The sequence below is a fragment of the Streptomyces sp. NPDC053069 genome, assembly GCF_044546895.1.
GTDB lineage: Bacteria > Actinomycetota > Actinomycetes > Streptomycetales > Streptomycetaceae > Streptomyces.
Genome location: NZ_JBITZN010000001.1, coordinates 112,955 through 169,457 on the forward strand (window position 1 = coordinate 112,955; position 56,503 = coordinate 169,457).

Genomic DNA, 56,503 nt, shown 5'->3' on the forward strand with positions numbered 1-56,503 from the left:
CGTGGCCGGTGTGACGAGGAGCAGACAGGCCGCGGTGAGCGAGAGTACGGGGAGAAGGGCTCGGCGTGTGGGGCGTCCGGGTGGTGTGGCGGGCATACGGGTTCCTCCGGCTGTGGGGTGGACGCGCTGGAGGCTAGGGCTGGAGTGGGGGTGCCGGACATGTGTGGGGCCGCTATGAAGGCGGCCCCAGCAGCGTCGTCGGCCACCATGACCGACCGAGGCTGACCTTGTGTCAGGGGCAGCCGTTGTCGGCGATGGTGTAGTAACCCGTTGGTGACTCCTTCAGTGTGTGCGTGACGAACGTGTTGTACAGACCCATGTTCTGCTGGGATCCCTTGGCGTAGGTGTATCCGCCGCTGGTGGTGGCTCTTCCGGCCTGCACCTGGGCGTAGTTGCTCGCCGTGAAGCAGGGGGCACCGCCGCCACCGCCGGTGCCGCCGCCCGGGTCGGAGGTGTCCAGGCCGAAGAACCGGGCGATCCAGTAACTGGAACAGATCGAGTCCGGGAAGTACGGGGCTCCGGTGCTGCCGCACTGATCGGTGCCGGTGCCGGGGTCGACCGGGGTGCCGTGGCCGATGCCGGGGACCCGGTCGACCTCCACGGCGACGGTGCCGTCGGCGGCGAGGTACTGGTCCTGCTGCGTGGCGTCGGGGCCGATGGTCGTGGTGCGGCTCGGGGTCCGGGAGAGGCCGTGCAGGGCCGTCCACTGGTCGCGCAGCTCCGTGGCGTTGCGCGGGACGACGGTGGTGTCCTGGTCGCCGTACCAGATGGCGGTGCGCGGCCACGGCCCGGTGTACGACGGATAGGCGTCCCGCCCTCGCTGGGCCCACTGGTCCGGGCTGAGGTCGACGCCCGGGTTCATGCACGTGTAGGGGCTGTTGTCCTTGGTGCAGTCGTAGGGCAGGCCGGCGACGACCGCGCCGGCGGAGAAGACGTCGGGGTAGGTGGCGAGCAGGACGGCGGTCATGGCACCGCCCGCGGACAGACCGGTGACGTAGACCCGCTGGGGGTCGGCGCCGTAGGCGGTGACGGCCTGGCTCACCATCTGCCGGACGGACAGCGCCTCGCCCTGTCCGCGCCGGTTGTCCGCAGTCCGGAACCAGTTGAAGCACTGGCTCGGGTTGTTGGCCGAGCTGGTCTGTGCGAGCACCAGCAGGAAGCCGTCGCGCTCCGCGAGTCGGGGCAGGCCGGAGTTGTCTGCGTAGACCTGTGCGTTCTGGGTGCAGCCGTGCAGGGCCACGACGACCGGCGGGTGCGCGGGCAGGGCGGCGGGCCGGTACACGTACATGGTCAGGGCGCCCGGGTTGGACCCGAAGCCGCTCACCTCGGTGAGGGACACGGAGGCCCGGGCAGCGGGCACGGGCCCGGCGAGCGCGGTGCCGAGGACGACGGCGCCGACGGCGAGAAGGCGGGACAGGAGACGGACGCGGGGCGGCGCTCCGGGCGCCCTTCGGAACGGTGGCAGCGGCATGGACGGCGGCTCCTTCGCAAGGACGGATGTCCCGGCCGCTCGTGCGCGGGGGCGGCGCACACAGCGCCGGGCGTGGCGGAACCGTACGTACACGTGTGGGCCACCACCATGGCGCGGGACACCACAGCCGGGTGGATACCGGTCGGCGCCGCAGGGATTGCGGGGTGCCGTGCGGTCTGCTACGCCGATTGGGCTGTGGGGCTGTGGGGCTGTGGGGCTGTGGGGCTGTGGGGCTGTGGAGCCGTGGAGCCGTGGGGCTGTGGAGCCGTGGGGCTGTGGAGCCGTGGAGCCGTGGAGCCGTGGGGCTGCCGGCTCCCAGGCTGCTGGCTCCGGCCGCTGGACCACCGGGCCACCAGCCGCCGGGCAGCTGAGTCTCGGGGCCGCTGGGCTGCCGGCCGCAGGGCAGCAGGGCTGCCGAGCCTCGGGGCCACGGGCCGCTGAGCCGCAGGGCTGCCGAGCCCCGGGGCCACGGCCGCGGGGCCACCGGGCCACCGGCCGCCAGGCCGCCAGGCCGCCAGGCCGCTTGAGTCTCGGGGCCGCGGGGCTGCCCGCCGCAGGGCCGCAGGGCCGCTGGCCACCGGGCCGCAGCGTCTCGGGGCCACGGGCCGCAGGGTTGCCGGCTGCCGGGCTGCCGGGCCACGCGCCGCCGGGGCACGGGCCGCCGGGCTGCCGGGCCGCCGGGCCGCCGGGCTGCCGGGCTGCCGGGCCGCTGAGTCTCGGGGCCGCGGGGCTGCCGACTCCCGGACCGCTGGGTCACCGGGGCGCCGGGTTCAGCTCTGCGGCGGTCCCGGGGGCACGACCGCGATCGGGCTCGCGGCGTGCAGCAGGACGGCCTGGGTGACCGAGCCCATCATGCGGGCCGGTGCGAGCAGGCGCCGCCGGTGGCGGCCGACGACGACCAGCTCGGCGTCCTTGGAGGCGGCGACGAGGTGGCCGGCCGCGTCGCCGGGCAGCGCCTGGATGTCGGCGCGGACCTCGGGGTGTCGGTTGCGGTGCGGGGCGAGGAAGCCCTCCGCGAGGGCGCGGGTCTCGTTCTCGACGGCGTCCCGGTCGGCCTGGGAGGGCACGAGCTGGCCGGGGGCGGACCAGGTCTGCACCGGCCACGGGTAGGCGGCGATCACCTGGACGCGGGCCGCGCGCAGGGCGGCCTCGGCGAAGGCGAAGGCGAGGGTGGCCTCGTCGGGGCTGTCGGCGTGCAGGCCGACGACCACGCGCGGTCCGGGCCCGGCCGGGCCGTCCCCGTGCACCTGGCGGCCGGGCCGGGGTACGACGACCACCGGGCACTCGGCGTCCCGGGCGGCGGCCAGTCCGTTGGAACCGAGCAGCAGGCTGGCGAAGCCTCCGCGCCCCCGGGAACCGAGGACCAACAGCTGGGCGTCGGCGCCGAGTTCCGGCAGCACGGCCCCCGGTACGCCCTCCAGGGCGACGTACTCCACGGCCGGCTGCGCGCCGCGGCCCGCGAGCCGGCTGTGGACGTCGTCCAGAACGGGATCGCCCTCCGCCTCGGGCGGCCCGGCGACCAGCACGTCGGCCTGGCCCCAGGCGGCGTACTGCCGTACGTGCACCACCCGCAGCGGTGCGGCGCGGCGGCGGGCGGCGTCGAGGGCCCACTCCAGCGCGCGCAGGCTGTCGTCCGATCCGTCGACCGCGGCGATGACCGGCGCAGTGCTCATCGTCCCTCACCTTTCGGAACACGACCTTCCCCGACCTTCCCCGTCCTGGGGCCAGCCTGACGCAGGCGGTGCCCCCGGCGAGGCCGTGTTGGTCGCGTGTCCGGAAATCGGCTCGGAACACCCCCGGTTCAGGTCATGCGGACGCGGATCAGGTGAGGTCGAACTCCCCTTCACGGGCCCCGGAGACGAAGGCGCCCCATTCCGCCGGTGTGAAGATCAGGGATGGGCTTTCCGGACGGCCGCTGTTGCGCATCGCGATGAAGCCCTCGACAAAGGCGATCTGGACATCGCCCAGACCTCGGCTGCTGGACTGCCACTCGGCCTTGCTGAGGTCCAGCTCGGGTTTGTCCCAGCCCGTGAACGGCTGCTGCTGGATCGTGCTCTCGGCCACGTCCGTGCTCCTCCCGGTTCGTCGTCCGCGGGTCAGCCTAGCGACCGGTCACGATGCCCGACAGGCCACGTGGGGGCGACTTTCAGGACTCCGGTGGCCGCGTTCCGACGAGCCACACGGAGAAGAACTGGGAGCCGCCGCCGTAGGCGTGTCCGAGCACCCGGCGGGCGCCGTCCACCTGGTGTTCCCCGGCCTGGCCGCGCACCTGGAGGGCGGCCTCGGCGAAGCGGATCATGCCGGAGGCGCCGATGGGGTTGGTGGACAGCACCCCGCCCGACATGTTGACGGGCAGGTCTCCGTCGAGTTCGGTCACCCCCGACTCGGTGAGCTTCCAGCCCTCGCCCTCCTCGGCGAAGCCCAGGTTCTCCAGCCACATGGGCTCGTACCAGGAGAACGGCACGTACATCTCGACGGCGTCGATGTCCCGGCGCGGGTCGGCGATTCCGGCCTGCCGGTAGACGTCGGCGGCACAGTCCTTGCCGGCCTGCGGGGAGACGAAGTCCTTGCCCGCGAACAGAGTCGGTTCGCTGCGCATGGCGCCGCCGAGCATCCAGGCGGGCGGCCGGGGCGCGCGGGCGGCGCCGGCGCGGTCGGTGAGGACCATGGCGCAGGCGCCGTCGGAGGACGGACAGGTCTCCGAGTAGCGGATGGGGTCCCACAACATGGGTGCGGCCTGGACCTTCTCCAGGGTGATGTCGTGCTCGTGGAGGTGGGCGTAGGGGTTCTTCAGGGCGTTGCGCCGGTCCTTGTAGGCGACGAGGGAGCCGATGGTGTCGGGGGCGCCGCTGCGTCGCATGTAGGCGCGCACATGGGGGGCGAAGAAGCCGCCGGCGCCGGCGAGGAGGGGCTGCTGGAAGGGGATCGGCAGGGACAGGCCCCACATGGCGTTGGACTCGGACTGTTTTTCGAAGGCGAGGGTGAGAACGGTGCTGTGGACGCGGGCGGCGACCAGGTTCGCGGCCACGAGCGCGGTGGATCCGCCGACGGAGCCGGCGGTGTGCACCCGCAGCATGGGCTTGCCGACGGCGCCCAGCGCGTCCGCCAGGTACAGCTCGGGCATCATCACGCCCTCGAAGAAGTCGGGCGCCTTGCCGATGACGACGGCGTCGATGTCGGCCCAGGCCAGCTCGGCATCGTCCAGGGCCCGCCGGGCCGCCTCACGGACGAGTCCGGCGATCGACACGTCCCGGCGGGCGGCCACGTGCTTGGTCTGGCCGATGCCGACGACGGCGACGGGCTCCTTGCTCATCGTGGATCCCCTTCGAGTACGGCGACCAGGTTCTGCTGCAGGCAGGGGCCGGAGGTGGCGTGGGCGAGGGCGCGGTCGGACGCGCCGCGGTGGATGCGGGCGGCGGCCTCGCCGATGCGGACGAGTCCGGCGGCCATGACCGGGTTGGCGGCCGGCGCCCCGCCGGAGGGGTTGACGCGCACGTCGTCGCCGAGGCCCAGCGCCCGGCGCAGGACCACCTCCTGCGAGGTGAACGGCGCGTGCAGCTCAGCGGTGTCGACGGGCCGTTCGAAGGCGCCGGCCTTCTCGGCGGCGAGCCGGGTGGACGGTGAGTCGGTGAGGTCCCGGACGCCCAGGCCGTGCGCCTCGATGCGGTGGTCGATGCCGCGGATCCAGGCGGGCCGCTCGCACAGTTCCCGGGCCCGCTCCCCCGCCGCGAGGATCACCGCGGCGGCGCCGTCGGAGACGGGTGGGCAGTCGCCGGTGCGCAACGGCCGGACGACGTAGTCGCCGTGCGCCGCCTGCCCCTTGAGCTGGGCATGCGGATTGGCTTCCGCGTCCTGTCGGCTGCGGGCGCCGACGGCCGCGAGCGCCGGTTCGTCGGTGTGCCCGGCATCCATGAGGGCCTGTGCCTGCAGTGCGGCCAGGGCTATGGAGTCGGGCCACAGGGGTGCGACGTAGTACGGGTCCAGCTGGCGGGTGAGCACGTCCCGCACCGAGCCGGGTGAGCACTTGCCGTAGGAGTAGACGAGCGCGGTGTCGGCGTCGCCGGTGAGCAGCTTGGTCCAGGCCTCGTACAGCGCCCAGGCACCGTCCATCTCGACATGGGACTCGGAGATCGGCGGCCAGGCGCCGACGCCGTCGAGGGCGAGGGTGAAGGAGAAGGCGCGGCCGGCGAGGTAGTCGCTGGAGCCGGAGCAGGTGAAGCCGATGTCGGCGGTCCTCAGGCCGGTCTGCGCGAGGACCTCGTGCAGCACCGGCATGAGCATCTCGACCTCGGAGGACTCCTCGGTGGAGCGCCGGTGGTCGGTCTGGGCGAAGGCGACGACCGCGATCTCCCGGGTCACAGCAGCTCCTTGAAGGTGTCGTAGTCGGCGTCGGGTTCGCCGGTGGGCCGGTAGTGGTCGGGGTAGCGGGCGCCCTCGGTCCACACGGGTTCGACGCGCAGGCCCATGCGCACCTGGTCGTAGGGGATGCCGCCGATCCGGGCGTGCAGGGCGAGGTCGGCGCCGTCGAGCGCGATGTGCGCGTAGACGTAGGGAACGTCGATGTCGAGGTTCTTCGCCTTGATGTTGACGATGCAGAAGGTGGTGACCGTGCCGCGCGGACCCACCTCGACCCGTTCCGCTGTGGCCACGCCACATGTGGGGCACGCACCCCTCGGCGGGACGTACACCTTGCGGCAGGAGGGGCAGCGTTCGCCGACGGTCCGCCGGTCGGAGAGGGCGCGGATGTAGTCGGACTGGGCGCGGCCGGGTGAGTAGGTGTAGTCGAGGCGGGCGGGGGCGACGATCTGGGTGAGCGGGTCGGCGAATTCGCCGCTGTGGCCCCCCGGTTGCTCCGGTTCGCCGTCGTACGGCTCGAAGCAGGCGATGTCGGTGATGGCGCCGGTGCGTTCCGCGGCCCAGCGGACGCGGACCCGCATGCCGGTGCGTACGGCGTCGGGGCCGGGGGCGTCGAGGGCGTGCAGCAGGGCGGTGTCGGCGCCGTCGAGCCGGACGAGAACCCAGGCGAAGGGGGTGGTGAGGGGCTGGCCGCGGCGGGGCTCGTGGTTCCAGGCCCAGGTGGTGACGGTGCCCGTGGAGGCGACCTCCACCAGGTCGCGGATCTCCTCGGCGGTGACGGGGTCGTACTCGACGGGAGGGACGAGGACGCGTCCGTCGGTGGTCCTCACGCCGAGGACGACGCGTTCACGCAGGCCGGTGAGGAAGGCGCTCTGCACCGGGCCGAGGGAGCGGGTGAAGGGGAATTCGACGACGAGGGGCGCTTTGAGGACTTCGGGCATCCTTGGGGACTCCTTCGGCGGTTCAGGCCCGCTTGTAGACGGGCGGCCGTTTCTCCGCGAAGGCGCGGGCGCCTTCCTTGGCGTCGGCGGTGTCGAAGACCGGCCGGCCGCGCGCGAGTTCGGCCGCGAGTGCGTCGGTCTCCGTCATCTCGGCGGTCTCGTACACCGACGCCTTGACGGCCTCGACGGCGAGCGGGCCGCAGGCGTTGATCTGCCCGGCGATCTCCAGGGCCGCATCGAGCGCGGTGCCGTCGGGGACGACTCGGCCGATCAGCCCGATGCCGGCGGCTTCCCGGGCGGTGTACGGCCGTCCGGTGAGCAGCATCTCCAGGGCGTGGGTGCGCGGGATCTGGCGCTGCAGCCGGACGGTGGAGCCGCCGATCGGGAACAGTCCGCGCCTGACCTCGAACAGCCCGAAGGTCGCGGACTCGCCCGCGACCCGGATGTCGGTGCCCTGGAGGATCTCGGTGCCGCCCGCCACGCAGTACCCCTCGACGGCCGCGATGACCGGTTTGCGCGGGCGGTGGTGGCGCAGCATCGCCTTCCAGTGCAGGTCCGGGTCGGCCTTGAGCCGGTCGCGGTAGTGCTCCCCCACCATGCCGTTGCCGGCGAGCGCCTTGAGGTCCATGCCGGCGCAGAAGGAGCCGCCGGACCCGGTGAGCACGATCGAGCGGATCCCGTCGTCCGCGTCGGCCTCGATCCAGCCGTCGTACAGGCCGACGAGCATCGGGAGCGAGAGCGCGTTCCTTGCGTCGGGCCTGTTGAGCGCGAGCACGAGTGTGGCGCCCTCGCGCCGCACGGTGAGGTGTTCCGTCCCGCCCATGGGCTTTCTCCCCTCGGTGAGAACGAGAACAGGTTGCAGGAGGCGGGGAGGCACTTCAAGGGAGCTTCAAGAGTTTTCTGACAGACAGTCAGATTTGTTGCCGCGGGCCCTTCACAGTTGCCGCGCTCTTTGCTCTGATGACCGGCGATGCGACCGTTGCGCCTTTGTTCGTCAGGACTGCCGGGGTCAGGAGGAGCGGTGGAGTACAACCTTGCCGACCTGTTCGAGTCGGTCGTCGACGTGGTCCCGGACCGCGAGGCGCTCGTGTACGCCGATCACCCCGGCACCGGTGCGGAGCGCCGCCTGACGTACGCGGAGCTGGACGCGGCCGCCAACCGCATCGCCCACCACCTCCTCGACAGCGGGATACGCCCGGGCGAACACCTCGGCCTGCACTTGTACAACGGCGTCGAGTACCTGCAGACCGTGCTGGCCTGCCTCAAGGCACGGATCGTCCCGGTGAACGTCAACTACCGCTATGTCGAGGAGGAGCTGGTCTACCTCTACCGGGACGCCGATCTGGTCGCACTGGTCTTCGACGCGGAGTTCGCGGACCGGGTGGCGGGCGCCCTGCCACGGGTGCCGAAGCTGCGGCATCTGCTGCGGGTCGGTCCGGAGGCGGGCGGGGTGCCGGGCGCGGTGGCGTTCGCCGGCGCGGAGGCCGCCGGCTCGCCCGTACGGGACTTCCCGGCCCGCTCCGGCGACGACCAGTTCATCATCTACACCGGCGGCACGACCGGTATGCCCAAGGGCGTGATGTGGCGCCAGGAGGACCTGTTCTTCGCCGGGCTGGGCGGCGGGGCGCCGACCGGGGAGCCGGTCAAGACGCCTCAGGAGCTGGCCGAGCGGGTCGCCGCCGGCGGCTCCGGGATCACCTTCTTCCCCACTCCCCCGCTGATGCACGGCACCTCCACGCTGACGGCGTTCATCGGTTTCAACTTCGGCCAACGTGTCGTACTGCACCGTAAGTTCGTGCCGGAGGAGGTGCTGCGGACCGTCGAGAAGGAGAAGGTCACCAGCATGTCGCTGGTCGGCGACGCAATGCTCCGGCCGCTGATCGACGCGCTGAGCGGGCCGATGAAGGGCACGGACTGCTCGGCCCTGTTCAGCGTGTCCTCGTCGGGCGCGATCATGTCCGAGACGGTGCGCCGGCAGTTCCGCGAGCTGGTCCCGAACGCCATGCTCCTCAACAACTTCGGCTCCTCCGAGTCCGGTTTCAACGGTACGGCGACGGAGGACTCGGGGCCCGAGCGCGGCTTCCGCATCCGGGTCAACTCCCGTACCCGCGTGGTTGACCCGGCGACGCACGAGACGGTCACCGCGGGCGAGATCGGCCGGGTCGCCCAGTGCGGCCATGTGCCGCTGGGCTACTACAACGACCCGCGGAAGACGGCCGAGACCTTCTTCGAGAAGGACGGACAGCGCTGGGTCCTGCTGGGCGACATGGCGACGGTCGACGAGGACGGCGTGGTCACCGTGCTCGGCCGCGGCTCGCAGTGCATCAACACCGGGGGCGAGAAGGTGTACCCCGAGGAGGTCGAGCAGGCGCTCAAGGCGCATCCGGATGTGTACGACGCCCTGGTCGCCGGGGTGCCGGACGCCACCTGGGGCACTCATGTGGCGGCCGTGGTGCAGCTGCGCGAGGGAGCGGCGCGGCCCTCGCTGGCCGACATCCAGAGCCACTGCCGTACCCGGCTGGCCGGTTACAAGATCCCCCGTCAACTGGTCGTCACGGAGTCCATCCAGCGGTCCCCGAGCGGCAAGGCCGACTACCGGTGGGCCCGGGAGGTGGCCGTCGCGGCCGACGAGCGGTAGCACGCCGCGGTGTCGGGACCGGTTTCCGGCGGCGCTCGGGCCGCAGCCGCGCTGGACCCGGCGGTGCCCGTGATCAGCGGTCGAGGAAATCCCGTACCAGGGCGAGGAATTCCTCCGGGCACGACTCGTGCACCAGGTGCCCCGCGTCCACGGTCACCAGCGAGGCGTCCGGGATCAGCCGGGCGAGCTGCGCGACCTGGTCCTGCGGGATGAGACTGGTGGTGCCACCCCCGATGACCAGCGTCGGCATGGTGATCCGGTCCATGTGGTCCCACCACACAGGATCAGGGGCGTTGCGTTGCGCGTCGGTGGCCCGCACCATCGCCCAGTCGAACGGCAGCTCTCCCGCGGGCCGTTCGGCGGGCGGGCGGGGCGGGTCGAGCGGAACGGGTGCGCAGACGTCCTCCAGCACCAGGCGTCGTACGACCCCGGGGTGGCGCTGCGCCAGCAGGTAGGCGACGATCCCGCCCAGCGAATGGCCCACGACATCGGCGCTGTCGTGCCCGAGTGCGGACAGCAGGGCACGGACGTCGTCGCTCATCGCCTCGGCCGGGTAGTCCCCCGGCCAGTCGCTGTGTCCGTGGCCGCGCAGGTCGGGGGCGTACACCCGGCGGGGGCGCGGGGGTGTTGCCAGCCGCTCGGCGAGGTGCGTCCAGTCCCCGCCGTCGGAGCCCCGGCAGTGCAGCAGCACGACGGGCGGGGCGTCCGCCGGTCCCCAGGCCCGCCAGGCCAGGGTGATGCCGTTCGCCTCGCCGGTGTGCAGCGTCGCGGTGTCCATGCCGGACACGCTAATCGGGGCCGCCCGTCACCGGCCGCCTACTCTGCCGAGGGCAGAGCGGCGCCCAGCGGCCGGTCCAGGAAGGCGAGGGTGCGCTGTACGAACCACTCCGGGTCGTCCAGCCAGGGATAGTGGCCGGCGCCGGGCTGGACGGCGAGCTCCGCCCGGGCGAAGGCCTCGGCGGCACGGCGGGCGAGGGCCGGGCGTGGACCGCCGTCGAGTTCCCCGGCATGGACGAGGACCGGCGCGGTCAGCGCGGCGAGGGCGGTCCGGGTCGCGTCCGGGGTGAAGGCACCGTCGGCGAAGTAGTGCTCCGCCGCCTCCTCGTTGGTCTGCTCAAGCTCGGCGTCGGAGTGCGCGCGGGCGGCGTCGTCCCAGCGGCCGTGGAAGAACGGCAGGAACGCGTCGTCGAAGTCCGCGTCGCCCGCCAGCCAGGCCCGGAAGGCGGGGTACGCCTGCGCGAACCACGGCTCGTCCGCGCGCAGCCGGGCCGCGGCCAGCCGGTCCTCGGGGGTCGCCCGCAGACCCAGGGCGGACGGGTTGGGTGTGATGAGCAGCAGCCGCCGGATCCGCTGCGGATGGCGGGCCGCGTAGAGCATGGCCAGGGCCGCGCCCGCCGAGTGGGCGAGCAGATCCATGTGCTCCAGACCCATGTGTGCGCGCCACACCTCCACGTCCTCGACCATGCGGTCACAGCGGTACGTCGCCGGGTCCGCCGGCCGCGCCGAGTCACCGGTGCCCCGCAGGTCCAGCAGGGCCAGGCGCCGGTGCGCGGCCAGCCCGCCGAGGTCGCCGAGATAGGCGGAGGCACGCAGGGGCCCGCCGGGCAGGACAGCGAGAGGCTCACCGGCACCCCGCAGGTGGTAGGCGAGCCGGGTCCCGTCGGGCGCGGTGAGGTTCGGCATGGGGATGATCATGTCGGGGCACCCCTGGGCGGCGCAACGGGAAAAGGTCACCGGTTCCTGCGCAGCTCCCTCTGCCCGGTCCGGACGCGGCGGGGACAGAAAATCCTCGCAGCCCTCTTGCTTGGAATCGCATGGCCTGAATTACTGGCCCCGAACGGAACTACCGAATGATCGGTCGTCCGGTATGTGAGTGCGGCGAGGGAGACGACTCGATGGCGGATGCGGCGGACCTGCTCGACGCGGGCGAACGGCTCGGGCCCGAGGAGCTGCGGGAGCTTCAGCTGGAGCGGCTGCGCACCTCGCTGCGGCACGCCTACGACAACGTGCCGTTCTACCGGGAGTCCTTCGACAAGGCCGGCGTCCGCCCCGAGGACTGCCGCTCCCTCGCCGACCTGGCCCGTTTCCCGTTCACGACCAAGGCCGACCTCAGGGAGAACTATCCGTACGGCATGTTCGCCGTGCCGCGAGAGCGGATCCGCCGGCTGCACGCCTCCAGCGGCACCACCGGGCGCCCCACGGTGGTCGGCTACACGGACAACGACCTTTCCATGTGGGCCGACATGGTGGCGCGGTCGATCCGGGCGGCCGGCGGACGGCCCGGTGACCTCGTGCATGTGGCGTACGGCTATGGGCTGTTCACCGGCGGTCTCGGCGCCCACTATGGCGCGGAGCGCCTGGGCTGTACGGTCGTGCCGGCCTCCGGCGGCATGACGGCCCGGCAGGTGCAGCTGATCCAGGACCTGCAGCCGGCCGTCATCATGGTGACCCCCTCCTACATGCTCACGCTGCTGGACGAGTTCGAGCGGCAGGGCGTGGACCCGCGCGCCACCTCGTTGCGCGTGGGCATCTTCGGGGCGGAGCCCTGGACCGAGCAGATGCGGCGCGAGATCGAGGAGCGGTTCGCGATCGACGCCGTCGACATCTACGGCCTGTCCGAGGTGATCGGCCCGGGTGTGGCTCAGGAGTGCGTGGAGACCAAGGACGGGCTGACCGTGTGGGAGGACCACTTCTATCCGGAGGTGGTCGATCCGGTCACGGGTGAGGTACTGCCGGACGGCGAGCGGGGCGAGCTGGTGTTCACCTCACTGACCAAGGAGGCCATGCCGGTCATCCGGTACCGCACCCGCGACCTCACCCGGCTGCTGCCCGGAACGGCGCGGGCGTTCCGGCGGCTGGAGAAGATCACCGGGCGCAGTGACGACATGGTGATCCTGCGCGGGGTCAACCTGTTCCCGACCCAGGTCGAGGAGATCGTGCTGCGCACGCCCGGCGTGGCGCCCCACTTCCAGCTCCGGCTGACCCGGGAGGGCCGGCTGGACCGGTTGACCGTGCGCGCCGAGGCCCGCCCGGACGCGAGCCCGGAGACACGCAACGCGGCGGCCCGGTCCATCGTCGCGGCCGTGAAGGACGGGATCGGGGTGTCCGTCGACGTGGAGATCGTGGAGCCGGAGTCGCTGGAGCGCTCGGTCGGCAAGATCCGGCGGATCGTGGACCTGCGCCCCAAGGACGCCGGGTAGGACCGACGCGAAGCCCTGCCACGTGACCGGGGCGACCCGCACACGGTGTACGGAAGCTGCCGTCGGCAGCCCCGGCTAACCGCTGAAGCGAGAGCGCAGTTCGCGCTTGAGGATCTTCCCGCTGGCGTTGCGCGGCAACTCGTCCACGAACAGAACCCGCTTGGGTGCCTTGAAGGGCGCGAGCTTCTCCTTCACGTGCTCGATGAGCTGAGCCTCCGTCACCTCGCCGCGCGGGACGACGACCGCCGTCACGGCCTCGATCCACCGCTCGTCGGGCAGGCCGATCACGGCTGCCTCGGCGACGGCCTCGTGGGTGTAGAGCGCGTCCTCGACCTGGCGCGAGGCCACCAGGACACCACCGGAGTTGATGACGTCCTTCACCCGGTCCACGATCGTGAGGTAGCCGTCGGCGTCACGCACCGCGAGGTCGCCGGAGTGGAACCAGCCGTCCCGGAAGGCCTCGGCGGTCTCCTCGGGCTTGTCCCAGTAGCCCTCGCACAACTGCGGTGAGCGGTAGACGATCTCGCCCGGCGTGCCGTCGGGCACGTCCTCGCCCTTGTCGTCCACGACGCGCGCGTCCACGAACAGCACGGTACGGCCGCAGGAGTCCAGCCGTCCCTCGTGTTCGCCGGGGCCGAGCACCGTGGCCAGCGGGCCGATCTCGCTCTGCCCGAAGCAGTTGTAGAAGGCCAGTCGCGGAAGGCGCTCGCGCAGCCGCTGCAGGACCGGGACGGGCATGACCGACGCGCCGTAGTAGGCCTTGCGCAGGCCGTCGAGGTCGCGGGTGGCGAAGTCGGGCCGGTTCGCCAGGCCGATCCACACCGTGGGCGGCGCGAACAGGCTGTCCACGCGGCCCGCTTCGACGAGGTCGAAGAGCCGGTCCCCGTCCGGCGCGTCCAGGATGATGTTCGTCGCGCCGACCGCGAGGTAGGGCAGCAGGAACACGTGCATCTGCGCCGAGTGGTACAGCGGCAGCGCGTGCACCGGCAGGTCACCGGCGCTGAGGTCGAGGGCGGTGATGGCGCTCAGGTACTCGTGCACCAGGGCCCGGTGGGTCATCATCGCGCCCTTGGGCAGGGCGGTCGTACCGGAGGTGTACAGCAGCTGCACCAGGTCCTCGGTGCGGGGTGGGGGCCCGTCGTACGGCGGTGTGCCGCCCAGCCTGGCGAGGAGCGAGTCCTGGGCGTCGCGCAGCGGCAGCACGCGTACCCCGTCCGGGATCCGGCCGGCGAGGTCGGGGTCGGTGAGGACGAGGGTGCTGCCGGACTGGCCGACGAGGTACGCGAGGTCGTCCCCGGTGAGGTTCTGGTTGACCGGCACATGGACCAGGCCCGCGCGGGCGCAGGCGAGGAAGCCGATGAGGTAGGCGTCGGAGTTGTGGCCGTAGGCGCCGACCCGGTCGCCGGGAGTGAGGCCCTGCGCGAGCAGTACCGAGGCGGCACGGGAGACGGCGTCGTCGAGCTCCTCGTACGTCCAGCGGCGTTCGCCGTACTCCACCGCGAGGCGGGCCGGGGTGCGTCGGGCGCTGCGGCGCAGCACTCCGTCGACGGTGCTGCCGTGTCCCTGCGTCATGGCTCATGATCCTCGGTGTGCCGCGGAGGCAGGTCAAGCATCGACGGACATTCACCGAGTGCAACTTTTTGCTTCTGCGTGCCCCTGTGCGCCCCTTTGGAGAAAGGTTTCCGGACACCGCGCACCGTTGAACCTGGGCAAGACAAGTCTCAGGTCTAGTCCGTAGCACGTTCACACATTTCGCGTGTCACGTCGCGCAGGAGGTATCCATGAGCCGTGCTGTGCCTGAACAGAAGCGAGTCTGGAGGACAGGTACTGCTCCCGGCATATTCCCGCTCCTTGGCCACGGTATCGCCTTCTACCGTCGACCGCTGGCGTTTCTGAATTCTTTGCCCGCGCACGGCGATCTGGTCGAGATACGACTGGGCCCCCAGCGTGCCTGGATGGTGTGCCATCCGGAGCTGGTCCACGAAGTGCTCATGGATCCGCACACCTTCGACAAGGGGGGCCCGCTGTACGACAGGCTCGGGAAGCTGATGGGAGACGGTCTCGTCACCTGCCGCCAGGCGACGCACCGGAACAAGCGGGCGCTGCTGCAACCCGGCTTCCGTCCCTCCCACGTCGTCCACTACACGGACCTCGTCACCGAGGAGGCCGAGTCGGTGTGCGAGACGTGGCAGACGGGCCGGACGGTTCCCGTCACCGAGGCGATGACGACCCTCACGACCCGCGTGATCAGCCGGGTCCTGCTCTCCGACTCGCTGGACGACACGACGACCGCCGAGGTGCGGGAGTGTCTCACCGACGTCGTCCGTGGCCTGTTCGTCCGCACGGTGGTACCGGTCGACGCCCTGTTCCGCCTTCCCGCACCCGCCAACCGCCGCTACCGGCGCGCACTTTCCCGTCTGCACGCGATCATCGACGCGGTGATCGCGGAGCGTCGCCGGGGTCCCGACCGCGACGACGTGCTGGGAACCCTGCTGACGGCCGCGCGTGGCGACGGGGAGATGGCGGCGATCACCGACCAGGAGGTCCACGACCACCTGATCACACTGCTGCTCACGGGCGTCGAAACCCAGGCCCTGGCGCTGGCCGGCACCTTCAGCCTGCTGGCCCGCCATCCGGCTGCGGAGCGCCGCCTGCACGCCGAGCTCGACTCCGTCCTCGCCGACGGTCGGCGGCCCGGTCGCGACGATCTGCCGCACCTCGTCTACACCCGGTGCGTCGTCTCGGAGACGCTGCGCCACTCGTCACCCGGCTGGCTCTTCACCCGTGTCACCACCAGGGAGACGGAACTCGCCGGGTGCCGTCTGCCCGAAGGAGCCGCCGTCCTGTACAGCCCCTACCTCCTGCACCACGATCCCTCGTCGTTCCCCGACCCCGAGCGTTTCGACCCCGACCGCTGGCTGCCGGGGCAGCCCACCGCCGGGCAGCGCCGCGCGATGATGCCGTTCTCCGCAGGCAACCGCAAATGCCTCGGCGACGAGTTCGCGATGGTGGAGGCCACCCTGGCGCTCGCGACCATCGCCCGCCGCCGGCGCCTGCGGCACCTGCCGGGGTATGTCGATCAGAAACCGCGCCCCGGGATCACCATGGGGCCCCGTTCACTGGTCATGATCTGCGAACCCCGTTCCCGCATGCACTCCGCCGCCTCGCTCACGCCCCGGGCAGCAGCCGCCCAGCGCACACCGGACAGCCGAACGGCAGGTGACCACATTGTCGACAACACATGAGGAAATCACGCTCGGCGTACCGGACCGATTGCCGGTCTCCACCCTCCGGGACCTGATCGACACCCACATCCACATGCCTTTCCCGTTCCGGCGGAACCCCTATGAAGCCGCAGCCGCGGCCGGCGTCGACGCATGGCTGAGGGTATGGGGGCTGACCGACGAACCGGATGTGGCGGCGATGATCGCCCGCACCCGGCCCGCCGAACTCGCGTCCCACACCAGCCCCACCGTGGACGCCGGTCTCCTCCAGATCGTGGCGCACCAGATCGCTTACCAGTTCATCTTCGATGACCTTGCGGAGCACGTCGGCCGGCAGTCTCCGGGCAGGCTGCTGCCCATGCTGTGCGAAAGCGTGGAGATTCTGCGCGACGGCCGGCCGCCCAGCACTCCGCTCGGAGCGGCCCTGGCCGATCTCCACCGACAGGTCCGGGAGCGGTGCACACCCGCACAGGCCGCTCGATGGGCCGGGCTGAGCCGTGAATACGTGCACGGCCTGTTGTACGAAGCCGTGGCCCAGACCCACCCCTTCCTCCTGCGCACCGGCGACTGCACCTCCATACGGTCGCTGACCGCGGGCGTCGAGCCGTTCCACCCGCTGTACGAGGCCGCCCAGCCCCTCGCACCGACCGCCGCCGAGGTCCATCATCCCGTGGTGCGGCGGCTGAACCGGCTGTCGGCCGACGCGGCGGTGTGGACGGCCGACCTGTTCTCCGCGGTGAAAGAACAGCGCGCGGGCGAGATGATCAACCTGGCCCTGGCCCGCCGGCGCGAGCACCGATGCTCTCTGCAGACCGCCGTCCTCCTGGCCATCGAGGAGATCAACAGCACGATCGAGGAGTTCCAGAGGCTCTATGACGGGATCAAACCGGAGTTGAGCCCCGCGGGAGTCGGCTATGTGGAGTGCATGACCGGCTGGATCCGCGGGTGCTACGACTGGTCCCGCACCGTGCCGCGCTACGCGGATGTGACGTCGGTGCCCGCCGTGCCGTAGCCCATCCCTGACGTGCCCCTGCCACAGCAGCACCGGGAGCTGTCCATCCGTGCCTCCTACCCAGCGTAGGGGCATTCTCCCACCTACAGTTCATGATTCACCCGATGGTGCCCAATCCGGCCGGCCCCACCTCGGCGAGGCGTACTCTCGGCTGTCCTGAGCCGAATGACAGAAGGCGGTACGGCACATGGCGACGGAGCCGCGGCACCCGGTCACCGAGCAACGGACGTTGATCGAGCGCCGACGGGAACTTCAGGCGCTCGACGCGGCGTTCGAGGAACTGCGACGCACGACCGACGGCGTGCCGCGGGCGAGGCGCAGGGGGCTGCTCGCCTTCAGCGGACCTGCCGGGCTGGGCAAGACGGCACTCATCACGCAGGCACGTGAGCGGGCCGCGGCATCCGGATTCACCGTGCTGTCGGGCAGGGGCGGGGAGACGGAACAGGGATCGGCATTCCGCGTGGTGCGCCAGTTGGTGCAGCCCTGGCTGGCGAGGATGGAGGGGGCGGAACTCCGTGCCCTCCTCGGGAGTTGGTACGACGTCATGGCCGGCGTGCTCGGTCTCGAGGCGAGGGGCCCTGCCCCGGCACCGGACCCGACCGGGGTCCGCGAAGGTCTCGACTGGGTCATGACGCGCCTCATCATGAAGAAGGCGCCCGTGGTGCTGCTCCTGGACGACCTGCACTGGGCGGACACCGAATCCCTCAGCTGGCTGGGTTCCTTCGCGTCACGCATCGATGACCTTCCCCTGCTGATCGTGATCGCCTACCGGCCCGACGAGCTGCCGTCCGACGCGGGTGAACTCCGCACGCTCGTCGGACGTCACGGGGACCGCCTTCAGGACCTGGCACATCTCACCGCCGACGGCGTGGCCCAGATCATCAGGAACGAGGTCGGTGAGGCGGCCGAGGACGTGTTCTGCAAGGAATGCTGGTCGGCCACCGGCGGGAGCCCCTTCGAAACGGTGGAGCTCGCGATCGGGCTCGGCGAGCGGAAACTGAGCGGCACCGCGGACGACCTGCCCGCGATGCGTGAACTCGCCGCGGCGATCAAGGGCCCCGGACTGATCGAGCGTCTGGAACGGCTCGACACCGCAACCGTCCGCTTCGCGCACACCGCTGCCGTACTGGGTTCGCCCTTCTCACCGCAGCTCGCCGCGACCATCGCGGTGCTCGGCGAGGAGGCCGCCGCCGAGGCGACCCAGAAGCTGCGCGCGGCCCGGATCCTCGCCGACGGCCGTGGTCCGGAGGGCGAGCTCGAATTCGTGCACCCGCTGATCGCCACGACGATCTACCGGTCCATCCGCACCGGCTTCCGGGCCGGTCTGCACAACGCGGCCGCGGAGGCCGTCCTGGCTGCGGGATACGGCCCCACCGCCGCCGCCCGGCATCTGCTGGAGGTGCCCTGCGAGGGCAGCACCGAGACGGTGGCGTGTCTGCGCGAGGCCGCTCGCGAGTACCTTCGCGCCGGGGCCACCGAGGCCGCCCGGCGTCTGCTGGACCGTGCGATGCAGGAGCCACCCCTCCCCGAGGACCGTGCCGCGGTTCTGCACGAACTCGCGTGCGCCACGTTCCTGATCGAGCCCACGGCCACGGTGCGGCATCTTCGCCAGGCGCTGGCGGAGCCGGACGTCGACCCCGATCTGCGCGCCTCCATCGTCTATCGGCTGACGACGGCGCTGGCCCACACCGACCGGATGGCCGAGGCCGTGGCCGTGGCCGCCGAGGAGGCACGGCAGGCCACGAATCCGCGCGTCAAACTGCGGATGCAGGCGGATCAGTTCGTCTGGAGCACGATGCGCGCCGACGATCCCGACTCACCCGCCCGCTCCCGGACGCTGGCGCGCCTGGCCGAGCAGCTGCCCGGTCGCAGGCTGGAGGAGCGTTACATCCTGGGACTGCGGGCCTGGGATGCCGTCCTGCGCGGCGAACCGCGCCGGACCGCCCTCACGTATGCCGAGAAGTCCCTGCGGGGCGGCATGAGCTGGACCGACGAGAACCGGGGCTTCGAGGTACCCCTTTCCGTCGCCTTGGTCTTCATGTACGCCGACCAGCCGCGGCGGGCCGAGGAGCTGTTCGAGAGGGGGATCGCCGAGTGCGCGGGCAGGGGCTGGCACGGCTCGCACCTGGCCTTCGGCCAGACCATCGCCGGCTACGTGCGCTATCACCGCGGTTGCCTGGCGGAGGCCGAGGAGCTGGTCCGCGAAGGCCTGCGCATCGCCGACAAGGTGGAAGGGGTCGTCGCCGCCCAGTGGTACGGCGTCAGCGTCCTGATCCAGACGCTGCTGGCCCGTGGGCGCATCGCCGAGGCCCGCGCACTCGCCGACGACCACCACTTCGGTGAGATGGCGCCGAACGCCGTCATCTATCCGGACCCGCGCACCGTGTACGCGGAACTGCTCCTGGCGGAGGGACGGCACGCGGAAGCGGCCAAGCTGCTGTCCGCGGTCGGGAACTGGCTGGACGAACGGGCCTGGCGCAACCCGGCCTGGTGCCCGTGGCAGCTGCGGCTCGCGACCGCGCTCGCCGCCACCGCCCCGGACGCGGCGATCGCCCACGCCCGGGACGCCGTCCGCCGCGCCCAGCACTTCGGCGCCGCCTCCATCGTCGGCCAGGCCCTGCACACCCTTGCCGAGGTGACCGGCGGGACTGCGGCACTCGATCTGTACGCGCAGGCCGTCGACCACCTGGAGCAGTCGCCCGCCGCCTACGAACTCGCCCGCGCCCAGATCGGTCACGGCGCCGCGCTGTCCCGCAACGGGCGGCTGCAGGAGGCCGCCGACCGGCTCTACCAGGGCCTGGAGGGAGCCGTCCACTGCGGGGCCGAGGGACTCGCCGCCCGGGCCAGGGCAGAGCTCTCGGCAGCCGGACTGCGCCCGCTGCCGCTGCGCTACGTCCAGGTGGACACGCTGACCGCCCAGGAACGCCGTACGGCCGAACTGAGCGTCCAGGGACACCCGGTGGCGGTGATCGCCAAGGAACTGCGCCTGACCGAGCAGGGCGTGCGGCAGCTGCTCTCCAGCGTCTACCGCAAGGCCGGCACCGACGCCGCCGGTCTCGCCGGGTTCCTGAAGGGCGGTCCGCACCACCGCCCTTGAGGCCGTTCCCGCTTCGCGCCGGGACGCGGTCACACCGCCCGCGTACGCCCCTGCCAGTACGGGTCCCGCAACCGCCGCTTGTACAACTTGCCGTTGGGATCGCGGGGCATCTCGGCGATGAAGTCGATGCTCTTGGGCCGCTTGTAGCCGGCGAGCCGTTCGGCGCAGTGGTCGAGCAGGGCGGTGGCGAGGGCCGGGCCCGGTTCATGGCCGGGGGCCGGCTCGACGACCGCCTTGACCTCCTCGCCCCAGTCGTCGTGCGGGATGCCGAAGGCGGCGGCGTCGGCGACGGCCGGGTGGGAGAGCAGCACGGACTCGATCTCGGCCGGGTAGATGTTGACCCCGCCGGAGATGATCATGTCGATCTTGCGGTCGCGCAGGAAGAGGTAGCCGTCCTCGTCCAGGTAGCCGAGGTCGCCGACGGTGAAGAAGTCGCCGATGCGGTTCTTGCGGGTCTTGGTCTCGTCCTTGTGGTACGAGAAGCCGCCGGTGCTCATCTTCATGTAGACGGTGCCCAGTTGTCCCGGTGGGAGCCGGTTGCCGTCGTCATCGAAGATCGCGAGTTCGCTGATGGGCCAGGCCCTGCCGACCGTCCCGGGCTTCTTCAGCCAGTCCTCCGCGGTGGCGAACGCACCGCCGCCCTCGCTGGCCGCGTAGTACTCCTCGACGCAGTGCCCCCACCAGTCGATCATGGCTCGCTTGACGTGGTCGGGGCAGGGGGCCGCGCCATGGATGGCGTGCCGCATGGAGGACACGTCGTAGCGGGCCTTCACCTCGTCGGGGAGGGCCAGCAGGCGGTGGAACTGGGTGGGGACCATATGGGTGTGCGTGCAGCGGTGGGTGTGGATGCGGCGGAGCATCTCCTCGGGGGTCCACTTGTCCATCAGGACCAGGCGGTGGCCGATGTGCAGGGACGCGCCCGCGAACTGCAGGACGGCCGTGTGGTAGAGCGGCGAGCAAACCAGGTGGACGTTGTCGTCGAACGGCTTGATGCCGAAGATCCCGAGGAAGCCGCCCAGGTAGGACTCCTCGGGCGGCCTGCCGGGCAGTGCACGGCGGATGCCGCGCGGGCGTCCCGTCGTACCCGAGGTGTAGTTCATGACCCAGCCGAGTTCGCGGCCGGAGGGGGGCGACTTGGGCTGCCCGTCGAGGAGTTCGGCGTACGGCCGGAAGCCGTCGACCGCACCGATCCCGTAGCGGTGCGTGGCCGGGAGTCCGGCCTCGTCGGCGGCCCGGCGCGCCGCGTCGGCGAACCGCTCGTGGGCCAGGAGCACCTTGGCGCCCGAGTCGGCGACGATCCAGGCGATCTCGGGGCCGACGAGGTGGTGGTTGACCGGGACCAGATAGAGGCCGGCCTGGGTGGCGGCCAGGTAGGCGGTGAGGAACTCGACGCCGTTGGGCAGGACGACGGCGAAGGCGTCACCGCGTTCCAGTCCGGCCGCGCGCAGCCCGTGGACGAGCTTGTTGGCGGCGGAGTGCAGGCGTTCGGCGGTCCATTCCTCGCCGTCGGGGGCGACCAGGACGGTGCGGTCGGGGTGCTGGGCGGCCTGGGCCCAGAAACCGGCAGGGGGTGTGCTCACGACTGGCCGCTCCTTCCGGCGATGCGGTTGATGCGGTCCACGGCCTCCTCGAAGCCGCGGGTGAGGTCGTCGAGGACGGCCTGGACGCTGCGTTCGCTGCTCATCCGGCCGACGATCTGGCCGACCGGGGTGCCGAGCAGCGGTTCGACCTCGTACTTCTGGATGCGGGAGACCGCTTCGGCCACCAGCAGGCCCTGCAGCGGCATGGGCAGGGTGCCGGGTCCGGCCGGGTCGTCCCACGCGTCGGTCCACTCGGTACGGAGCTGACGTGCGGGCTTGCCCGTCAGGGCACGGGAGCGGACGGTGTCGCCGGAGCCGGCGGCGAGGAGTTTGCGGGTCAGGGCGGCGGAGTGCAGGTCCGCCTCTGTGGTGGTCAGCCATAGCGAGCCCAGCCATACTCCTTGGGCGCCGAGGGCGAGGGCCGCGGCCACCTGCTGTCCGCTGCCGATGCCTCCCGCGGCCAGCACGGGCAGCGGGTCGACGGCTTCCACGACCTCGGGGGTGAGCACCATGGTGGCGATCTCGCCGGTGTGGCCGCCCGCCTCGTAGCCCTGGGCGACGACGATGTCGATGCCCGCCTCCTGGTGCTTGCGGGCGTGCCGGGCGCTGCCCGCGAGCGCGGCCACCAGGATGTCCCGGTCGTGGGCGCGGGCGACGACATCGGCGGGCGGGGAGCCGAGGGCGTTGGCGAGCAGCCGGATCGGGTGGTCGAAGGCGACGTCGAGCTGGGTACGGGCGACCTGTTCCATCCAGCCCGTGATGCGCCAGCCGGACGCCTCGCCCTCGGCCAGCTCCGGGACGCCGTACTTGGCGAGGGTCTCGTGCACGAACTCCCGGTGGCCCTCGGGGATCATGGCCTCGACGTCTGCCTCGGTCAGTGTGTGGTTTTCCGGGGCTTCGACCTTCTTGGCGGGCATGACGACGTCCAGCCCGTAGGGCCGGCCGCCGGTGTGTGCGTCGAGCCAGTCGAGGTCGCGTGCGAGGTCGTCGGGGGCGGTGTAGCGGACCGCGCCGAGCACGCCGAAGCCGCCGGCCCGGCTGATGGCCGCGGCGACGGCGGGGAACGGCGTGAAGCCGAAGACGGCGTGCTCGACTCCCAGTTTCCTGCTCAGCTCCGTCTGCATGGGCGCAGGATGCCGCAGTCGGCTGGACGACGGAAGTGCTTTTCTGACGGAACGTCAGATTCTTTTCGCGCTGTGACGTCACTTCGCCCTGTCGCGTTCTGCGGTGGTCTCCAGCACCGCCATCGCCGCGTTGTGTCCCGGTACGCCGCTCACCCCTCCCCCGCGCACCGCGCCCGCGCCGCACAGCAGCACGTTCGGGTGCCGGGTCTCCACTCCCCAGCGGCCCGTTTCCGGCTGCGCGTAGGGCCAGGACAGGGCGCGGTGGAAGATGTTGCCGCCGGGCAGCCGCAGGTCCCGTTCGAGGTCGAGCGGGGTCTTCGCCTCGATGCAGGGGCGACCGTCGGCGTCCGTGGCCAGGCAGTCGGCGAGGGGTTCGGCGAGGTGGGCGTCGAGCTGGGCGAGGGTGGACTTCAGCAGTTCGTCGCGTACGGCGTCGTTGTCCCGGTCGAAGAGCCGGGCGGGGGTGTGCAGGCCGAACAGGGTGAGCGTCTGGTAGCCGCGCGCGGCGAGGTCGGGGCCGAGGATGGTGGGGTCGGTCAGGGAGTGGCAGTAGATCTCCGAGGGCGGCACGGCGGGGATTTCACCGGCGGCGGCCTGGGCGTGGGAGGTGGCCAGCTGCCGGTAGCCCTCGGCGATGTGGAAGGTGCCGGCGAAGGCCTCGCGCGGGTCGACGGCCGGGTCGCGCAGCCCGGGCAGCCGGGTGAGCAGCATGTTGACCTTGAGCTGGGCTCCCTCGGCGGGTTCGGGCGCCGCGTCGCCGGTGAGCGTGGCCAGGTCCTGCGGAGAGGCGTTCACCAGGACGTGCCGGGCGGCGGCGACGCCCTCGCCGTCGGCCGTGCGGTAGGTGACCTCGGCGGTTTCGCCGTCGGTGGCGATCCGGACCGCCTCGTGCCCGGTCGCGACGACCGCGCCCGCCGACCGGGCGGCGGCGGCCAGGGCGTCGGTGAGGGCGCCCATGCCGCCGACGGGCACGTCCCAGGCGCCGGTACCGCCGCCGATGACGTGGTAGAGGAAGCAGCGGTTCTGGGCCAGGGAGGGGTCGTGGGCGTCGGCGAAGGTGCCGATGAGGGCGTCGGTGAGGACCACGCCCCGGACGAGGTCGTCCGTGAAGTTCTCCTCGACGGCGACGCCGATGGGTTCCTCGAACAGGGTTCGCCAGGCGGTCTCGTCGTCGATGCGGCGGCGCAGCTCCTCGCGGCTGGGCAGGGGCTCGGTGAGGGTCGGGAAGACACGCTCGGCGACCCGCGTAGTCATGCCGTAGAAGCGCTGCCACGCCCTGTACTCGTCGTCGCCGCCGGTCAGCCGGGCGAAGGCCTCCCTGGTGCGGGACTCGCCGCCGCCGACGAGGAGTCCGGTGGGCCGGCCGTCCCGCTCCGCCGGGGTGTAGGAGGAGATGGTGCGGGAGCGGACGCGGAAGTCCAGGGCGAGGTCGCGCACGATCTTCTGCGGCAGCAGGCTGACCAGGTACGAGTAGCGCGACAGCCGGGCGTCGACACCGGCGAAGGGGCGGGTGGAGACGGCGGCACCGCCGGTGTGGTCGAGCCGTTCCAGCACCAGCACCGAACGGCCGGCGCGGGCCAGGTAGGCGGCGGCGACCAGGCCGTTGTGGCCGCCGCCGACGATGACGGCGTCGTACGCGCGGGTTCCCTCGTTGGCAGACATGGTTCTTGGTAACACGGGATGATCCCGGTCGGCGAGAGCACGTACCGGTGGTCCTCGTCGCCGCCCGGTGGCCGGCCGGGACGCTCCGCTGTCACCGCCCGCCGGAAGGCCGCTGCCGACTCAGTACGGCGACCCGCCGGTACAGCTCCACCGCCTCGGCGCTGCGGCCCAGGCGTTCGAGACAGTGCGCCTCGTCGTTGCGGCCGGCGAGGGTGTCGGGGTGGTCCGGGCCGAGGATCTGCTCGCGGGTCGCGGTGATCCGCCGGTACTCGGTGAGGGCCTCCTCCCAGCGGCCCAGCCAGCCCAGGGCGACCGCGACCTCACGGCGGCTGACGAGCGTGTCGGGGTGCGCGGGCCCCAGGGTCTGCTCGCGGAGCAGGCACACCTCCCGGGCCTCGGTCAGGGCGTCCTCCCAGCACCCGAGCCGGCCGAGATTGACCCCGAGGCCGTGCCGGGCGCGCAGGGTCTCGGGATGGGTGGGGCCCTGGACGCGGGTGCGGTCCCCGACCAGCTCGCGGTACACGCGCAGGGCGTCCGCGCTGCGACCGAGGCGGCCGAGGCTGAGGGCGGTCTCGTAGCGGGCGGCGAGCGTGTCGGGGTGGTCGGCGCCGAGGACGCGCGCTCTGGCCCCGGCGACCTCGCGGTAGATGCGCAGCGCCTCTTCCCAGCGGCCCGACTGGCCCTCGGCGTAGGCGAGTTCGCAGCGCGAGACCAGGGTGTCGGGATGGTCGGGACCGAGCACCCGGGCCCGGGCGGCGGCCACCTCCAGGGCCGTACGGCAGGCGTCGTCCAGGCGGCCGAGCCGGCCGAGGGTGCAGGCGAGGTTGTGGCGGCAGCGCAGGGTGTCGGGATGGTCGGGGCCCATGACGCGCACCCGGGCGGCCAGCACCTCCGCGTACACCTGGTGGGCCTCGAAGTGGCGGCCCAGCCGTCCCAGCACATAGGCCGTCTCCTGGCGGGCGGCGAGGGTGTCGGGATGGTCGCCGCCGAGCACACGTGCTCTGGTCTCCGCGAGATCCGTGTAGGCGGCCAGCGCCTCGGCGGCCCGGCCGGCGCGCAGGAGGGCGGAGGCGGCGGTGCCCTCCTCGGGAAGTGCCGTGCGCGCCTCGGGAAGGGCCGGTTGGGGTCGTCGGGCGTCTGCGGGACCCCCGTGACCGGGCACGCCCGCGTGACGGTGGTCGCCCGTCGGATACGGCCCCGCGCCCCTTCCGGGCGCTGCGACCCAGCGGGCTGACAGAGCCGCGCCCGAGTCGGGCGGCAGTGCGCGGAAGTCGGCGCTGAGAGCCTTGTGGCCGGTGGTCATGTCCCGGGTCCAGGACGGCAGACGGGTTCCGTCTCTCACGTCCGGAATACGAACGGCAGGAACGGCGGTGGCCGTTGTGCGGCCGCCCAGGAGACGGCGGACCAGCTCCCCGGCATCCTGCGGCCGTTCCTCCGGCCGTTTGGCCAGCAAGGTGAGAATGACGTCCTCCAGGTGGACCGGCAGTTCCGGGCGCTGTTCGCGTGGGGGGCGGGGTGGGGTGTCGCGGTGGCCGATGAGGACCGCCCAGGCGTCCTCCAGGTCGAACGGCGGGGCCCCGGTGGCGATTTCGTACAGCACGCAGCCCAGCGAATACAGGTCGCTGCGCTGGTCGACCGCATCGCCGCCGATCTGCTCCGGAGACATGTAGTGCGGGGTGCCCAGGGCGACGCCGGTGCCGGTGAGCCGGGCGGTGAAGCCGATGTCGTGGCCGAGGCGGGCGATGCCGAAGTCGCAGATCTTCACGGTGCCGTCGGCCAGCCGCACGATGTTGGCCGGCTTCAAGTCCCGGTGGACGACGCCGTGTTCATGGGTGTAGGCGAGGGCGGCGGCGACCTGGGCGGCGATGTCCGCCACGTCGTCCACGGGCAGCGGATGCCCCTTGTTGTCCTCCAGCAGCCGGCTCAGGTCCCGGCCCTCCAGCAGCTCCATCACCAGGTACGGCACCCCGTCGGACTCGCCGAAGTCATGGACGACGGTCACCCCGCGGTGCGAGAGGGCGGCCGCCACCCGTGCCTCGCGGCGGAAGCGTTCCCGCAGGGCGCGGGTGAGGGACGGATCGTGGTGGGGGCCGAGCGGCTTGAGGCACTTCACGGCGACCTGCCGGCCGAGGGACTCGTCCCGGGCCCGCCACACCTCGCCCATCCCGCCCCGCCCGATCAGGTCGAGCAGCCGGTACCGGTCCTGAACCAGCCTGTTCTCCCCCATAGCGATCCGCCGCCCCCGTCGCCGTCCGCCCCGCCGCCCAGGAGGCCGGCTCGGAACCGCGCCCCACCGCGCCGTCCCGATCCGCGCCACACCCCCCTGCCCGTCCAGTATGGCGGTCTATCGTCCGACTTTGTACGGTGCCGGACGTGCCTGCGGGCCGAGCCTCGCCATGGCCCTCAGGATGTGTTTGGGCGGCAGCTGCCAGCGCACACGTGCCGGAACGCGGCGCAGCAGCGCGCCCGTGGCCCGCAACCGGCGGGTGACGACGGCAGGTGCGGGGGCCGGTCTGCCGTACAGCTCGTGGGCGTACGGCGGCAGAGCGGCGTACGCCAACTGCGCCACGCGCCGCCACAGCGCCTCGCGCGCCGGGACGAGGAGGGGATGCGTCGGCGGGCGGAGCAGGAAGTCGTCCACCTCGCGTGCCTCGCGCCCCGCCGCCAGCTGCGGCCGTACCCTGTCGAAGTACGCGGCGAGTTCGGCCCGGCTCGCCGGTACGGTCTCCGGATCCAGGCCCACCAGGCGCGCGCTGACCCGGTGTTCGGCTATGTACCGGTCGGCCTGGGCGTCGGTGAGCGGGAAGCCCGAGCGGCGCAGCACGTGCAGATAGGAGTCGATCTCCGCGCAGTGCACCCACAGCAGCAGTTCGGGCTCGTCGACGCCGTAGCGCTCGCCGGTGTCCGGGTCGGTGGCCGTCAGCATGCTGTGGATCTTCCGTACGCGCGCGCCGGCCCGCTCGGCGGCCTGCGTGGTGCCGTAGGTCGTCGTGCCGACGAAGTTCGCGGTGCGCATCAGCCGGCCCCAGGCGTCGCGCCGGAAGTCGGAGTTCTGCATGACCCCGCGGACCGCGCGCGGGTGCAGGGCCTGAAGGTAGAGCGCGCGGACGCCGGCGACCCACATCATGGGGTCGCCGTGCATCTGCCAGGTCACCGAGTTCGGCGTGAACAGCCCGGGATCGCCCATGCCCGCAGGCTAGCGCCGTACCCTCGGCATCCCCAGGCCGATCCAGGAGATGATCTCGCGCTGGATCTCGTTGTTGCCGCCGCCGAAGGTGAAGATGACCGCCGAGCGATAGCCGCGCTCCAGTTCGCCGTGCAGGACGGCACCCGCCGAGCCCTCCTTCAGCGGTCCCGCGGCGCCGACGATCTCCATGAGCCAGGCGTAGGCGTCGCGGCGGGCCTCGGAGCCGTAGACCTTGACGGCGGAGGCGTCCTGCGGGGTGAGTGTGCCGTCCTGGACGGCCGTGACCATCTGCCAGTTCAGGAGCTTCAGCGCGTCGAGCCGGGTGTGGGTGCGGGCGAGGAGCCGGCGTACCCAGCCCAGATCCACCACGCGGCGGCCGTCGGCGAGTTTCGTCTCCGTCGCCCACCGCTGGACGTCGTGCAGGGCGCGGACGGCCATGGTGCCGTGCGCGGCGAGGGTGACGCGTTCGTGGTTGAGCTGGTTGGTGATCAGCCGCCAGCCCTGGTTCTCCTCGCCGACGCGGCGGGAGAGGGGGACGCGGATGTTCTCGTAGTAGCTCGCGGTGGTGTCGTGGGAGGCGAGCGTGGTGATGAGCGTGCAGGAGTATCCCGGGTCGGAGGTCGGCACCAGCAGCATGGTGATGCCCTTGTGCGGCGGGGCGTCCGGGTCGGTGCGCACGGCGAGCCACACCCAGTCCGCGGTGTCCCCGTTCGTCGTCCAGATCTTCTGCCCGTTGACGACGTACTCGTCGCCCTCGCGTACGGCCCTGGTCCTGAGGGAGGCGAGGTCGGTGCCGGCGTCCGGTTCGCTGTAGCCGATGGCGAAGTCGATCTCGCCGGAGAGGATGCGCGGGAGGAAGTACGCCTTCTGCTCGTCGGTGCCGAACCGCATGAGCGTCGGGCCGACCGTGTTCAGCGCCATCAGCGGCAGTGGTACGCCGGCCTGCGCGGCCTCGTCGAAGAAGATGAACTGCTCCATCGCCGTCATGCCGCGCCCGCCGTACTCCTTCGGCCAGCCGACGCCGAGCCAGCCGTCGGTGCCGAGCCGGCGGATGGTGTCCCGGTAGAACCGCTTCTGGGCGGCCGGGTCGGCGTACCGGGCGTAGGCGTTGTCCGGAACCAGTTCCGCGAAGTAGGCGCGCAGCTCGGCGCGCAGTCGCTGCTGCTCGGGCGTGTGGTCGAGGTGCACGGCGCCTCCAGGCTCCCCAAGGGCGGTCCTGACGGCGCACACCGTAGAACGTGTTTCAGAAATAGGGAATGCCGTGTCCCGGGGAATTCCGGGCTTGCCGCGGGAAGGTCACACGAGGCTGTGCAGGAACTCCGAGCAGGCGTCGGCGCACGCCCGGCAGGTGGCTGCGGCCGACTCGGCGCCGGGCTGGTCGTCGAAGGCGCGGGCGCACTCCAGGCAGGCCGAGCGGCACCAGTCGAGCCGGACCCGGATCTCGTCCTCGTCCTGCCGGTTCTCCTCGCCCAGGATGCGGCACGTGGAGTCGCACACCTCGGCGCACATGATGCCCAGTCTGCGCACCCGCTCCTGGCGCTCGGTGCCGTCCGGGTCGACCAGGCTCGCGCGCACCGCGCAGGCCCTGGCGCACTCGGTGCACGCCTGTGCACAGGCGAAGCGGTCCTCCAGGAACCGGTAGAGCTGCTGCGAGGTGGGCGATGTCACATCGTGCGGGTAGCCGGGGCACAGCACGGCAAACCACCATCCGGGCCGCAGAGGGCGCCGGTGTCGACGCGCACGGCGGCGGGGGGCGCCGCGCCGCCGCGCACCATGGGTGCCGGGACCGCGCGGTACGTCCACCGCCGTCACGCATTGTGTCCGGTTCGTCCGGTTCTGGGCGGGGTATGCCTAGTTGTATGAGTACCGCATCGACGCAGCTGGCCGCAGCGAGCGGCCTGATGAGCCTGGTTCTGTTCATCGTGGCCATGGGTGTCCTGGCGCTGCTCGCCGGCGGCTTCTGGATGAACTCCCGCGTCAAGTACCGCGAGTCTCCTCGGCCGCGGCCCGAGGAACAGCCCAAGCTGCCGCCGGACGGCCCGGTGCGCGAACTGCGGGAGAACAGAGAATCCCAGGAGGTTCCCCAGGTCCCCAAGGGCAGCCGTCCGCTCACCCCGTACGAGCTGAGCAACATGGACTCCAAGCCGAGCGCGTCGAAGGATCGTCCGCGCTGGAGCCGGGGTTCCAGCGGTTCGTTCGGCGGCGGCGGACTGGGCGCCCACTGAATCCCGGCCCGCGCCGGACCGCCCTACGCCCCTAGGAATCCTTGCGGGCGGCGTCCAGGCGGCCGACGCGGGCCACGTTCTGCCGGTCCTCGGGGTCCTGGCTGGGTTCCGCCGCGAACCAGGCGTCGAGGATCTCCTTCAGCAGCGGTTCGGAGGTCAGGCGCAGGCTCAGCGCGAGGACGTTGGCATCGTTCCAGCGGCGCGCACCGTCCGAGGTCACGGCATCCGTGCACAGCGCCGCGCGTACGCCGGGCACCTTGTTGGCCGCGATGGACGCGCCCGTGCCGGTCCAGCAGCACACCACCGCCTGATCGGCCGCGCCCTCGGCCACGTCCCGGGCGGCCGCCGCCGAGCAGACCGCCCACTGCGCGTCGGCGCCCGGCTGCAGCGCGCCGTACGCCCGGACCTCGTGGCCACGGCGCTGCAACTCGGCGATCAGCAGACGGGCCACGGGCTCGTCCATGTCGGAGGAGACGGAGATCCGCATACCGGGAGCCTAGCGCCTGGGATGCGACGCCGGACGGGGCGCGGCACGCCTCCTGGAGGCGGCGGCCGGTGTGCGCCCGGGTACGGGCACGACCCAAGGCTGCCCGCCCGGCACGCGCTCGTCCCCGCGTCGGAAGACACGGGCAGGGGCGGGGACGCCCATCGGCAGCCGCTCGGTCTCGCCCCCACGACCGCAGCACGGGCACCCCGCGCAAGCACCCGACCGCCTGTTCACCAGGCGCACCGCCACCGCCTTACAGGCCCGCGGACCGCTCCCCGCCGGCCGTCGGCACGCTCGTCCCCGCCCCGCGAGCGCCATCGCCACCCGGCGTGGCTGCCGGGTGGCGGGGCCGGTGGGCGGGTGGTGGCTTGCCGGAGGTCCGGGGCTCCTTGCTGAGGCCCCGGTGGGCGCTCGGGCGCCGACCGGGACCCGCCGACAGGAGCCGGGGGGCGGTCAGGGGTGGTCGGGGCGCTGGGACGGAGGTACGCCGCCGCTCTCGCCGCCGCCCTTCTCGCCCTTGTCCGAGCCGTGCGGGCGGCCCGCCTTCCGGTCGGCCGTCTGGCGGGCCTTCAGCTCGCCGCTGTCCTGCGGGGTGGCGCCTCCCTTGTCACTGCGCCGCTGTTCGGGCTGCTGCGGATTGGACATGCGCCGGACTCCCTCCGAATGGTGCGGGGTGCGTGCACGCTCCGGGTTCCCAGAGCCGTGCGGGTCACCCGCGCCGGATGCGGCGGGCAAGGGGGCGGAACCGCTCGCCGCCCGGTGGAGGTGTTCGAGGGCGTCGAGGAGTACCGAGCGGTGGTACCAGCTCAGCCAGGCCGCCGTGTCGGCGGCCAGCAGGCCGAGCGCCTCGGCCTGGGCGGCGGTCGGCCGGTGCCCGGCGTCGGGCCAGTGCAGGGTGATCACGCCGGTGCAGGAGCCGGCCGAGGACAGCACGGGCACGCTCTGCAGGGCGCCGGTACCCGTGGTCAGCAGGACGCGCCGGAACTCCTCGGAGAGCAGCGCGTCGGCGGCCACGTCGGGCACGCTCACCCGGCATCCGCGCACTCGCGCCACCGCGTCGGCCGTGCCCTCGTCCCGGCCGCGCACGAGGTGGTCGACGAACGTGTCCACGCAGCCGTAGTGGGTCTCCAGCATCAGCGTGTTCGCGGCCGGGTCGACGAAGCGCACGTACCCCGCCGGGGCCCGCCCGATGGCCAGCGCCTCGTGCAGGACGGCGTCGATCATCTGCCGGCGGTAGCGGGGGTCACGGCCGTCGCGGGCCAGGATCCGCAGCTGCGGCACGGGCAGGCAGCGCCGGCCCGGGAACCACACCTCGCCGTCCGGGGGCCGGGCCACCACCACCGCGGAGACGAGGACGCGCAGCGGCACGTTGAACCGCTGCGAGGCCTCGCGCAGCACCCGGAAGGCGCTGCCGGAGTCGGGCAGGCCGTAGCGGACCATGAGCACGCCCTGCGCCATGCCGATGACCGGCGCGGTGCGTACCCGGGCGCGCAGCGCGCGCACCTCTTTGCGCAGGTCCTCGTAACTGGGCCGCAGCGGATCCGCCATCTGCGACCGCCAGGCGGGCAGGTCCTCCACGCGGGAGGCGGCGCGGGCGAGCTCGTGCAGCGCCTCGTCGAGGGTGGCGTAGAGCCGGACGCCGTTCAGGCGGGCCAGGTGCACCGCCTCGCGCACTCCGGGCCGGGCACGGACGATGATCAGGTCCGGGCGTCCGGTGCGCGACCGGGTCGTCTCGCTGAGCGTGTGCAGCACGGCGGCACCGCCGAGTTGCACATGGCCCATGTCGAGGACGGGCCGCAGGCCCGCGCGGTCCGCCTCCTCCAGGTGCCCGCGCAGCTCCGCCGACCAGGCCTCGGCTCCCGCGGCGTCGAGGCTGCCCGACATGCGCAGCAGCAGCGCTCCCTCGGCGGGCAGTCCCTCCACGACGGACGACTCGATGACGAGCGGGGCCGGGGCGGCGGGCGGTTCGGAAGAGGGTTTCATGGCATCACCGGGATCAGGACGTCGCAGAAGACTCAAAAGGCCTCTTCCTGACCACTGTGCACGGTAGGTGTCCGACCCGCGATCGCGCCATCCACCGCGCCGGACGGATGCCCGCCGGTGTGCTCACCAGGCGGTGCCGCCGGGCCGCGGCCCCGCGCGTCGTGCGGCCTCCAGCGGTTACTGCAGGGAACCCAGGGCGGACGCCATCGTGGCATGGGCCCGCACACCCGGCAGTCCCGCGGCGCGCAGCGCCTCCCGCACGTGCGGCCGGGGCTGTACGACGGGCAGGGCGCGACCGGCGAAGGCGAGGATCCCGGTCGCCCGGTCGACGGCGCGCACCGCCGCGGCGCAGGCGAGATACAGCTCGGTCATGTCCAGCACGGGGTGTTCGCCGGCTCTGTCGGCCTCGGCGATGTGCTCGGCGAGCGCCTCGGAGAACTCCCCGGCGTTGGAGGCGTCGACCGTGCCCCGGGCCTTCAGCACGCTGAGCGCGCCGAGCTCGGGGCGGTGCTCGTGCACGGTCTGCAGGAGCAGCGGGGCCGGGCCGCCGGGGCGGACCCGGGCACGGGGGCGCTGACCGTCATCCATGGGGATCGCGCTTCCTGGGCGGGGAAGGATCAGAGCAGCCAGCCGCGTCTTGACCGGGGAGTTCACTGTGCCTGCGCGCCGCGCCCGGCGCAACGACTGCGGCCGGGCGTGTCGCGCCGGGTGCGATTCAGCCGACATACCGCCGTGCGGGTGAACTCCGGCGGGCCCGTTCCAGTGCCGCGAGCCGGCGTTCCAGGTCCGGCGGTACGGGGTCGCGCTGGCGCAGCACCCAGGGCAGTCCGGCGGTGGCGTGGGCGAAGGCGCGCGCGGACGCGGCGTCCCGGGGCACGGTCCGCATCAGGTGCCCGGTGCGGCGCAGCGCCGGCAGCAGCGGGCGGCGCAGCCAGGTGAACCACAGCGTGTTGCGCAGGCCGAGGACGCGCCGGGCCGTGCTGTCGCGCAGCCGGGAGGCGCGGTGGTGCACGGTGAGCTCCTCGGCGTAGGCGAGCCACCAGCCCTGCCGCAGCAGGTCGCAGGCGAGCAGTTCCTCCTCGCCGCCGAGCCACAGCCCGGGGTGGAAGCCGCCGCCCGCCCGGAAGGCCTCGGTCCGCAGCACGGTGGCGGCGGCGAGGAACGAGCCGAGGGCGGGGCCGGGAAGCCAGTCGGGTCCGGGCAGCGGGGACTCGCGCAGTTCCCGTACGACGGGGTCCTCGGTGCCTTCGGGTTCCACGACGATCCGTGCGGTGACGGCCGCGAGCCGGGGCCGGGCGTCGAGCAGGTCGGCGGCCCGGCGCAGGCTGCCGGGCTCCCACCAGGTGTCGTCGTCGCAGAAGGCGACGTAGGGCGTGCGGACCTGCCGGACGGCGAGGTTGCGGCCGATGGCCCCCAGGTTGCGGCCCGGGCGCAGCAGTGTCACCTGGCGGAAGTCGCGGGCGACCGCTTCGGCGGTGCCGTCGGTCGAGGCGTTGTCGGTGACGATCACGCGGGGCGTTCGGGCAGCCGGTGCAGCAGGGCGAGGGTGTGCAGCAGTTCCTCGCGGCGGTTGTGGGTGATCACGACGACGGTCGTACGGTCGTCGGGGGCGGTCCGGGTCATCGCGCGGGGTCTTCCTGCGGGCGTACCGCCGCCTGCCGGTCGAGCAGGCGGGCGGCGTGTTCGACGTGCGGGGGCAGGGTGCGGCGGCGAGCCAGGGCGGCCGGGAAGCGCACGAGGGTCTCCTTCAGGGCGCGGCGCGCGCCCGGGCGGCCGGCCGCGGCGGCCACGGTGAGGCCGGCACCGGCCCGCAGCGCCACGGGCCAGGGGCGGCGCAGACAGGTGGTCAGCACGTGGTTGCGGCGGACCAGGAAGGGGCGGCCGGTGCGGCCGTGGTCCTCGGGGTGGTGGCGGGCGCACAGTGTGGGTTCGTAGGCGACGCCCCAGCCCTCGGCGGCCAGGTCGTAGGCGAGCAGGGTCTCCTCTCCGCCGAAGAAGAGCAGCGGGTGGAAGCCGCCGACGGCGAGGAAGGCCTCCCGGCGCACCACACAGGCGCAACCGAGGAAGCCGAGCACCGGGCGGCCGGGCAGGTCGGGTTCCGCGGGCAGGGGCGAGGCGTCGAGGACGGCGTTGAGGGGATCCTCGGCGGCCTGGTCGCCGACCAGGGTGCGGGCGGCGAGCAGACCGAGCCGGGGGTGGTGGTCGAGGAGGTCGGCGGCGCGGCGCAGGCTGCCCGGCTCCCACCAGGAGTCGTCGTCGCTGAAGGCGACGTAGGGGGTGCGGGCGTGCCGGACGGCCAGGTTGCGGCCGAGAGCGCCGGTGTTGACCGCGGGTCGCAGCAGGCGGGGGAGGGCCGGGTGACCGCGCACGGCCCTGCGGGTGGTGTCGTCACGGGAGTTGTCGACGACGATGACCGGCGGCCGCTCGGGCAGCTCGGCCAGCGCGTCGAGCGTACGCAGCAGGCTGGCGGCCCGGTCGCGGGTGATGACGGCGACGGTGATGCGCGGGTCCGGCGCAGCGGTGGCCCTGCGGGTGCGGCCGGGGGCGGACTCAGTGGACATGCGCCACCTCCGGTCCGGCCTGCCGGGAGCCGCCGCCGGCCGGGCCGAGCAGCGTCAGGCAGGCCGCGGCGACCTCGCCGGAGCGGATGCGCAGCAGGCAGGCGTCGGGGGTGCGGCCGTGCGGGTCGCCGGGCGGGCCGGGCTTCCACAGGGCCAGGTGAGCCGGGCTGCGGGGCGGGCCCCACAGGTGCGGGGACACGGGTCCGAAGAGGGTGACGGAGCGGGTGCCGTGGGCGACCGCGAGATGCGCCGGGCCGGTGTCGCCGCTGAGCACCAGGGACGCCTCGGCCACCAGCGCGGACAGCTCGGCGTACGGCAGGCCGCCCGCGAGTACGTCATGGGCTCGCTGTCCGCTGCGCTCGGCCACCGAGCGCACGAGGGCCTCCTCGCCGGGCCCGCCGGTGAGCACGACGTGGTGTCCGGCCGCGCGCAGGCACCGTACGACGGCGGCGTACCGCTCCCCCGGCCAGCGGCGGGAGCCGGAGGCCGCGCCGGGGTGCACGACCACCGCGCCCGGCGCCGGGGACGGCGTGCCCGGCCGGGGCAGCCGCAGGTCCAAGGGGTCGGCCGGGATGCCGTAGGCGTGCAGGAAGGCGCACCAGCGGTCCCGTTCGTGCAGGTCGGCCTGCCAGGGCGGGCCGTCCTGGGCGGCATGGGCGAGCAGCCTGCGCGGGTGTACGGCCGCGAGGGCGTCGCGGCTCTCCGGGCCGTTGCCGTGCAGGTCGATCGCCACGTCGGGTGGCGCGCCGGTCCAGTGCGTGAGGGACGGCACCGCCCGTCCCGGGGCCTCGGCCGGGAAGACGGCGTCGACCGCCCCGGTGGCGCGCGCCGGTTCGGCGAGGGCCGGCGGCAGGGCGAGGACGGTGCGATGGCCGGGAAAGGCCCGCCGGATGCCGCGCAGCGCGGGCACGCCGGCCAGCAGGTCACCGAGCCCGAGCGCGCGCAGCACCAGGACGACCGGGCGGTGGGACGAGTGCGTGCGGGTCACCGGGTGACTCCTCCGAGGGGTGCGGCTGCCGTGGCGCAAGGGCGGGCGAGTACCGCGTCGCGGGCGGGGGACGCGTACCGGATGGCGGAGCGGGCCGGGCCGGGACCCGAACCGTCGGACCGGTGCTCGGCGGCGCGCGGATCCTGGCCGCCAGTGCCCTGCGGCGGACAGGCCGCCCCCCGACGCGGGACGGCCAAGCACCGAGTGCAGGCCCCGGCCGGCCACTGCCCTGCCGACCGCACCGGGTGCCGAACCGGGACGGCCGCACACCGCCCACAACCCCGGCACCGCCATTCCGACCGCACCAGGGACCGAACCCGGACGGCCGCACACCGCGCAGAAGCCTGCCACCGCCGGGCGGTCCGCGTCGGCGCCGGTCCGGGACGGCCGGGTGCCGCCGGGGCGCACGGCGGGGTGTGGGGTGGTCGCCGGGTGTCGTATCGGGTCCGCCGCGCGGTGTCCGGGGCGGTGCGGCGTGCCGGGGGTCCGGGGGTCACCTGGGAGTTCCTCCCGTGGGAGCCGGGGACCGGGCTGCGCGGTGGGCCAGGGCGGTGGTGGAGCGGCCGTCCAGGTAGGGCAGCAGCAGGACCTGACCGCCCCAGCTCTCCACCAGGGGCTGTTCGGGCAGCTCGGTGCGGGCGTAGTCGCCGCCCTTGGCCCAGATGTGCGGCCGGAGTTCGCCGAGGATGCGTTCGGGCGTGTCCTCGTCGAACACGGCGACCGCGTCGACGCACTCCAGGGCCCGCAGCACCCGGACCCGGTCGGGCGCCGGGACCAGGGGGCGTCCGCTGCCCTTGCGGCGGCGTACCGAGTCGTCGGAGTTGACGCAGACGATCAGGCAGTCGCCGGCCCGGCGGGCCGCCTGGAGGAGGGCGACGTGCCCGGCGTGCAGCAGGTCGAAGCAGCCGCCCGCGGCCACGACGGTGCCGCCCGCGGCCCGGACCCGGGTGGCCGTGCGCACGGCGTCCGCCGTGGTGTCCCCGCAGGGCGAGGCCGCCTCGGGGGCGTCCGCCCGGTCCGCGGTGGCGACCGCGCGGGCGCCGCCCTCGGCGACGTAGCGGGTCGCGGCGTGGACGGCGGCCTGCACGGCGGCCTCGGTGAGCGCGCCGTCGGCGAGCAGTCCGGCGGCCGCCGCGGCGAACCGGTCGCCGGCGCCGCACGGGTCGCCCGCCGCGGCGGCCGGGGTCGGTACCAGCAGCGGTGTCTCGCCGTGGGAGAGCAGCGCGCCGCGCTCGCCCAGGGTCACGGCGACGGCCCGGGCCTGCCAGGCCCGGACCAGGGTGCGGGCGTCCCGTGCGGCGGTGCGCAGCCCGGCCTCGTCGCCCGTGTCGTCGGCGTGGTCCAGCCGGCGGGCGAAGGTGCGGGCCTCCTGGGCGGAGGGCGTGGCCAGGCGGACGCCGGGGACCGGGGGCCGGCCGCGTACATGGGGATCCCACACCACGGGTGCCCGGCCGGCGGCGGTGGTCAGGGCCGTGCGCAGGACGTCGGCGGTCCCCCGGCCGTAGTCGGCGACCAGGACACCGTCGGCTCCGGTCACGGCGGTCTCGGCGGCCGCCGTCGCCGTGCGGGCGCGTCCCTCGCCGTCGTCCAGGCGGAGCAGCGGCCGGTCTCCGGCCATGACCCGGGTCTTGCTGCTCAGGGTGCCGTCCAGCGGCACGTCCACCAGGTCGACACGGCCGGCCAGCAGCTCGCGCAGCGTGTCACTGGCGGGGTCGTCGCCGAGCGCGGTGACGAGGGTGACCGGGCGGCCGTCGGCGGCGGCGAGGCAGGCGGCGAGGGCCGCGCCGCCCGGGCGGGAGCTGCGCCGGGTGCCGTGCACCACCGGCACGGGGGCGTCCGGTGCCAGCCGCTCGGCCCGGCCGCACAGGTCGTGGTCGAGCAGCGCGTCGCCCACGACGACCAGGCGGGTGCGTGAGCTGTTCATGCGTGTCCCTTCCTCGGGGCCACGGGCGTACCGTCCGCGGACCGGCCGACCGTGCGGGCCCGGCCGACGAGCCGGCCGACGACACCCGGCCTGCCGTCCACGCCGCCGGACTCGGTGCGGTCCGCCTCCCCGCGCTCCACCGCGCTGTCGAAGGCCTCGCAGAGCATGTGCACGGCGACCAGGTGGAGTTCCTGCACGGTGGCGGCCACCGGTGCGTCCACGCACAGCGCGGCGTCCGCGCCGAGCTGAAGGGGGTTGGGGGCCCGGCCGGTCAGCGCCCACACCGTCATGCCGAGGCGGTGGGCGCGGTCGGCGGCGGCCAGCAGGTTGGCGCTCGCGCCACTGGTGGACAGCAGCAGGAGTACGTCTCCGGGGCGGCCGTGGGCGGCGGTCTGCCGGGCGAAGATCTCCTGGACGCCGTAGTCGTTGGCGATCGCGGTCGTGGACGAGGTGTCGGCGTGCAGGGCGAGGGCGGAGAACGGCGGCCGGTCGTCGCGGTAGCGGCCGACGAGTTCGGCGGTCAGGTGCTGGGCCTGTGCCGCGCTGCCGCCGTTGCCGGCGACGAGCAGCCGGGCCCCGGAGCCGAGGCGGCGGGCGAGTTCGGTGCCCCACTGTTCGATGAGGGATCCGTGCTCGCGGAACGTGTCCAGGGCCTTGGCGAGGTCGTCGCAGTGCGTGGTGTCGTGGACGGTCTTCATCGGACGACTCCCGAGAGCGAGGGGATCGAGGACACGGCGCCGTACACCGCCGCCACGCCGTCGGCCACGCGGTCCCAGGTGTAGTGGCTCAGCACCCGCTGCCGGCCGGCGGCGCCGTACCGGGCGAGCCGGCCGGGGTCGGCGAGGAGCGCACGGACGACGGCGCCGAGGTCGTAGTCGTCGTCGGCCGGGACCAGCACGCCCGTGGTGCCGTCCACGACCGTGTCGAGCTGGCCGCCGACCGCGGTCGCGACGACCGGCGTCGCGCAGGCCATGGCCTCCAGCGGGACGATCCCGAAGGGTTCGTAGCGGGGCAGGGACAGCACGAGGTCCGCACCGGCCATCAGCCGGGGCATCCGGGCCCGGCTGATGCCGCCGAGCAGGGTGACGCGGTCGCTGACGCCGTACTCGCCGGCGATGGCGTACAGGCGTTGCGCCTCGGGTTCGGCGCCGAGCAGGTCGGCCTCGGGGCCGCCCGCGATGAGCAGTTCGGCGTCGGGGATGCCGGCCAGGGCGCGGATGGCGCGGTCGAAGCCCTTGCGGGGCACCAGCCGGCCGACGGCGAGCAGCCGCCTGCGGGCACCCGCCGGGCGGCTGCGGGCGGCGGGCGCGAACTGGTCGGGGTCGACGCCGCAGGGTACGACGCTGATCCGGTCCTCCGGCAGTCCCATGGCCTTCAGTTCGGCGACCTCGTCGCTGCAGGTGGCGATGATCCGGGCGCACTCGTGGCCGACGGCCTCCTCGATGGCGAGGCGCTGCGGCGGGCTGGTGTCAGCGGCGCCCTGATAGCGCTTCTTGACCGTGCCCAGCGCGTGATAGGTCTGCACGACCGGTATGCGGAGGTCCCGGGCCCCGACGAGGGCGGCGAGGCCCGACATCCAGAAGTGGGAGTGCACCACGTCCGGTGGGCTCTGCGACCACTGCCGGGCCAGAAAGGCTCCGAACTCCTCCATGTGCGGCAGGAGTTCGTCCTTGGGGACCGGGGTGGGCGGTCCGGCGGGCACGTGCACCACCTGCACCCCGTCGATGAGGGTCACCCGGTCCGGCAGGCCCGCCGAGTCCCGCCGGGTGTACACCGTGACCCGGTATCCCTTTCTGGCGAGCTGCCGCGCTACCTGCGCCACGTACACGTTCTGGCCGCCGGCGTCCGGTCCGCCGAGCGCGGCCAGCGGGCTGGCGTGCTCGGAGACCATGGCGACGCGCCCGGCCGTGTGCGGAATGCGGCTCATCGGGTGACCTCCTTGATCAGGCGCTCCCAGTCGTCCAGGAAGCGCCGCTCTCCGTAGCGGGCCTGGGCCGCGGCCCGGGCCGCCGCGCCGGTGCGGCGGGCGAGCTCGGGTTCGGCGAGGAAGGCCCGTACGGCGTCCTCCAGTACGTCGAGACGGTTCGAGACCACCCCGGCGCCGGCGGGTACCGCCTCCCGTACCTCGGTGGTGTCGAGGGCGACCACCGGCATGCCCAGGAACATCGCCTCCAGCAGCGACAACCCGAGCGACGTCCAGCGCACGGGGTGCAGATAGAGCCGGCAGCGGGCCATCTCCCGGTGCAGTTCGTGCTGGGGCAGGTCGCGGCTGCGGCAGCGGTCGGGGAGCAGACCGAGGTGCTCGGCGAGCCCTTCGGTGCGCATGCCGAAGACGTCCAGGGGAGCGCAGCGGGCGAAGCGGGGCAGCAGGTCGGTGCCGGTCGTGCGGCCCCTGCGCACGGGCTCGTTGACGACGACGGCCGCGCGGCGCTCGGTGCCGGTCCAGCGGTGGCCGGGGTCGATGATGCCGTGCTCCACGACGTCGGTCGGGGCCCGGCCGGTGTCCCACATGAGCCGGTTGAAGTGGGTGACGTGCACGATCGGGATCGCCGACTGCCCCGCCAGCGGGTGGAGTTGCCGCTCGGGGGACGCGTCGGGGCTGTTGTGCTCGACGTACACGGCGGGCACGTCCACGCCGGGGCGGCGGCCGGTCCAGCGCGGGGCCAGGCCGAGTTCGTGCGGCCGCTGCAGCACCATCAGGTCGATGTCGCGGTCCCCCAGCTCCTTCGGCGTGCACTCCTCGACGGTCTCGGGCCAGTCCCAGGTCACGGCCCGGCCGAGCCCGTCGGGGCCACGGTCGTCGGTGACCGGGACCAGATAGGTGTGCGGGCCCTGCACGAAGGCGGTGAGCCACGATCCGTGCACGTGCCAGACGAGGATGTTCATGAGTGCCGCTCCTGGATGAGCTTGTGCACCGCGCGCACCACGTCCTGGCCGGTGACCTCGTCCAGGCAGGGGTGTCCGGGCACCGGGCAGGTCAGCGCCCGGGTGTTGGCGCACGGCGCCGACTGGTCGCCGAGGAGGATGGTGGGGACGCCGTACGGGGCCCAGCGCTCGGCCGGGACGACCGGCGCGAACAGCGACACGACCGGGGTGCCGACGGCGGCGGCGAGGTGAGCGGGGCCGGTGTTGGCGCTGATCACGACGTCGGCCAGGCGCAGCACGCCCGCGAGGGTGCGCGGGGAGGTCCGCCCGCCGAGGTCGACGCCCACGTCCCCGCTCACGCACCGGGTGAGCACACGCTCGTGCGGGCCGCCGGTGACGACCACGCGGTGCCCGGCGTCGGTGAGCAGGGCGACGGCGTCCGCGCACCGGTGGGGACTCCAGGCGCGAGCGGGCGCGCTGGCGCCGGGGTGCAGGACGACGTACGGGCCGTTGCCGGTGAGGCCGCTGGTGTCCGGCGGCGGGAGCACGCGCAGCCGCCCCTCGTCTCCCGGAGGCAGTCGGAAGCCCATGGCGGCGGCGGTGTCGAGCGCCGCCTCGACCTCGTGGCGGCCGGGCAGCCGCCGGTGCCGTACGTCGAGCAGCCGCCCGGGGTGGTCGACGCTGTCGGCGCCGATCCGGCCGACGCCCGCCAGCCGCAGCAGCAGCGCGGTGGGCAGCGGGCTCTGGTGGAAGGAGGTGAGGACGAGCGCGGCGCCGAAGTCCCCGGCGCGCAGCCGGCCGACCAGGTCCTCGACGTCCCCCGGGTTCACCTCGGGCGGGTCGAAGCCCTCCCAGGGCGCCTCCCACACCAGCACCTCGTCGACCCCGGGCAGCAGCCGGGCCGCATCCGCGCCGCGCGGACCGCACAGCATGGTGACGTGCGTGCTGTGAGCGGCGACGGCACGCACGGCCGGCCCGGCGAGCAGCACATCACCGAAGCTGTCGAGCCGCACGACGAGAACCTTCACGGCGACCGCCTCCCTTGCCGGCCCAGTGCGTCCAGCCGCGGCGGCCGCACTCGGCCCGGCCCCGCCGCTTCCGACGAACAGGACCACGTCCCATCCGGGACCGCGGCGTGCCGCGAAGAGGACGACGTCCCGTCAGGAACCGCCGCGTCCCGCTCGGACAGTCGGCCTCCGCCCGGGACCGCCGCCTCCGGCCGGGCCAGCCACGGTCCGGCCGCGTCCGCCCCTTCCCGCCGAGAGGACTCCGTCTCAGTCGGCCTCGCCACCCCCGCCAGGGCCATGTGGACCGCGGTGAGTACGTCGGGGGCGGTCAGGGCGGCGAAACGGGTCACCTCCGCCGGGGCCGTGGCGGCGTTCGGGACGAGGAGCCCGCGGGCGCCCGCCGCGTGTGCCGCCAGGACGTCGGCGGCGATGTCGCCGACCACCAGGCACTCGGCGGGTGCCACGCCCAGCCGGGCCGCGGCCGCGAACACCAAGCCCGGTCGCGGCTTGCGGCAGGGGCAGCCGGCGGCCGGGGTGTGCGGGCAGAACTCCCAGGTGTCCAGGCCGCCCAGCAGGGCGTCGACACGCTCGTTGACGCGGCGCACGTCGTCCGCGGTGAGCAGGCCGCGGCCGATGCCGGACTGGTTGCTGACGACACCGGTGGCGAGGCCGTGGGAGCGTGCGAGAGCGACGGCCGCCGCGGCGCCCGGCAGGAGCCGGACGCGATCGGGGTCGGCGTTGTAGGGCACGTCCGCCACGAGGGTGCCGTCGCGGTCGAACAGGACGGCGGAGACAGGGTTCACCCGGTACCTCCCAGCGGTCGTGCGTGCCGGTGGCGGACGACTCCGCGCAGCCAGTGCCGTACGGCGAGCGGCGGGATGAGCACGCTCGTGCCGAGCATCCCGGCGATCTCGCGGGCCGTACGGGGGCCGGGCAGGATGCGGGCCAGGGCGAACTCGGCCGTGCCGAGCGTCCACACGGCCGCGCAGACGGTGGCGGCCCTGCGGCGGCCGGCCAGTGCGCAGGTGGCCGTGGCGAGCGCGGCACCGGTCACGGCCAGGTGGCGGGGCAGCCGGCCGCGGGGCGCCTGGGCGCGGTCCCACCAGTCGCGGCCGTGCAGCCGGTTCATCAGCGCGTCGTCGGCGTTGCCGCGCTGCGCGGGCAGCGAGGCCCACCAGTGCGCCGGGCGGACCGGGTGCCGGGTGGTCCGCCTGCCCCTGATCAGCGACCAGCCGGCCCGCTGGACGCGCAGGGCGAGGTCGGCGTCCTCACGGAAGGCGCGCGGGAAGCGTTCGTCGAAGCCGCCGACCCGGGTGAGCGCGGCGGTGCGGTAGGCCATGTCGGCGGTGGCCCAGGCGGCGTTCTCCAGGCCCTTGGTGTTGCGTTCCCAGTCCGTGGGCCGGCGGTCCGGGGGCAGGGGGACACGCAGCTGTCCCTGGATGCCGCCGACCTCCTGGTCGGCCTGGCGCAGGTCCTCGGCGAGCAGCCGGGACCAGTCGGGCAGCACCTGGACGTCGTCGTCGAGGAAGACCGTCCAGGGGGTCTCGACGGTGCGCCAGCCGGCGTTTCGGGCCGCGGCCGGGCCCTTCCCGCCGGTGCGCAGGATCCGCACCCGGTCGAGCAGCGGCCCGGCCGCCCGCAGCGGCAGCTCGCCGTCGGGCGCGGGCCGGTCGTCCACCACGATCACCTCGTGCGGCGGCTGCCCCGCTGCCTCGGCGAGCGCGCGCAGGCACTCGGCGAGGCAGGGACGGCCGATCGTCGGGACGACGACGGTGTAGGCGGGCGCACCGGTCATGCGAACGCCTTCCCTCGGCGGATCGCGAACGGTCCGAGCACCAGCAGGTCCACGGGTGCGGAGCCGAAGCACTCCAGCGCGTCACGCGGGTCGTCGACCATGGGCCGTCCGGCGGTGTTCAGGCTGGTGTTGACGACCACCGGCAGCCCGGTGCGCCGCTCGAAGCCGTCGATCATCCGGGCGACGAGGGGTTCCAGGTCGCGGTCGACGGTCTGGATGCGGGCCGTGCCGTCGACGTGGACGACGGCCGGGATGCGGTCCTTCCAGTCGGCGGCCACGTCGTGCACGAACAGCATGTGCGGGCTGGGCAGCGGCCCGTCGAAGATCTCGGCCGCCCGTTCCGCGAGGACCATGGGGGCGACCGGCCGGAACTCCTCGCGTCCCTTGACCGCGTTGAGCCGCTCCAGGTTGTCCGCCCTGCCGGGGTGGGCGAGCAGCGAGCGGTGGCCTAGGGCGCGCGGCCCGTACTCGCTGCGCCCCTGGAACCAGGCCACGATCCCGTCGGCGGCCAGCGCCTCGGCGGCGGTCTCGGCGATGTCGGCGGGCTCTTCGTACGGTACGGCCGCCCGCTCCAGCCACGCCCGTAGCTCGGCGTCGGTCCAGCCCCGGCCGAGTGCGGCGGTCGGCATCGGCTCCAGGGTGTCCTTCTGGCCGGCGACATGTGCGGCCGCGCCCAGGGCGGTACCGGCGTCTCCGGCGGCGGGCTGGACCCACACGTGCGCAAAGCCGCTCTCGCGCCACAGCCGGGTGTTGGCGACGCAGTTGAGGGCGACACCGCCGGCCAGGGTGAGCGCGTCCTCACCGGTGCGCTCGCGCAGCCAGCGGGCGAGGGCGAGCATGGCCTCCTCCAGGCACAGCTGGGCGCTGGCGGCGAGGTCGGCGTGGTCCTGGCTCCAGGTTCCGCCGGCCGGGCGGGGCGGGACGAGGTCGGCCCAGGGGACGGGACGGGCGCGGAAACCGCCCTGCGTGTCGGCCTGGACGTATGCGCGCAGCCGGTCCGCGAATCGCGGGGTGCCGTAGGAGGCGAGGGCCATCACCTTGAATTCGTCGCTGCTGCGCAGGAAGCCGAGGTGCTGGGTGAGGTCCTCGTAGAACAGGCCGAGGGAGTCGGGCAGTTGCTGGGTGCCGAGGACCGTCAGTTCCCGGTTGGTGCAGCGGCCGGCCAGATGGGAGCCGCATTCGCCGCGGCCGTCCAGGACGAGGACGGCGCAGTCGGGGTACGGCGAGACGGGTCCGGCGGAGGCGGCGTGGGCCACGTGGTGCGGGACGAACTTCACCTTCGCCGGGTCGAGTCCGGGCAGGGCCTCGGCGAGGAAGCCGGGGGCCTGGCGGGCGTACTCCTGGCGCAGATGGTCCCAGGGGTCGTCGAGGCCCATCCGGTCGGCCGGGCGGGCGAGCGCGGGATCGTAGGAGTAGGCGACGGCGTCCAGGTCGGACGGGGTGAGGCCGGCCTGCTCCAGGCACCAGCGGGCCGACTGCTCGGGCAGCTCCCAGGCGGAGAAGGGGACGGGCCGTTTGCCGTGTTTGCGGCGCGAGAACCGCTCCTCCTCCGCCGCCGCCACGATCTTGCCGTCGGTGATCAGGGCGGCGGCGGGGTCGTGGAAGAGTGCGTTGATACCGAGGACGTGCATGCGCTGCTCCAGTGCGGCGGGCGGTCGGGGGTCAGGACTGCGGTGCCGGGTCCTCCTCCCCCGGGACCGGTTCGGGGGGCCGGGCGGCGAAGTAGGCGATGGTCTGCTTCAGGCCCTCCTCCCAGGGGACCTGCGGCGACCAGCCGAGCAGCTCGCGCGCGAGGGTGGTGTCGGGGCGGCGGCGGCCGGGGTCGTCGACGGGCCGGTCGATGAACGCGATCGGTGAGCGGGAGCCGGTGAGGGCGACCACCCGGCGGGCCAGGTCGGCCACGGTGATCTCGTCGCTGCCGCCGATGTTCACGGGCCGCACGGCCCTGCTCGCGGCGACGCGGAGGATGCCGTCGACGGTGTCGTCCACGTAGCACAGCGAGCGGGTCTGGCTGCCGTCGCCGGTCACGGTGACCGGCTCCCCGGCCAGGGCCTGGCAGATGAACGTGGGCACCGCGCGGCCGTCGTGGGCCCGCATGCGCGGCCCGTAGGTGTTGAACAGCCGCACGATGCCGGCGTCGGTGTCCTTGCTGGCGGCGTGCGCGGTGACCAGGGCCTCGGCGAACCGTTTGGACTCGTCGTACACGCTGCGCGGCCCGATGGGGTTCACGTTGCCCCAGTAGCCCTCGTGCTGCGGGTGCACCTGCGGATCGCCGTAGACCTCGGAGGTGGAGGCGAGCAGGAAACGCGCGCCGTCGCGTTCGGCGATCGCGAGCGCGTTGCGGGTGCCGAGGCTGCCCACGTCCAGGGTCTCCAGCGGCAGGCGCAGGTAGTCGGCGGGCGAGGCCGGGCAGGCGAAGTGCAGCACCAGGTCGTACGGCCCCGTCAGGGACTCCACGCAGTCGGGGTGGGAGACGTCGCAGTGCACGTACCGGAAACCGGGCCGGTCCTCGAGCTGGGCGACGTTCTCGCGCCGCCCGCAGGCGAGGTTGTCGGCGCAGTCGACTTCGACGCCCGAATCCAGCAGGCTCTCGCACAGGTGTGAGCCGAGGAAGCCGGCGCCGCCGGTCACGAGGGCGCGCCGCCAGGGAAACGGTGTGTCACCAGTCATGGGGGCCATTCCTTCGTCCACGTCGTCGCGCCCGTGGAACGCTCCTGGCTGGGCTGTCGCAGCGCTCCTGCCTGGGCGTTCGGCGCGTACCGCGTCGCCGGGCCGGGTTCGTCGGCCCGCTGAGGGAAGCACGGAGGGAAAAGGGGGGAGATCTGGGCAGGGCACGGGTCCCGCTCGTCTGGAGGACCGCCCTGGTCGGCCGCCGCTGGCTGGACGGCGCTGGCAGCGAGTGCCCCTGCCAGTTGGTTTCACACGTTGGATTCTTATTGTCCGGAAGCACGGGTACTCGCGCGACTCCGAGGGCGGTCGGCGGGCGGGAGGCCGGAGAACCGTGAAAGCCGGAGCGAGGCAGGAGAGGGACATGGACGACGACCTCACGGCCGCTTTGCTGCGCATGCTGCGCGGGTCCGGCCGGCCTCCCGGGCGGGTTCTGCTGACGGGCTGGTTCAGTTTCCTGGACGGGGAGGCGACGGCCGGTGACACGCTCGCGCAGCGGCAGGCGTCCGCCGCGCTGACCCGGGCGGGCATCCCTCACGACACGGCGTGGAGCCCCGGCTTCCGTCCCGGCGCGCTGTCCTTGGAGGCGGCGCGGCCGGAGGCGTACGGCACCGTGCTCTTCGTGTGCGGTCCGGTGCACGGCCCGCAAGTCGCCCGGCTGCATGCCAGGTTCAGGACCTGTCGGCGACTCGCGGCCGGCGTCTCGGTCGTCGATCCGGCGGATCCCGGGGCCACCGGTTTCCACGAGATCGTCGCCCGCGACGGCACCGCGGCCCCGGCCCGGCACGATCTTGCGGCGGCGGCCCCTGCGGGCCCGCTGCCGCCCGTGGCCGGGGTGCTGCTCTCCCAGGGGCAGGGCGAGTACGGCGCAGCCGCCGGCACGAGGAGGTCAACACACGGCTCACCCGCTGGCTGGCCGGGAAGGACTGCGCACGCGTACCCGCCGACACCCGGCTGGCCACGGACGACTGGCGGCTGTGCGCCACGGCCGAGCAGTTCCTCGCCCTGGTCTCCCGCTTCGACGTCGTCGTCACCACCCGGCTGCACGGCCTGGTGCTGGCCCTGCGCACCGGCACCCCGGTGATCGCCGTGGACCCGGTCGCGGGCGGCGCCAAGGTCAGCGCCCAGGCGCGGGCGGTGGGCCGGCCCGCGCTGATGGAGACGGGGAGTCTGGCCGAGGAATTGCTGGACCACTGGTGGCAGTGGACGCTGTCGGAGCCGGGCCGCACGGCCGCGGCACGCCACTCGTTGCGCTGACTCCGACGGGCCGATAACACCGATGACACAGCCGACCGAGCCGGACCGGACGGCCAGAACCCGTCGCGGCCGGCTCGCTCCGTGCCGCCGCCCCGGCGCCTGCCCCAGCCGGCCGGAGGGCCTCGCCCCATTGACCCGACGCGCAGACCCGGCAATGCCGGGGCCCGGCTGAACGGCCACGGCCCTGCGCCCGACGCCACCGACCGGCGGCCACCCCAATCAACCGGACACCCGCGTCACATCCGCCCGACACACAGACCCGGCAACCACCGACGCCCGGCTGAACGGCTCCCACCCCCGCGCCCGACGCCGCCGACCCGGCGACCACCGAGTCGGCCGGACGGACGCAGTCAGCCACCCGATGCACTGACCCGGCGCGGGCTGGCCGTGTAGCGCGCCGTGCTCGGGGCACTCGGCGCGGCGACGGCAGGCCGTCATGGGCCGCCGCGATGTCTCGCAGGAGGTAACGACATGGGTCACGGCGGAAACGTCATCCAGGAGCTGACGACCGACCACCGCGAGGTCGAGGAGATCTTCGGCCGTATCGAGGCGCTGCCGCCCGGCTCCAAGGACCGCAAGAACCTCGCCGACCAGGCCACGATCGAGCTGGTGCGCCACTCGGTCGCGGAGGAGGCCTATCTGTACCCGGCGGTGCGCGAGCACATCTCCGGCGGGGACGCCCTGGCCGACAAGGAACTCGAGGATCACGCCAAGGCCGAACAGATCATGAAAGACCTGGAGGGCATGCAGGCGGACGATCCGCAGTTCGACACGCTGATGGGGCAGCTGATGAGCGAGATCCGCTCGCATGTGACGGACGAGGAGCAGAACCTCTTCCCGCGGCTGGAGTCCGCCTGCCCCGCCGATGCGCTGATGGACCTGGGCGACAAGGTGCGCCGGGCGAAGAAGATGGCCCCCACGCGACCGCACCCGTCCGCACCGGACACTCCCCCGGCCAACAAACTCCTGGCCCCGGGCACCGGCCTGGTGGACCGCATGCGCGATGCGCTGACGGGTCGGGGCAAGGAGAGCTGACAGCAGCGACTGGCGCGCTGGGGCAGGCCGGGTCCAGGGGGCAGGGATCCAGCTTGCCGGGCGCGTTCGGGGCTGGTTTCCGGATCTGCGGGATCGGGGGCCTGGCTTGGCTCGACTGGGCCTGCCAGGCCCCCAGGGCTGAGGTCGGTCACCGGCCTCCCGCCGTCGTCAGAGCCACTCCCTCATCCGCTCCCCCGTGTGGGACCGCAGGCGGGTCGTGCGGCAGAGGAGGCGGAAGGCCTGCAGGAGGGTCAGGGGCCACAGGAGAGCGAAGCAGCACAGCAGCGCGGGGTCCGAGGTGCGGATGCCCATGACGGCCACGAACGCCGAGGCGGTGCCCAGCAGCAGTACGGCCGCGGGCAGCCAGCCCCTGCGGTGGCCGTCCCCCATGCGGCGCGCGAACCTGTGGTCCTGCCGGAGGTCCGTCTCGATCTGCAGCAGCACCAGCCGTTCGCGCGGCGACAGCCGTACCTCGTCATGCATGTCCCACATCTCCCAGTCGTCCACGGCAACGGCACCTCCTCCGCCGATCGGCGGCTTCCGTCCCCGGACGCCCGAGTTCCCCGGGACGGGCCGGCCGATGCGGTGGACACTGCCGCCGGCCCGCACGGCTCCGCGAGGCGCACCAGGCAGCGATTCACCCAGCGGGCCGGAACAGCACGGACCGGAAGTGCACCGTGTCCGGGGAACCGGGGGCATCCGGTGCGAGCGTGGTCCTGGTGCCCTCGCAGTCCCTCTCCTCGTACACATCGGCATAGGCATTGGTGACGTTGTGCGGGGCGTCTGCATACGTGCGCGAGTCCGCGGAAGACCCCAGCTCAGGAATGTTGATGCACTCGTTGAGGTCCGGATCTTCCAGCGTTCCGGCGTGACGGCCGCCCGCCTCGACGAAGCCGTATTCGAGTGCGCCGTCGGCCCCCGCACGGGCGGAGGCGGAGACGGAGAGGACAAGGGTGACAGCACTCGCGAGGGAGAGCAGCGCGGTGCGCAGGCCCATGGGGGTTCCCTTCGGTGGGGGCGGGTCCGGACGGTCCGGGCGGCCCTCCCATGGTGCTGGCGCCCGGACCGGAAACCCGCCGAAAGCGCTGTTCATGCGTGTAGTCCACCCTCGGGGGTGAAGGCACCGGACGGTACGCGGCCAGCGGCTGACAGACCGAAGGCCGTCCACCCCTGGGGTATTCATTCCCTGCTCCCCGCCCGTGTGAAGGATTGCTCCCTCTTCACGGGGCAACCGCCGTGAGCTTCCGCTCGGTTCCTGCCGACAAGCGGCCCGAGCGCGCCAGCAGCCCCACGCAACCGGCACAGATGCCGCCCGTCGTCGCGAGCGCCCACCAGGTCAGCTCGGGGAGTCCCAGGCGGTCGGCAGCGTCCCAGACGGCGCCGGTGGCCAGGTTGCCCAGTGTGATGCCCAGGCCGGCGACGGTGTTGTACAGGCCGTAGTGGGTGGCGACCAGGCGTCCGCCCGCGAGGGAGACGACGGTGTCCATCTCGAAGGGGTAGACCAGCGCGGTGCCCAGTCCCAGCACGGTGACCGCCGCGAGGAGTGGGGTCAGCGCCGCGGCCCAGGTCAGTGGGCTCGAATCCCGGGTGACCGGGGTGGTCCCGAGAAGCAGGGGCAGAAAGGCCGCACCCATGAGTGCGATGCCGTACACGAGGGCGCGCTGGGACGACCAGTGCGCCTCGGCCCAGGCGGTGATCTTCAGTTGGCCGGCCACGGAGACCGCGGCCGAGACCGCGAACAGCGCCGTGGTCACCGCGTCGCCGCCGTCCGGGGCGGCGCGATGCGCCTGCAGCGGCAGCGCCAGGTACACCTGGAAGGACAGGACGTAGGAGCCGATCATGGCGAGCGAGAAGAGCAGGAACGGGCGGTTGGCGACGACCGTGCGCCAGTTGGCCGGCACGCCGTCCGGCTCGGCCTGCGACGCACCCTGACGGGCCGGCAGCAGGCGCACCTGGACCAGCGTCAGCGCCAGGAACAGCATGGCGGCCACCGAGCAGATGAACCGGAAGTCGGCAGCCAGCAGGGCGAGTCCCACCAGGGGGCCGACGAACATCCCGGCCTGGTAGAAGACGTTGAAGGCGGCGAACGCCTCCACCCGACGCTCCCCCGCCTCCTCGGCCAGACAGGCGCGCACGGCAGGGTTGAACAGCGCGCCGGCGAAGCCGGTCGCCGCCGACGCCACCACGAGCGCGGGGAGCGAGCCGACGCAGCCCAGCAGGCCGAAGCCGACCGTCCGCAGCACGCACCCAGTCATGATCACGGGCTTGTGGCCGAGCCGGTCGGCGAGCGTGCCGCCGAGGAGGAACATGCCCTGCTGGGTGAAGTTGCGCACCCCGAGCACCAGCCCGACCGACCAGGCGGCCAGGCCCAGGCCGTCCGCGAGATGCACGGCCAGATAGGGCATCAGCATGTAGAAGGCCGTGTTGATGGTGAACTGCTGGACCATCAGGAACCGGAGACAACCGTTGAACGAACGGAACTGAGCGGCGAGGGACTTCATCGCACCGCCCCCTCGGGCACGACGACAGTCGTACAGCGGGTCCAGCGCTCCACCACGCCCTCGGCCGGGTGCGCGATCTCGTCCGGTTCGGCTGCCGGGGAGCGGTGCAGGAGGTCGTGCCGGCGGCAGAAGTCGTCGCTGTAGACCGTGTCCCAATAGCGGTGCACGCCGTCGGGGAAGACGGCAGCGATCCTGGTCCGCTCCGGCTCGGTACGGGCCAGCCAGTTCGCCACGAGTGCCACGGCGCCCACGCTCCAGCCGCCGCCGGCACAGTGGCCGCGGGCCAGCCGGCGGGAGGCCCACACCGCCTCCTGCGGGGCCACCCAGTGCACCTCGTCGAAGGCGGCGTGGTCGACGTTCCCGGGGTGGATGCTGCTGCCCAGGCCGCGCATCAGCCGGGGGCCCGCGGGCTGGCCGAAGACCGTGGAGTGCACCGAGTCGACGCCGACGAGCTTGAGCTGCGGGTTGAAGGCGCGCAGAGTGCGCGCGACGCCGGCCGAGTGGCCGCCGGTACCGACGGCCGCGACCAGGACGTCGACCCGTCCGAGCTGGACGACGAGTTCCAGCGCCAGTGAGGCGTAGGCGGCGACGTTGTCGGGGTTGTTGTACTGGTCGGGGCACCAGGCCGACGGTGTGCGGGCGAGCAGCTCGCTCACGCGCCGGCGGCGTGCCTCCTGCCAGCCGCCGGGGCAGGCGGGCTCGGTGACCACGTGCACGTGCGCTCCCAGCGCGCGCAACTGGTGCACCATCAAGGGCTCCAGGCCGGGATCCGAGACGAGGGTGACCGGATGGCCGTAGGTGATGCCGGCCAGTGCCAGGCCGAGACCGAGGGTGCCGCTGGTGGACTCGATGATCGGGGCGCCCGGCGGGAGGTCGCCCCGCTGTCGTGCGGCGTCGACCATGTGGAGGGCCGCGCGGTCCTTGATCCCTCCGGGGTTGGCGCCCTCCAGCTTGGCCCAGAAGCCGCGGCCCGCCGGGTTGAAGGGCTCGCCGACCCACAGGACAGGGGTGTTGCCGACCATGCCGGCCGGTGACCGGCGGGGTGCTCCAGGCGGTTCGGGGAGGTCGTGTGCCGCGATCAAGGACGTGACGTCGTGCGAGGTGACGCTGCGCAGCGCAGTGCTCATGGTGGGGGTCCTCTCGTGGCTCCGCTGCCGCGGGAGCCACGTGTCTGCCGTACGGATGGAAGTGCCGGAAGGCCCGGCGTTCGGCCGGGCGGCACCGTCATGTACGGCTGACACAAACGAGGTGGAGCAGGTGGGAGCCGCAGGGGCTGCCCACGGGCCCTGGACCCGCTCTGCCTGGCGGGGCACCCGGCGGCGCCGGGTCCACGGGGCGCCGACGCACGAAGAGCAGCGCGAGCAGCGCGACCGCGAGGAGGACGGCTCCGGCCGTGGCTCGTGGCCCGGCGGGCAGGTCCGCAGGATCGCAGCACACGCTGCCGTGCCCGGGATGTTCGTCGGCTCCGTGCCCCGGGCCGAGGTCCTCCGCCGCTTCCCGGACGGACCGCAGTACGGCCGCTCCGGCCTCCTCGGGTGCCGCCGGCGCGGCCACCGGTACCCCCTGCGCGTGGAGGTCGTGCGCGTGGCCGTCGGCAAGGTGCCCGGCACACGCGACGGCGTGGGCCAGGAGCAGCAGCACCAGTCCCAGGAGGAGGACGAGGGCCGGCTTGCGCACCCCCGCGCAGCCGGCAGATTCCTGCGGCATGCGACAGATGGTAGGCGGACGGTCACCCTCCGGCAGGTTCCCTCCCCGTACGAGTAGGTTCCCTCCCCGTACGAGTGAAGGACGAGGTGTCGGGGGAGCCTCCCGTTCACGTCCGCGGAGTGCTCGGCCGGCTGGTCAGGAGTGTCCCACCAGTGGTGGGCATGCGTGCCGACAGAGCCGCGCGGCATGCCGGCCGGCGGTGCGCCTGGGCCTCGTCGGCCCGGTGCCGAGCAAAGTCGTATGCCGGCCGCTGCTCGGTGCGGGGAATATGGTGGCCGGCCGGATGCTCCAGACATCACCGCGCCGCGTGAGGCAGACGTCGTGCAGGGGCGATATCCGCAGTTGCCAGAAGGCTCGTGCGGGTGCGGCCAGGGCGTGGACGAGGAGGGCTCGCCACACGGCCGGTTCGACGACGGCCAGGGCGTGGCCGGTGTCGGGAGGCAGGCCGGTGAGCCAGAGCGCGGTCCGGTGGCAGAGCCGGCGGATGGATTCGCCACCGTGCGGTGCCGCATCCGGGTCGGTGAGCCAGGCACTGTATCCGTAGGGGTCCGCGGCGACGATGTCGGCCGCGGTACGGCCGCGCCATGCGCCGTAGTCCAGGTCGCGCAGTGCGGGCTCCGCCGCGGCCCTCAGCGCGAGGGCCGCGGCGATGCGCGCGCAGCGGCTCGTGGGCGACCGCACGGCCGACGTGTCGGGGCCGAGCGTCGTCAGAACGGTGCTTGCCCCGTCGATGTCGCAGTCACGGGGCAGAGCGTGGCCCCAGGTCGCGTCTGCGGGGTGCGCGCACACAAGTGTCAGGCTGATCGTCATGCGGCTGCCCTCCTCATGGGGCCCGGCGTGACGCCGCCGGGTACGACACCGCCAGGTCGATGCCGCTGGACCGTCGTGCCGGCCTGCGTACGGCGGCAGCGAGCGGTCTCGACCGCCGCCGGCACCACCTCGGTCGGCTCGTTGCGTTCCACGTTCTCCAGGGTTGGCGAACCCGGTTGCCGTAACCATCCGGCAGCAGGCCGGAGCATCCCCGCCGACCGGCCGGTCCCGGCCCCGCCACCTGGCCGGTCGTCCGTCTCGGGGAGCGCGGCGCTGCTCGGCGTGGTACGACGGACGGTGATCCGACGGCGAGTGGGAGCGTGCGTGATCCGGGTACTGGTGGTCGACGACGAGGCCCTGATCCGTACGGGGTTCCGGTGCATCCTGGATGCCGCGGACGATCTCCAGGTCGTGGCGGCGGTCCCCGGCGGGGAGGCGGTACGGACGGCGCGGGAGACGCGCCCGGACGTCGTACTGCTGGACATCCGCATGCCGGACGTGGACGGACTGTCCGTCCTGGCCGATCTGCGCCGGCTGCCGCAGCCTCCGGTGGTGGCCATGCTCACGACGTTCGACATGGACGAGTACGTGGCCACGGCCCTGCGCTGCGGGGCGGCGGGCTTCCTGCTGAAGGACACCGACCCGGAGCAGTTGCCGTTCCTCGTGCGCGCCCTGGCCGGTGGCGGAACCGTCCTGTCGTCCAAGGTCACGCGGACCGTCGTGGACGGATATCTGGAGGCCGGCGGCCAGGGAACCGCCACCCGCAGCCTGGACCGGCTGACCGAGCGCGAACGCGCCGTGCTCGTGCTGATCGCGGAGGGGCTGTCCAATGCGGACATCGCCGCCCGGATGCACCTGGGCACCGGCACCGTGAAGGACCACGTGAGCGCCATCCTCACCAAGCTGGAGGTCGGCAGCCGCGTCCAGGCGGCCCTGGTCGCCGAACGCGCCGGACTCCTCAGACCGTCCCGAGACCTGGAGCCGGGATGATGCCCCGCCGTCTGGCCGGCGCACTGCGTGATGCCGGCTTCGTCGGTGCCGCACTGCTGGACGTCTGGGTGCATGTCGGCGTGGACGAGCCGGTGCGCATGGGCCTGGCCCTCGCCGCCGCCTGCCTGCTTCTGCTGCGCCGGCGCCGGCCGCTGACGACCTTCCTGCTCACCTTGCCCGCCGTCCTGTTGTCGGACGCGACCTTCGCCGCCCTGGCGGCGCTGTACACCCTGGCGACGCGCACCCGGAGCCGGGTGCTGCTGGCTGCGTGCGCCATGGCCTACACGCTCTGCGACATGACCTCCTGGTCGCCGCCGCCGCATCTGGATCTGTGGACCGCCTCGTCGTTGATCACTCTGGGATACACCGCGGCGACGGCTGCGGCGCCCGTCTTCCTCGGCCAGCTGGTTCAGGCTCGGTGTGATCTGTCGCTGCGGCTGGCCGAGATCTCGCGGGCCCGCGACCATGAACGGCGGCTGAGCGCGCAGGCCCTCCTGGCCGAGGAGCGCGCGCAGCTGGCACGCGAGATGCATGACGTGGTCGCCCACCAGGTGAGCCTGATCGCGGTGCGGGCGGGTGCGCTCCAGGTCGGCACGCGGGACACCGGAGCGAGGGAAGCCGCAGCCACGATCCGGCGGCTGAGCGTGCAGACGCTCGACGAACTGCGGCACATGGTCAACGTCCTGCGTGGCTCCCACACCCGCCCAACGGAACTGACTCCGCAGCCTTCCCTGGCCGACCTGCGGCGACTGATCGACGCCAGCGGTATCGACACCGACCTGACGACGGATCTGCCCGCCGACCTTCCGCCGGCTCTGCAGCGCGCCGTCTACCGCACCGTCCAGGAAGCGCTGACCAACGTGCGCAAACATGCACCCGGCGCCACCGCCACCGTACGCGCCTGCCGCAAGGGCGACGCCGTTGCTGTCACGGTCGGCAACACCGCGCCGACCCGGCCCGCCCTGCCCCTGCCCAGTGCGCACTACGGCCTGGTTGCCCTGCGGCAGCGCGCCGCCCTCCTGGGCGGCACCGTCACGTTCGGACCCACCGCCGACGGCGGCTGGGAGGTTCTCCTGGAACTGCCGATCGCGCCGGCATCGTGAAAGCACCCTCCTTGCTGCATATGATTCGCATCTGAACCATTAGCGCAGTAAGGCATGGCCATCGACATCGTCCCGAGAGAGCTGCCCATGAGCACCACCGCCACATCCGTCCGGCCGAACCGACGGTTCGACCGGGGCGAGATACGCCGCCTGGTGGCGATGTACGGCTTCGTGGCCGCACTGCACATGGCGGGCTTCGGCCTCTTCGTCTACTACAACGCCCGGTACCACGACCTCGCCGACAGCCAGGGCACGCTCCTGTACGCCGGGGCGGCCGGACTCGCGTACACCCTCGGCATGCGCCACGCGTTCGACGCCGACCACATCTCGGCGATCGACGACACCACTCGCTACCTGCTGCAGAAGGGCAAGCGTCCGCTCGGACTGGGGCTGGCGTTCTCGCTCGGCCACTCGTCGGTCGTGTTCGGCCTGTCCCTGGGCATCGCCTTCGCCGCGCAGGCGGCGAACCGCTTCCAGGCCGGCTTCGCCGAGATCGGCGGGGTGATCGGCACGCTGGTCTCCGGTGTGTTCCTCTACGCCATCGCCGCCATGAACCTGGCCGTGCTGCGCGGCATCTTCCGCACCTGGCGGGAGGCGAAGCAGGGCCGTCACCGGCCCGAGGAACTGGAGCAGCTGCTGTCCGACCGCGGCCTGATGAACCGGGTCTTCAAGGGCCGCTACAACAAGCTCATCGAGCACAGCTGGCAGCTCTACTTCGTGGGCCTCCTCTTCGGCCTGGGTTTCGACACCGCCACCCAGGTCGGCGCGCTCGGCCTCGCGGCGGCCTCGGCCGCGGACGGCACGCTGCCACCCCTTGCCATCATCGCGCTGCCGCTGATCTTCGCCGCCGGCATGAGCCTGATGGACACCACCGACGGCGTCTTCATGGCGAAGGCGTACGAGTGGTCGTTCTCGAACCCGGTGCGCAAGATCTACTACAACCTCACCATGACCGGCCTGTCGGTCTTCGTGGCGTTCGTCGTCGGCACGGTCGAGCTGGTCTCCTTGCTGGCGGAGCGGCTCGGCGCGGCCGACCGCGCGCCCTGGTCGTGGCTGGCGGCCGTCGACCTCAACACGATCGGCATCGTCATCGTGGTCACCTTCCT

General features: G+C 73.2%; 50 protein-coding genes and 1 pseudogene (2 of these 51 cut by a window edge). 12 read left to right on the top strand and 39 right to left on the bottom strand.

What is annotated here, in order from left to right; all coding sequences use genetic code 11:
- The 8 genes from ACIGXP_RS00515 to ACIGXP_RS00550 all read right to left on the bottom strand — a co-directional run.
- Nucleotides 1–96 carry the beginning of a 3-hydroxybutyrate oligomer hydrolase family protein gene (locus tag ACIGXP_RS00515; protein ID WP_399762591.1) on the bottom strand. Its footprint begins 1,320 nt before the window's first position, so 96 of the gene's 1,416 nt are visible here — the first part of the coding sequence; its start codon is at nt 94–96; its stop codon lies off the left edge, out of view.
- Between the two features lie 136 nt (nt 97–232).
- Nucleotides 233–1,471, bottom strand: a complete 1,239-nt coding sequence (locus ACIGXP_RS00520) for an alpha/beta hydrolase family esterase (RefSeq protein ID WP_399762593.1) — start codon at nt 1,469–1,471, stop codon at nt 233–235.
- A 770-nt stretch (nt 1,472–2,241) separates the two neighbouring features.
- The gene (locus ACIGXP_RS00525) at nt 2,242–3,144 is read right to left on the bottom strand and encodes a universal stress protein (RefSeq protein WP_399762595.1); all 903 of its coding nucleotides are present in this window, start codon (nt 3,142–3,144) and stop codon (nt 2,242–2,244) included.
- Between the two features lie 148 nt (nt 3,145–3,292).
- Nucleotides 3,293–3,535: a DUF397 domain-containing protein gene (locus ACIGXP_RS00530; RefSeq protein WP_363218366.1), complete on the bottom strand. Its 243-nt coding sequence runs from the start codon at nt 3,533–3,535 to the stop codon at nt 3,293–3,295.
- An 82-nt stretch (nt 3,536–3,617) separates the two neighbouring features.
- A complete protein-coding gene (locus ACIGXP_RS00535) occupies nt 3,618–4,784 on the bottom strand; it encodes a thiolase domain-containing protein (protein WP_363218365.1) in 1,167 nt (388 codons plus the stop codon).
- Nucleotides 4,781–5,830 (bottom strand): thiolase domain-containing protein, encoded by a 1,050-nt coding sequence (locus ACIGXP_RS00540; protein ID WP_399762598.1) that lies wholly within the window; start codon nt 5,828–5,830, stop codon nt 4,781–4,783. Before ACIGXP_RS00540 ends, ACIGXP_RS00535 begins: the two co-directional genes overlap by 4 nt.
- Nucleotides 5,827–6,768, bottom strand: coding sequence for a Zn-ribbon domain-containing OB-fold protein (locus ACIGXP_RS00545; RefSeq protein ID WP_399762600.1), 942 nt, complete (start codon nt 6,766–6,768; stop codon nt 5,827–5,829). Before ACIGXP_RS00545 ends, ACIGXP_RS00540 begins: the two co-directional genes overlap by 4 nt.
- 22 nt (nt 6,769–6,790) lie before the next feature.
- Nucleotides 6,791–7,591, bottom strand: coding sequence for a crotonase/enoyl-CoA hydratase family protein (locus ACIGXP_RS00550; RefSeq protein ID WP_399762602.1), 801 nt, complete (start codon nt 7,589–7,591; stop codon nt 6,791–6,793).
- A 198-nt stretch (nt 7,592–7,789) separates the two neighbouring features.
- On the opposite strand from ACIGXP_RS00550, the gene ACIGXP_RS00555 reads away from it, so the two are divergent.
- On the top strand, nt 7,790–9,406 hold the full coding sequence (locus tag ACIGXP_RS00555) for an acyl-CoA synthetase (RefSeq protein WP_399762604.1): 1,617 nt from the start codon (nt 7,790–7,792) through the stop codon (nt 9,404–9,406).
- Between the two features lie 73 nt (nt 9,407–9,479).
- On the opposite strand, the gene ACIGXP_RS00560 is transcribed toward ACIGXP_RS00555, so the two are convergent.
- Entirely contained in the window at nt 9,480–10,184 is a 705-nt protein-coding gene (locus ACIGXP_RS00560; RefSeq protein WP_399762606.1) for an alpha/beta fold hydrolase, read from the bottom strand.
- Between the two features lie 38 nt (nt 10,185–10,222).
- Nucleotides 10,223–11,089 carry an alpha/beta fold hydrolase gene (locus ACIGXP_RS00565; RefSeq protein ID WP_399763496.1) on the bottom strand — a complete coding sequence of 289 codons (867 nt, stop codon included), beginning with the start codon at nt 11,087–11,089 and terminating at the stop codon, nt 10,223–10,225.
- Between the two features lie 212 nt (nt 11,090–11,301).
- Between ACIGXP_RS00565 and paaK the strand changes: the two genes are divergently transcribed.
- Nucleotides 11,302–12,606: a phenylacetate--CoA ligase PaaK gene (paaK, locus tag ACIGXP_RS00570; RefSeq protein WP_399762608.1), complete on the top strand. Its 1,305-nt coding sequence runs from the start codon at nt 11,302–11,304 to the stop codon at nt 12,604–12,606.
- A 75-nt stretch (nt 12,607–12,681) separates the two neighbouring features.
- Here paaK and ACIGXP_RS00575 read toward each other — a convergent pair whose 3' ends face one another.
- Nucleotides 12,682–14,178, bottom strand: coding sequence for an acyl-CoA synthetase (locus tag ACIGXP_RS00575; RefSeq protein WP_399762610.1), 1,497 nt, complete (start codon nt 14,176–14,178; stop codon nt 12,682–12,684).
- 329 nt (nt 14,179–14,507) lie between these two features.
- Between ACIGXP_RS00575 and ACIGXP_RS00580 the strand changes: the two genes are divergently transcribed.
- The 3 genes from ACIGXP_RS00580 (at nt 14,508) to ACIGXP_RS00590 (ending at nt 19,939) form a co-directional block, all read left to right on the top strand.
- A complete protein-coding gene (locus ACIGXP_RS00580; protein ID WP_399762612.1) occupies nt 14,508–15,851 on the top strand; it encodes a cytochrome P450 in 1,344 nt (447 codons plus the stop codon).
- Nucleotides 15,826–16,842 carry a (-)-alpha-amorphene synthase gene (locus tag ACIGXP_RS00585; RefSeq protein ID WP_399762613.1) on the top strand — a complete coding sequence of 339 codons (1,017 nt, stop codon included), beginning with the start codon at nt 15,826–15,828 and terminating at the stop codon, nt 16,840–16,842. The genes ACIGXP_RS00580 and ACIGXP_RS00585 overlap by 26 nt, the downstream gene beginning before the upstream one ends.
- Before the next feature lie 187 nt (nt 16,843–17,029).
- A complete protein-coding gene (locus tag ACIGXP_RS00590; RefSeq protein ID WP_399762615.1) occupies nt 17,030–19,939 on the top strand; it encodes an ATP-binding protein in 2,910 nt (969 codons plus the stop codon).
- Between the two features lie 29 nt (nt 19,940–19,968).
- On the opposite strand, the gene ACIGXP_RS00595 is transcribed toward ACIGXP_RS00590, so the two are convergent.
- The 7 genes from ACIGXP_RS00595 to ACIGXP_RS00625 all read right to left on the bottom strand — a co-directional run bounded on the left by ACIGXP_RS00595 (nt 19,969) and on the right by ACIGXP_RS00625 (nt 29,160).
- Nucleotides 19,969–21,519 carry an acyl-CoA synthetase gene (locus tag ACIGXP_RS00595; protein WP_399762617.1) on the bottom strand — a complete coding sequence of 517 codons (1,551 nt, stop codon included), beginning with the start codon at nt 21,517–21,519 and terminating at the stop codon, nt 19,969–19,971.
- Nucleotides 21,516–22,643, bottom strand: coding sequence for a nitronate monooxygenase (locus tag ACIGXP_RS00600; RefSeq protein WP_399762618.1), 1,128 nt, complete (start codon nt 22,641–22,643; stop codon nt 21,516–21,518). Before ACIGXP_RS00600 ends, ACIGXP_RS00595 begins: the two co-directional genes overlap by 4 nt.
- Nucleotides 22,644–22,721: 78 nt before the next feature.
- Nucleotides 22,722–24,305 carry a phytoene desaturase family protein gene (locus ACIGXP_RS00605; protein WP_399762619.1) on the bottom strand — a complete coding sequence of 528 codons (1,584 nt, stop codon included), beginning with the start codon at nt 24,303–24,305 and terminating at the stop codon, nt 22,722–22,724.
- A gap of 91 nt (nt 24,306–24,396) precedes the next feature.
- Nucleotides 24,397–26,532, bottom strand: coding sequence for a tetratricopeptide repeat protein (locus ACIGXP_RS00610; protein WP_399762621.1), 2,136 nt, complete (start codon nt 26,530–26,532; stop codon nt 24,397–24,399).
- Between the two features lie 117 nt (nt 26,533–26,649).
- Nucleotides 26,650–27,492: an oxygenase MpaB family protein gene (locus ACIGXP_RS00615; RefSeq protein WP_399762623.1), complete on the bottom strand. Its 843-nt coding sequence runs from the start codon at nt 27,490–27,492 to the stop codon at nt 26,650–26,652.
- A gap of 9 nt (nt 27,493–27,501) precedes the next feature.
- Complete coding sequence (locus ACIGXP_RS00620; RefSeq protein ID WP_399762624.1) at nt 27,502–28,680, bottom strand: acyl-CoA dehydrogenase family protein; 1,179 nt, start codon at nt 28,678–28,680, stop codon at nt 27,502–27,504.
- A gap of 108 nt (nt 28,681–28,788) precedes the next feature.
- Nucleotides 28,789–29,160: a ferredoxin gene (locus ACIGXP_RS00625; protein WP_399762626.1), complete on the bottom strand. Its 372-nt coding sequence runs from the start codon at nt 29,158–29,160 to the stop codon at nt 28,789–28,791.
- Between the two features lie 191 nt (nt 29,161–29,351).
- Between ACIGXP_RS00625 and ACIGXP_RS00630 the strand changes: the two genes are divergently transcribed.
- On the top strand, nt 29,352–29,717 hold the full coding sequence (locus ACIGXP_RS00630; RefSeq protein ID WP_399762628.1) for a DUF6479 family protein: 366 nt from the start codon (nt 29,352–29,354) through the stop codon (nt 29,715–29,717).
- 31 nt (nt 29,718–29,748) lie between these two features.
- Here ACIGXP_RS00630 and ACIGXP_RS00635 read toward each other — a convergent pair whose 3' ends face one another.
- The 15 genes and pseudogenes from ACIGXP_RS00635 to ACIGXP_RS00705 all read right to left on the bottom strand — a co-directional run bounded on the left by ACIGXP_RS00635 (nt 29,749) and on the right by ACIGXP_RS00705 (nt 45,997).
- Entirely contained in the window at nt 29,749–30,204 is a 456-nt protein-coding gene (locus ACIGXP_RS00635; RefSeq protein WP_399762630.1) for an RpiB/LacA/LacB family sugar-phosphate isomerase, read from the bottom strand.
- 453 nt (nt 30,205–30,657) lie between these two features.
- Nucleotides 30,658–32,187: an ANTAR domain-containing protein gene (locus ACIGXP_RS00640; protein WP_399762632.1), complete on the bottom strand. Its 1,530-nt coding sequence runs from the start codon at nt 32,185–32,187 to the stop codon at nt 30,658–30,660.
- Between the two features lie 177 nt (nt 32,188–32,364).
- Nucleotides 32,365–32,775 (bottom strand): STAS domain-containing protein, encoded by a 411-nt coding sequence (locus ACIGXP_RS00645; RefSeq protein WP_399762634.1) that lies wholly within the window; start codon nt 32,773–32,775, stop codon nt 32,365–32,367.
- A gap of 127 nt (nt 32,776–32,902) precedes the next feature.
- Nucleotides 32,903–33,810: pseudogene (locus tag ACIGXP_RS00650) on the bottom strand (glycosyltransferase family 2 protein).
- The gene (locus tag ACIGXP_RS00655; RefSeq protein ID WP_399762635.1) at nt 33,807–34,748 is read right to left on the bottom strand and encodes a glycosyltransferase family 2 protein; all 942 of its coding nucleotides are present in this window, start codon (nt 34,746–34,748) and stop codon (nt 33,807–33,809) included. The pseudogene ACIGXP_RS00650 and the gene ACIGXP_RS00655 overlap by 4 nt, the downstream one beginning before the upstream one ends.
- Entirely contained in the window at nt 34,738–35,736 is a 999-nt protein-coding gene (locus ACIGXP_RS00660; protein WP_399762637.1) for a glycosyltransferase family 9 protein, read from the bottom strand. Before ACIGXP_RS00660 ends, ACIGXP_RS00655 begins: the two co-directional genes overlap by 11 nt.
- Nucleotides 35,737–36,229: 493 nt before the next feature.
- On the bottom strand, nt 36,230–37,660 hold the full coding sequence (locus ACIGXP_RS00665; protein WP_399762639.1) for a PfkB family carbohydrate kinase: 1,431 nt from the start codon (nt 37,658–37,660) through the stop codon (nt 36,230–36,232).
- Entirely contained in the window at nt 37,657–38,358 is a 702-nt protein-coding gene (locus ACIGXP_RS00670) for an SIS domain-containing protein (RefSeq protein ID WP_363217978.1), read from the bottom strand. The genes ACIGXP_RS00665 and ACIGXP_RS00670 overlap by 4 nt, the downstream gene beginning before the upstream one ends.
- Nucleotides 38,355–39,587 carry a glycosyltransferase gene (locus ACIGXP_RS00675; RefSeq protein WP_399762641.1) on the bottom strand — a complete coding sequence of 411 codons (1,233 nt, stop codon included), beginning with the start codon at nt 39,585–39,587 and terminating at the stop codon, nt 38,355–38,357. The genes ACIGXP_RS00670 and ACIGXP_RS00675 overlap by 4 nt, the downstream gene beginning before the upstream one ends.
- Nucleotides 39,584–40,546, bottom strand: coding sequence for a glycosyltransferase (locus tag ACIGXP_RS00680; protein ID WP_399762642.1), 963 nt, complete (start codon nt 40,544–40,546; stop codon nt 39,584–39,586). The genes ACIGXP_RS00675 and ACIGXP_RS00680 overlap by 4 nt, the downstream gene beginning before the upstream one ends.
- The gene (locus ACIGXP_RS00685; RefSeq protein ID WP_363217975.1) at nt 40,543–41,553 is read right to left on the bottom strand and encodes a glycosyltransferase family 9 protein; all 1,011 of its coding nucleotides are present in this window, start codon (nt 41,551–41,553) and stop codon (nt 40,543–40,545) included. The genes ACIGXP_RS00680 and ACIGXP_RS00685 overlap by 4 nt, the downstream gene beginning before the upstream one ends.
- Nucleotides 41,550–42,335, bottom strand: a complete 786-nt coding sequence (locus ACIGXP_RS00690; RefSeq protein ID WP_399762644.1) for a D-glycero-alpha-D-manno-heptose-1,7-bisphosphate 7-phosphatase — start codon at nt 42,333–42,335, stop codon at nt 41,550–41,552. Before ACIGXP_RS00690 ends, ACIGXP_RS00685 begins: the two co-directional genes overlap by 4 nt.
- Entirely contained in the window at nt 42,332–43,327 is a 996-nt protein-coding gene (locus ACIGXP_RS00695) for a glycosyltransferase family 2 protein (RefSeq protein ID WP_399762646.1), read from the bottom strand. The genes ACIGXP_RS00690 and ACIGXP_RS00695 overlap by 4 nt, the downstream gene beginning before the upstream one ends.
- Complete coding sequence (locus tag ACIGXP_RS00700) at nt 43,324–44,958, bottom strand: carbamoyltransferase (RefSeq protein ID WP_399762648.1); 1,635 nt, start codon at nt 44,956–44,958, stop codon at nt 43,324–43,326. Before ACIGXP_RS00700 ends, ACIGXP_RS00695 begins: the two co-directional genes overlap by 4 nt.
- A 31-nt stretch (nt 44,959–44,989) precedes the next feature.
- Nucleotides 44,990–45,997 carry an NAD-dependent epimerase/dehydratase family protein gene (locus ACIGXP_RS00705; protein WP_399762649.1) on the bottom strand — a complete coding sequence of 336 codons (1,008 nt, stop codon included), beginning with the start codon at nt 45,995–45,997 and terminating at the stop codon, nt 44,990–44,992.
- A gap of 361 nt (nt 45,998–46,358) precedes the next feature.
- On the opposite strand from ACIGXP_RS00705, the gene ACIGXP_RS00710 reads away from it, so the two are divergent.
- The 3 genes from ACIGXP_RS00710 (at nt 46,359) to ACIGXP_RS00720 (ending at nt 48,286) form a co-directional block, all read left to right on the top strand.
- Nucleotides 46,359–47,078, top strand: coding sequence for a hypothetical protein (locus ACIGXP_RS00710; RefSeq protein ID WP_399763581.1), 720 nt, complete (start codon nt 46,359–46,361; stop codon nt 47,076–47,078).
- Nucleotides 47,000–47,251 (top strand): polysaccharide pyruvyl transferase family protein, encoded by a 252-nt coding sequence (locus ACIGXP_RS00715; RefSeq protein ID WP_399763499.1) that lies wholly within the window; start codon nt 47,000–47,002, stop codon nt 47,249–47,251. The genes ACIGXP_RS00710 and ACIGXP_RS00715 overlap by 79 nt, the downstream gene beginning before the upstream one ends.
- Before the next feature lie 471 nt (nt 47,252–47,722).
- A complete protein-coding gene (locus tag ACIGXP_RS00720) occupies nt 47,723–48,286 on the top strand; it encodes a hemerythrin domain-containing protein (protein WP_363217969.1) in 564 nt (187 codons plus the stop codon).
- Between the two features lie 168 nt (nt 48,287–48,454).
- Here ACIGXP_RS00720 and ACIGXP_RS00725 read toward each other — a convergent pair whose 3' ends face one another.
- The 6 genes from ACIGXP_RS00725 to ACIGXP_RS00750 form a co-directional block, all read right to left on the bottom strand.
- A complete protein-coding gene (locus ACIGXP_RS00725; protein WP_363217968.1) occupies nt 48,455–48,793 on the bottom strand; it encodes a DUF3040 domain-containing protein in 339 nt (112 codons plus the stop codon).
- A 130-nt stretch (nt 48,794–48,923) separates the two neighbouring features.
- Nucleotides 48,924–49,283 (bottom strand): hypothetical protein, encoded by a 360-nt coding sequence (locus ACIGXP_RS00730; RefSeq protein WP_399762652.1) that lies wholly within the window; start codon nt 49,281–49,283, stop codon nt 48,924–48,926.
- A gap of 223 nt (nt 49,284–49,506) precedes the next feature.
- On the bottom strand, nt 49,507–50,787 hold the full coding sequence (locus tag ACIGXP_RS00735) for an MDR family MFS transporter (protein WP_399762653.1): 1,281 nt from the start codon (nt 50,785–50,787) through the stop codon (nt 49,507–49,509).
- Nucleotides 50,784–51,914, bottom strand: a complete 1,131-nt coding sequence (locus ACIGXP_RS00740) for a PLP-dependent cysteine synthase family protein (RefSeq protein ID WP_399762655.1) — start codon at nt 51,912–51,914, stop codon at nt 50,784–50,786. Before ACIGXP_RS00740 ends, ACIGXP_RS00735 begins: the two co-directional genes overlap by 4 nt.
- A gap of 97 nt (nt 51,915–52,011) precedes the next feature.
- Nucleotides 52,012–52,494 (bottom strand): hypothetical protein, encoded by a 483-nt coding sequence (locus ACIGXP_RS00745; protein ID WP_399762656.1) that lies wholly within the window; start codon nt 52,492–52,494, stop codon nt 52,012–52,014.
- Nucleotides 52,495–52,629: 135 nt separating this feature from the next.
- A complete protein-coding gene (locus ACIGXP_RS00750; protein WP_399762657.1) occupies nt 52,630–53,304 on the bottom strand; it encodes a histidine phosphatase family protein in 675 nt (224 codons plus the stop codon).
- Between the two features lie 324 nt (nt 53,305–53,628).
- Between ACIGXP_RS00750 and ACIGXP_RS00755 the strand changes: the two genes are divergently transcribed.
- The 3 genes in view from ACIGXP_RS00755 to ACIGXP_RS00765 are tightly spaced (at most 54 nt apart) and all read left to right on the top strand, a layout consistent with a single transcriptional unit that may run on beyond the window.
- A complete protein-coding gene (locus tag ACIGXP_RS00755) occupies nt 53,629–54,294 on the top strand; it encodes a response regulator transcription factor (protein ID WP_363217961.1) in 666 nt (221 codons plus the stop codon).
- Complete coding sequence (locus ACIGXP_RS00760; protein ID WP_399762659.1) at nt 54,291–55,397, top strand: sensor histidine kinase; 1,107 nt, start codon at nt 54,291–54,293, stop codon at nt 55,395–55,397. The genes ACIGXP_RS00755 and ACIGXP_RS00760 overlap by 4 nt, the downstream gene beginning before the upstream one ends.
- Nucleotides 55,398–55,451: 54 nt before the next feature.
- A protein-coding gene (locus tag ACIGXP_RS00765) for a HoxN/HupN/NixA family nickel/cobalt transporter (protein ID WP_399762661.1) crosses the window boundary here: on the top strand, nt 55,452–56,503 show its 5' portion. The gene runs 130 nt beyond the window's last position; 1,052 of the gene's 1,182 nt are visible here — the first part of the coding sequence; the start codon lies at nt 55,452–55,454; its stop codon lies off the right edge, out of view.

Coding starts and splice junctions, on each gene's coding strand:
- ACIGXP_RS00750 (WP_399762657.1), bottom strand. CDS start 53,304: ATGACGATCAGCCTGACACTTGTGTGCGCGCACCCCGCAGACGCGACC.
- ACIGXP_RS00605 (WP_399762619.1), bottom strand. CDS start 24,305: ATGTCTGCCAACGAGGGAACCCGCGCGTACGACGCCGTCATCGTCGGC.
- ACIGXP_RS00705 (WP_399762649.1), bottom strand. CDS start 45,997: ATGACTGGTGACACACCGTTTCCCTGGCGGCGCGCCCTCGTGACCGGC.
- ACIGXP_RS00600 (WP_399762618.1), bottom strand. CDS start 22,643: ATGCAGACGGAGCTGAGCAGGAAACTGGGAGTCGAGCACGCCGTCTTC.
- ACIGXP_RS00740 (WP_399762655.1), bottom strand. CDS start 51,914: ATGAGCACTGCGCTGCGCAGCGTCACCTCGCACGACGTCACGTCCTTG.
- ACIGXP_RS00565 (WP_399763496.1), bottom strand. CDS start 11,089: ATGCCGAACCTCACCGCGCCCGACGGGACCCGGCTCGCCTACCACCTG.
- ACIGXP_RS00745 (WP_399762656.1), bottom strand. CDS start 52,494: ATGCCGCAGGAATCTGCCGGCTGCGCGGGGGTGCGCAAGCCGGCCCTC.
- ACIGXP_RS00550 (WP_399762602.1), bottom strand. CDS start 7,591: ATGGGCGGGACGGAACACCTCACCGTGCGGCGCGAGGGCGCCACACTC.
- ACIGXP_RS00575 (WP_399762610.1), bottom strand. CDS start 14,178: ATGACGCAGGGACACGGCAGCACCGTCGACGGAGTGCTGCGCCGCAGC.
- ACIGXP_RS00680 (WP_399762642.1), bottom strand. CDS start 40,546: ATGAACATCCTCGTCTGGCACGTGCACGGATCGTGGCTCACCGCCTTC.
- ACIGXP_RS00615 (WP_399762623.1), bottom strand. CDS start 27,492: ATGGGCGATCCCGGGCTGTTCACGCCGAACTCGGTGACCTGGCAGATG.
- ACIGXP_RS00675 (WP_399762641.1), bottom strand. CDS start 39,587: ATGAGCCGCATTCCGCACACGGCCGGGCGCGTCGCCATGGTCTCCGAG.
- ACIGXP_RS00535 (WP_363218365.1), bottom strand. CDS start 4,784: ATGAGCAAGGAGCCCGTCGCCGTCGTCGGCATCGGCCAGACCAAGCAC.
- ACIGXP_RS00695 (WP_399762646.1), bottom strand. CDS start 43,327: ATGACCGGTGCGCCCGCCTACACCGTCGTCGTCCCGACGATCGGCCGT.
- paaK (WP_399762608.1), top strand. CDS start 11,302: ATGGCGGATGCGGCGGACCTGCTCGACGCGGGCGAACGGCTCGGGCCC.
- ACIGXP_RS00720 (WP_363217969.1), top strand. CDS start 47,723: ATGGGTCACGGCGGAAACGTCATCCAGGAGCTGACGACCGACCACCGC.
- ACIGXP_RS00710 (WP_399763581.1), top strand. CDS start 46,359: ATGGACGACGACCTCACGGCCGCTTTGCTGCGCATGCTGCGCGGGTCC.
- ACIGXP_RS00700 (WP_399762648.1), bottom strand. CDS start 44,958: ATGCACGTCCTCGGTATCAACGCACTCTTCCACGACCCCGCCGCCGCC.
- ACIGXP_RS00635 (WP_399762630.1), bottom strand. CDS start 30,204: ATGCGGATCTCCGTCTCCTCCGACATGGACGAGCCCGTGGCCCGTCTG.
- ACIGXP_RS00730 (WP_399762652.1), bottom strand. CDS start 49,283: ATGGGCCTGCGCACCGCGCTGCTCTCCCTCGCGAGTGCTGTCACCCTT.
- ACIGXP_RS00525 (WP_399762595.1), bottom strand. CDS start 3,144: ATGAGCACTGCGCCGGTCATCGCCGCGGTCGACGGATCGGACGACAGC.
- ACIGXP_RS00665 (WP_399762639.1), bottom strand. CDS start 37,660: ATGAACAGCTCACGCACCCGCCTGGTCGTCGTGGGCGACGCGCTGCTC.
- ACIGXP_RS00560 (WP_399762606.1), bottom strand. CDS start 10,184: ATGGACACCGCGACGCTGCACACCGGCGAGGCGAACGGCATCACCCTG.
- ACIGXP_RS00670 (WP_363217978.1), bottom strand. CDS start 38,358: ATGAAGACCGTCCACGACACCACGCACTGCGACGACCTCGCCAAGGCC.
- ACIGXP_RS00610 (WP_399762621.1), bottom strand. CDS start 26,532: ATGGGGGAGAACAGGCTGGTTCAGGACCGGTACCGGCTGCTCGACCTG.
- ACIGXP_RS00545 (WP_399762600.1), bottom strand. CDS start 6,768: ATGCCCGAAGTCCTCAAAGCGCCCCTCGTCGTCGAATTCCCCTTCACC.
- ACIGXP_RS00735 (WP_399762653.1), bottom strand. CDS start 50,787: ATGAAGTCCCTCGCCGCTCAGTTCCGTTCGTTCAACGGTTGTCTCCGG.
- ACIGXP_RS00590 (WP_399762615.1), top strand. CDS start 17,030: ATGGCGACGGAGCCGCGGCACCCGGTCACCGAGCAACGGACGTTGATC.
- ACIGXP_RS00640 (WP_399762632.1), bottom strand. CDS start 32,187: ATGAAACCCTCTTCCGAACCGCCCGCCGCCCCGGCCCCGCTCGTCATC.
- ACIGXP_RS00655 (WP_399762635.1), bottom strand. CDS start 34,748: ATGTCCACTGAGTCCGCCCCCGGCCGCACCCGCAGGGCCACCGCTGCG.
- ACIGXP_RS00630 (WP_399762628.1), top strand. CDS start 29,352: ATGAGTACCGCATCGACGCAGCTGGCCGCAGCGAGCGGCCTGATGAGC.
- ACIGXP_RS00520 (WP_399762593.1), bottom strand. CDS start 1,471: ATGCCGCTGCCACCGTTCCGAAGGGCGCCCGGAGCGCCGCCCCGCGTC.
- ACIGXP_RS00760 (WP_399762659.1), top strand. CDS start 54,291: ATGATGCCCCGCCGTCTGGCCGGCGCACTGCGTGATGCCGGCTTCGTC.
- ACIGXP_RS00645 (WP_399762634.1), bottom strand. CDS start 32,775: ATGGATGACGGTCAGCGCCCCCGTGCCCGGGTCCGCCCCGGCGGCCCG.